General features: G+C 75.5%; 51 protein-coding genes (1 of these 51 only partly in view). 29 read left to right on the plus strand and 22 right to left on the minus strand.

What is annotated here, in order from left to right; all coding sequences use genetic code 11:
* The 3 genes from IR170_RS16855 to IR170_RS16865 all read right to left on the minus strand — a co-directional run.
* Positions 1–122, minus strand: partial view of a TetR/AcrR family transcriptional regulator gene (locus tag IR170_RS16855; RefSeq protein ID WP_319805135.1) — the start only. Its footprint begins 499 nt before the window's first position; the window shows 122 of its 621 coding nt (coding positions 1–122); its start codon is at positions 120–122; its stop codon lies off the left edge, out of view.
* Positions 123–224: 102 nt separating this feature from the next.
* Positions 225–1,115 (minus strand): hypothetical protein, encoded by an 891-nt coding sequence (locus IR170_RS16860; protein WP_193666014.1) that lies wholly within the window; start codon positions 1,113–1,115, stop codon positions 225–227.
* 69 nt (positions 1,116–1,184) lie between these two features.
* Positions 1,185–1,991, minus strand: a complete 807-nt coding sequence (locus IR170_RS16865) for an MFS transporter (protein WP_193666016.1) — start codon at positions 1,989–1,991, stop codon at positions 1,185–1,187.
* 204 nt (positions 1,992–2,195) lie between these two features.
* Between IR170_RS16865 and IR170_RS16870 the strand changes: the two genes are divergently transcribed.
* Genes IR170_RS16870 through IR170_RS16895 form a run of 6 tightly spaced genes read left to right on the plus strand, consistent with a single transcriptional unit; the run spans position 2,196 to position 8,263 of the window.
* The gene (locus IR170_RS16870; protein ID WP_193666018.1) at positions 2,196–2,864 is read left to right on the plus strand and encodes an HAD family hydrolase; all 669 of its coding nucleotides are present in this window, start codon (positions 2,196–2,198) and stop codon (positions 2,862–2,864) included.
* Between the two features lie 23 nt (positions 2,865–2,887).
* Positions 2,888–4,156, plus strand: a complete 1,269-nt coding sequence (locus tag IR170_RS16875; protein WP_193666020.1) for a sedoheptulose 7-phosphate cyclase — start codon at positions 2,888–2,890, stop codon at positions 4,154–4,156.
* On the plus strand, positions 4,149–4,985 hold the full coding sequence (locus tag IR170_RS16880; protein ID WP_319805136.1) for an O-methyltransferase: 837 nt from the start codon (positions 4,149–4,151) through the stop codon (positions 4,983–4,985). Before IR170_RS16875 ends, IR170_RS16880 begins: the two co-directional genes overlap by 8 nt.
* A gap of 3 nt (positions 4,986–4,988) precedes the next feature.
* The gene (locus IR170_RS16885; protein WP_193666022.1) at positions 4,989–6,335 is read left to right on the plus strand and encodes an ATP-grasp domain-containing protein; all 1,347 of its coding nucleotides are present in this window, start codon (positions 4,989–4,991) and stop codon (positions 6,333–6,335) included.
* A gap of 1 nt (position 6,336) precedes the next feature.
* Positions 6,337–7,434 (plus strand): D-alanine--D-alanine ligase family protein, encoded by a 1,098-nt coding sequence (locus tag IR170_RS16890; RefSeq protein ID WP_193666024.1) that lies wholly within the window; start codon positions 6,337–6,339, stop codon positions 7,432–7,434.
* Between the two features lie 55 nt (positions 7,435–7,489).
* A complete protein-coding gene (locus IR170_RS16895; RefSeq protein WP_193666026.1) occupies positions 7,490–8,263 on the plus strand; it encodes a TauD/TfdA dioxygenase family protein in 774 nt (257 codons plus the stop codon).
* A gap of 10 nt (positions 8,264–8,273) precedes the next feature.
* Here the strand turns inward: IR170_RS16895 and IR170_RS16900 are convergent, their stop codons facing one another.
* Both IR170_RS16900 and IR170_RS16905 read right to left on the minus strand, forming a co-directional pair.
* Entirely contained in the window at positions 8,274–9,482 is a 1,209-nt protein-coding gene (locus tag IR170_RS16900; protein WP_193666028.1) for a sensor histidine kinase, read from the minus strand.
* On the minus strand, positions 9,475–9,849 hold the full coding sequence (locus tag IR170_RS16905) for a hypothetical protein (RefSeq protein WP_193666030.1): 375 nt from the start codon (positions 9,847–9,849) through the stop codon (positions 9,475–9,477). Before IR170_RS16905 ends, IR170_RS16900 begins: the two co-directional genes overlap by 8 nt.
* Positions 9,850–9,951: 102 nt before the next feature.
* Between IR170_RS16905 and IR170_RS16910 the strand changes: the two genes are divergently transcribed.
* Entirely contained in the window at positions 9,952–10,581 is a 630-nt protein-coding gene (locus IR170_RS16910) for a molybdopterin-dependent oxidoreductase (RefSeq protein ID WP_193666032.1), read from the plus strand.
* A gap of 50 nt (positions 10,582–10,631) precedes the next feature.
* Positions 10,632–12,854: a PAS domain-containing hybrid sensor histidine kinase/response regulator gene (locus IR170_RS16915; RefSeq protein WP_193666034.1), complete on the plus strand. Its 2,223-nt coding sequence runs from the start codon at positions 10,632–10,634 to the stop codon at positions 12,852–12,854.
* Here the strand turns inward: IR170_RS16915 and IR170_RS16920 are convergent.
* Entirely contained in the window at positions 12,851–13,498 is a 648-nt protein-coding gene (locus IR170_RS16920) for a hypothetical protein (protein ID WP_193666036.1), read from the minus strand. The genes IR170_RS16915 and IR170_RS16920 overlap by 4 nt on opposite strands.
* A 968-nt stretch (positions 13,499–14,466) precedes the next feature.
* Between IR170_RS16920 and IR170_RS16925 the strand changes: the two genes are divergently transcribed.
* Positions 14,467–15,840 carry an FAD-dependent oxidoreductase gene (locus IR170_RS16925; protein WP_193666038.1) on the plus strand — a complete coding sequence of 458 codons (1,374 nt, stop codon included), beginning with the start codon at positions 14,467–14,469 and terminating at the stop codon, positions 15,838–15,840.
* Between the two features lie 3 nt (positions 15,841–15,843).
* Here IR170_RS16925 and IR170_RS16930 read toward each other — a convergent pair whose 3' ends face one another.
* Positions 15,844–16,785 carry an SGNH/GDSL hydrolase family protein gene (locus IR170_RS16930; RefSeq protein WP_193666040.1) on the minus strand — a complete coding sequence of 314 codons (942 nt, stop codon included), beginning with the start codon at positions 16,783–16,785 and terminating at the stop codon, positions 15,844–15,846.
* Between the two features lie 72 nt (positions 16,786–16,857).
* Complete coding sequence (locus IR170_RS16935) at positions 16,858–17,583, minus strand: PaaX family transcriptional regulator C-terminal domain-containing protein (RefSeq protein ID WP_319805137.1); 726 nt, start codon at positions 17,581–17,583, stop codon at positions 16,858–16,860.
* Positions 17,584–17,677: 94 nt separating this feature from the next.
* On the opposite strand from IR170_RS16935, the gene IR170_RS16940 reads away from it, so the two are divergent.
* Positions 17,678–19,309, plus strand: a complete 1,632-nt coding sequence (locus tag IR170_RS16940) for an acyl-CoA dehydrogenase family protein (protein WP_193666043.1) — start codon at positions 17,678–17,680, stop codon at positions 19,307–19,309.
* Positions 19,310–19,355: 46 nt separating this feature from the next.
* Here IR170_RS16940 and IR170_RS16945 read toward each other — a convergent pair whose 3' ends face one another.
* A complete protein-coding gene (locus IR170_RS16945) occupies positions 19,356–19,808 on the minus strand; it encodes a MarR family winged helix-turn-helix transcriptional regulator (protein ID WP_193666045.1) in 453 nt (150 codons plus the stop codon).
* 68 nt (positions 19,809–19,876) lie between these two features.
* Here IR170_RS16945 and IR170_RS16950 point away from each other — a divergent pair, with 68 nt between their 5' ends.
* From IR170_RS16950 to IR170_RS16975, 6 genes are all read left to right on the plus strand, one after another.
* Positions 19,877–20,320, plus strand: a complete 444-nt coding sequence (locus IR170_RS16950; RefSeq protein WP_056863233.1) for an OsmC family peroxiredoxin — start codon at positions 19,877–19,879, stop codon at positions 20,318–20,320.
* Between the two features lie 131 nt (positions 20,321–20,451).
* Positions 20,452–21,705 carry a uracil-xanthine permease family protein gene (locus IR170_RS16955; RefSeq protein ID WP_193666047.1) on the plus strand — a complete coding sequence of 418 codons (1,254 nt, stop codon included), beginning with the start codon at positions 20,452–20,454 and terminating at the stop codon, positions 21,703–21,705.
* Positions 21,706–21,748: 43 nt separating this feature from the next.
* Positions 21,749–22,333, plus strand: coding sequence for a potassium channel family protein (locus IR170_RS16960; protein WP_193666049.1), 585 nt, complete (start codon positions 21,749–21,751; stop codon positions 22,331–22,333).
* Complete coding sequence (locus tag IR170_RS16965; RefSeq protein WP_227489467.1) at positions 22,330–22,728, plus strand: hypothetical protein; 399 nt, start codon at positions 22,330–22,332, stop codon at positions 22,726–22,728. Before IR170_RS16960 ends, IR170_RS16965 begins: the two co-directional genes overlap by 4 nt.
* Positions 22,729–22,856: 128 nt before the next feature.
* On the plus strand, positions 22,857–23,318 hold the full coding sequence (locus IR170_RS16970; RefSeq protein ID WP_056863237.1) for a DUF350 domain-containing protein: 462 nt from the start codon (positions 22,857–22,859) through the stop codon (positions 23,316–23,318).
* Positions 23,318–24,586, plus strand: a complete 1,269-nt coding sequence (locus IR170_RS16975) for a glutathionylspermidine synthase family protein (protein WP_056903261.1) — start codon at positions 23,318–23,320, stop codon at positions 24,584–24,586. The genes IR170_RS16970 and IR170_RS16975 overlap by 1 nt, the downstream gene beginning before the upstream one ends.
* A 7-nt stretch (positions 24,587–24,593) precedes the next feature.
* On the opposite strand, the gene IR170_RS16980 is transcribed toward IR170_RS16975, so the two are convergent.
* From IR170_RS16980 to IR170_RS20450, 4 genes are all read right to left on the minus strand, one after another.
* Complete coding sequence (locus tag IR170_RS16980) at positions 24,594–25,364, minus strand: AfsR/SARP family transcriptional regulator (protein WP_193666051.1); 771 nt, start codon at positions 25,362–25,364, stop codon at positions 24,594–24,596.
* Between the two features lie 116 nt (positions 25,365–25,480).
* Complete coding sequence (locus IR170_RS16985) at positions 25,481–26,218, minus strand: GAF and ANTAR domain-containing protein (protein WP_193666053.1); 738 nt, start codon at positions 26,216–26,218, stop codon at positions 25,481–25,483.
* Between the two features lie 44 nt (positions 26,219–26,262).
* Complete coding sequence (locus IR170_RS16990; protein WP_193666055.1) at positions 26,263–26,940, minus strand: GAF domain-containing protein; 678 nt, start codon at positions 26,938–26,940, stop codon at positions 26,263–26,265.
* Positions 26,941–26,960: 20 nt separating this feature from the next.
* Entirely contained in the window at positions 26,961–27,632 is a 672-nt protein-coding gene (locus IR170_RS20450; protein ID WP_193666057.1) for an ANTAR domain-containing protein, read from the minus strand.
* Between the two features lie 125 nt (positions 27,633–27,757).
* On the opposite strand from IR170_RS20450, the gene IR170_RS17000 reads away from it, so the two are divergent.
* Complete coding sequence (locus tag IR170_RS17000; protein WP_193666059.1) at positions 27,758–28,381, plus strand: hypothetical protein; 624 nt, start codon at positions 27,758–27,760, stop codon at positions 28,379–28,381.
* Positions 28,382–28,407: 26 nt separating this feature from the next.
* Here IR170_RS17000 and IR170_RS17005 read toward each other — a convergent pair whose 3' ends face one another.
* Entirely contained in the window at positions 28,408–29,223 is an 816-nt protein-coding gene (locus IR170_RS17005) for a sigma-70 family RNA polymerase sigma factor (protein ID WP_227489468.1), read from the minus strand.
* A 223-nt stretch (positions 29,224–29,446) separates the two neighbouring features.
* Between IR170_RS17005 and IR170_RS17010 the strand changes: the two genes are divergently transcribed.
* From IR170_RS17010 to IR170_RS17030, 5 genes are all read left to right on the plus strand, one after another.
* Positions 29,447–30,523 carry an acyl-CoA dehydrogenase family protein gene (locus IR170_RS17010; RefSeq protein ID WP_193666063.1) on the plus strand — a complete coding sequence of 359 codons (1,077 nt, stop codon included), beginning with the start codon at positions 29,447–29,449 and terminating at the stop codon, positions 30,521–30,523.
* Positions 30,517–31,887: a PIG-L family deacetylase gene (locus IR170_RS17015; protein ID WP_193666065.1), complete on the plus strand. Its 1,371-nt coding sequence runs from the start codon at positions 30,517–30,519 to the stop codon at positions 31,885–31,887. The genes IR170_RS17010 and IR170_RS17015 overlap by 7 nt, the downstream gene beginning before the upstream one ends.
* A complete protein-coding gene (locus IR170_RS17020; RefSeq protein ID WP_193666067.1) occupies positions 31,880–32,719 on the plus strand; it encodes a glycosyltransferase in 840 nt (279 codons plus the stop codon). The genes IR170_RS17015 and IR170_RS17020 overlap by 8 nt, the downstream gene beginning before the upstream one ends.
* The gene (locus IR170_RS17025) at positions 32,716–33,894 is read left to right on the plus strand and encodes an alcohol dehydrogenase catalytic domain-containing protein (RefSeq protein ID WP_193666069.1); all 1,179 of its coding nucleotides are present in this window, start codon (positions 32,716–32,718) and stop codon (positions 33,892–33,894) included. Before IR170_RS17020 ends, IR170_RS17025 begins: the two co-directional genes overlap by 4 nt.
* Before the next feature lie 147 nt (positions 33,895–34,041).
* Positions 34,042–34,761: a GAF and ANTAR domain-containing protein gene (locus tag IR170_RS17030; RefSeq protein ID WP_193666071.1), complete on the plus strand. Its 720-nt coding sequence runs from the start codon at positions 34,042–34,044 to the stop codon at positions 34,759–34,761.
* Here IR170_RS17030 and IR170_RS17035 read toward each other — a convergent pair.
* The gene (locus IR170_RS17035; protein ID WP_193666073.1) at positions 34,758–35,957 is read right to left on the minus strand and encodes a zinc-binding dehydrogenase; all 1,200 of its coding nucleotides are present in this window, start codon (positions 35,955–35,957) and stop codon (positions 34,758–34,760) included. The two genes, IR170_RS17030 and IR170_RS17035, sit on opposite strands and share 4 nt — an antisense overlap.
* Before the next feature lie 47 nt (positions 35,958–36,004).
* Between IR170_RS17035 and IR170_RS17040 the strand changes: the two genes are divergently transcribed.
* Together IR170_RS17040 and IR170_RS17045 are read left to right on the plus strand one after the other, a co-directional pair.
* On the plus strand, positions 36,005–38,836 hold the full coding sequence (locus tag IR170_RS17040) for an alpha/beta fold hydrolase (protein WP_193666075.1): 2,832 nt from the start codon (positions 36,005–36,007) through the stop codon (positions 38,834–38,836).
* Positions 38,833–39,663: an ABC transporter permease gene (locus IR170_RS17045; protein ID WP_193666077.1), complete on the plus strand. Its 831-nt coding sequence runs from the start codon at positions 38,833–38,835 to the stop codon at positions 39,661–39,663. The genes IR170_RS17040 and IR170_RS17045 overlap by 4 nt, the downstream gene beginning before the upstream one ends.
* 27 nt (positions 39,664–39,690) lie before the next feature.
* Here the strand turns inward: IR170_RS17045 and IR170_RS17050 are convergent, their stop codons facing one another.
* Positions 39,691–40,536 (minus strand): Cof-type HAD-IIB family hydrolase, encoded by an 846-nt coding sequence (locus tag IR170_RS17050; RefSeq protein ID WP_319805138.1) that lies wholly within the window; start codon positions 40,534–40,536, stop codon positions 39,691–39,693.
* Positions 40,537–40,681: 145 nt separating this feature from the next.
* Here IR170_RS17050 and IR170_RS17055 point away from each other — a divergent pair, with 145 nt between their 5' ends.
* The gene (locus IR170_RS17055) at positions 40,682–41,278 is read left to right on the plus strand and encodes a response regulator transcription factor (RefSeq protein ID WP_193666081.1); all 597 of its coding nucleotides are present in this window, start codon (positions 40,682–40,684) and stop codon (positions 41,276–41,278) included.
* 26 nt (positions 41,279–41,304) lie between these two features.
* On the opposite strand, the gene IR170_RS17060 is transcribed toward IR170_RS17055, so the two are convergent.
* Entirely contained in the window at positions 41,305–41,907 is a 603-nt protein-coding gene (locus tag IR170_RS17060; RefSeq protein WP_056903278.1) for a flavin reductase family protein, read from the minus strand.
* Positions 41,908–41,965: 58 nt separating this feature from the next.
* Between IR170_RS17060 and IR170_RS17065 the strand changes: the two genes are divergently transcribed.
* Positions 41,966–42,253 carry a DUF1330 domain-containing protein gene (locus IR170_RS17065; protein ID WP_056863260.1) on the plus strand — a complete coding sequence of 96 codons (288 nt, stop codon included), beginning with the start codon at positions 41,966–41,968 and terminating at the stop codon, positions 42,251–42,253.
* A 120-nt stretch (positions 42,254–42,373) separates the two neighbouring features.
* Here the strand turns inward: IR170_RS17065 and IR170_RS17070 are convergent, their stop codons facing one another.
* Positions 42,374–43,723, minus strand: coding sequence for an FAD/NAD(P)-binding protein (locus IR170_RS17070; RefSeq protein WP_227489469.1), 1,350 nt, complete (start codon positions 43,721–43,723; stop codon positions 42,374–42,376).
* An 87-nt stretch (positions 43,724–43,810) separates the two neighbouring features.
* Entirely contained in the window at positions 43,811–43,942 is a 132-nt protein-coding gene (locus tag IR170_RS20075; protein ID WP_264674845.1) for a hypothetical protein, read from the minus strand.
* A 71-nt stretch (positions 43,943–44,013) separates the two neighbouring features.
* Here IR170_RS20075 and IR170_RS17075 point away from each other — a divergent pair, with 71 nt between their 5' ends.
* A complete protein-coding gene (locus tag IR170_RS17075) occupies positions 44,014–45,063 on the plus strand; it encodes an NAD(P)/FAD-dependent oxidoreductase (RefSeq protein WP_193666084.1) in 1,050 nt (349 codons plus the stop codon).
* On the opposite strand, the gene IR170_RS17080 is transcribed toward IR170_RS17075, so the two are convergent.
* A complete protein-coding gene (locus IR170_RS17080; protein ID WP_193666087.1) occupies positions 45,048–45,719 on the minus strand; it encodes a TetR/AcrR family transcriptional regulator in 672 nt (223 codons plus the stop codon). The two genes, IR170_RS17075 and IR170_RS17080, sit on opposite strands and share 16 nt — an antisense overlap.
* A gap of 186 nt (positions 45,720–45,905) precedes the next feature.
* On the opposite strand from IR170_RS17080, the gene IR170_RS20455 reads away from it, so the two are divergent.
* Positions 45,906–46,577 (plus strand): helix-turn-helix transcriptional regulator, encoded by a 672-nt coding sequence (locus IR170_RS20455; RefSeq protein WP_056863264.1) that lies wholly within the window; start codon positions 45,906–45,908, stop codon positions 46,575–46,577.
* A gap of 303 nt (positions 46,578–46,880) precedes the next feature.
* Positions 46,881–47,381, plus strand: coding sequence for a ribonuclease H family protein (locus IR170_RS17090; RefSeq protein WP_235557518.1), 501 nt, complete (start codon positions 46,881–46,883; stop codon positions 47,379–47,381).
* Positions 47,382–47,519: 138 nt separating this feature from the next.
* Here IR170_RS17090 and IR170_RS17095 read toward each other — a convergent pair whose 3' ends face one another.
* Both IR170_RS17095 and IR170_RS17100 read right to left on the minus strand, forming a co-directional pair.
* Positions 47,520–48,221 (minus strand): LutC/YkgG family protein, encoded by a 702-nt coding sequence (locus tag IR170_RS17095; RefSeq protein ID WP_193666089.1) that lies wholly within the window; start codon positions 48,219–48,221, stop codon positions 47,520–47,522.
* Positions 48,214–48,674, minus strand: a 461-nt coding sequence (locus IR170_RS17100) for a lactate utilisation protein LutB domain-containing protein (protein ID WP_193666091.1), incomplete at its 5' end; no start/stop codon positions are given. The genes IR170_RS17095 and IR170_RS17100, both read right to left, overlap by 8 nt.

Consider the following 48,674-nt stretch of genomic DNA (forward strand, 5'->3'; position numbering starts at 1 on the left):
TCCTTGCTGGGCACGTGGTGGTAGATCGCCGACTTGGTCAGGCCGAGCTCCTGGGCGATGTCGCCCATCGAGGTGCCGTCGTAGCCCTGCCGGTTGAAGAGCTCGATCGCGCGCCGCAGCACGGTCGCCTGGTCGTACCCGGGACGACCCCGCCGCACGGGAGCGTCAGGTGGTGGGCCGGCCATGGCGCCAGCGTCTCACGTCCCGCCGCGGTCGGGCCGCGGTCAGGTGGCCACGGCGTAGGCGGTCAGCGCGGCCGAGACGGCGTCCTCGACGACGGCCCCCGCGGCCTCCCAGGACCGGTCGGCACACAGGTCGCGCCACACCGAGCCGAGGATCGTGCCGGCCACGGCGCCGACGGCGCCCGCGGCCACGGCCGGCCACACGCCGGCCGCGCCCTCGTGACGGGCCAGCACCCCCGCGCCGCCGGCCGCGCTCAGCACCCGCGCCACGGTCGGCCCGCCCACGCGCGACGGCGTGGAGGGCAGCTTGTCGAAGACCAGCTCGGTGCCCACCAGGCCACCCGCCAGCGCCAGCGGGGCCTTCCCGGCGACCAGGCCCGGCGGCACGAGACCCCAGGAGCTGCGGGCGCCGGTGGCCAGGCCGATGGCGAGGCTGCGCAGCAGCAGCCGTCCCGGGCGCGCCGGGCCCTCGTCGTCGCGCTCGTCGTCGGGCTCGGTGACCCGCAGGGCGCAGGCGACCGCGGCGCCGTAGACCAGGTGCGGCACGACGTCGCGACCCCAGTCGGTGGCCGACCACGTGGTGAGGTCGGTGACCTGGAGCACCGCCATCGGACCGTCGGTGGCGGCCATCGCGCCGAAGCCGATGACGGCCGACTCGGCCAGCCACGGCAGCCGCACCCCGGCCGAGCGGACGAGCGCGGCGACCGCACCCACGCCGACCCCGACGCCGAGCCCGGCCAGGGCGCCGTACGCCTCCTCGCGGCTGCCGGCGGTGGGCAGGTCGAGGTGCGCCAGGTCGGCGGCGGCGGTGACGGTGTCGGCGGGCGCGCTGCTCGCCGAGCGGCCGGTGAGGGCCATGTCGAGGTAGGTCGTGGCGTTGAGGACGGTGGTGCCGGCAGCGCCGGCGACGAGACCGCGGACGAGGGATCGCATGACGCCCACCCTGCGCCCGTGACCGCCGCGAGCGGACCACCGGAGAGGGTGAGAGGGGCCGGGAGGGCCTCAGCGTGACGCGCGGCGCACGGCGAGGAGCGTGGCGCCGGCGAGGACGGCGAGGGCGACCAGGGCGGTGACGACGACGGCGGTGGCGCCGTCGGCGGAGCCGGTGACCGCGATCCCGACGAGGGCCCAGCCGCCGGCGACGGCGTAGGCGACCAGGCCGCGGGTGGCCAGGGTGACGACGACGAGGGTCGCCGCGGCGACGGCGAGGGCGCCGAGCTGCCAGCCGAGGTCCGCGACGTCGGCGAGGTCGAGGGCGACCGCGGCCGTCGACAGGTTGAGGAAGAGGGCGGCGGTGACCCAGCCGCCGTAGAGCCCGGCGGCGGCGCGGGTCAGCGCGCCGAACCACCCCGCGGGCAGGGCGCTGCGCGCGGCCACGAGGGCGCCGGCGACCCCGGCGACGGCCATGACCAGCAGGGCCACGGCGGTGGCGACGCTGCTGTCGACCGCGGCGCAGACGATCCACACCGTGCCGCCGAGGTAGAGCACGACCTGCGCGACCTGGAGCGCGCGCGGCACGGAGTCGGCACCCCGCACGAGCACGGCGACGGCCTGGGCCAGGGCCAGGGTGTAGATGACCCCCCAGATCGAGAACGCCCAGCCCACGGGGGTGATGAGCAGGTCGGCCCCCGCGCCCTCGCCGGGGGAGGAGCCCAGGCCCAGCGACTGCACCACGGGCGCCACGACCTGCAGCACGGCGCCGGCCAGCACGGCCCAGGCCAGACCGCGCGAGCCGGCCGGGCCGCGGCGTGAGGGGCTCGGGGCTGCGGAGCCGCCGGAGGTGCGGGGGTGCGAGGTGGAGGTGGCCATGTCCGGAGGCTAGGCACGCGTCTCACCGACCACCCCACCCCTCGGCACAGACCCTCGCCCCGGACCGTCACCCCCGCCCTGCCCGAAGGGGTGGGCGAGGCGGCAAGCGCGCCCGAAGGGGGGAGCCCGGGCCCCCCGGGGCCCGCCGACGATCGAGGGGATCCGCACCGCCCAGCAGACCCCGCCACAGATCGGACTCCCACGATGACCGCCATCCTCTTCGGCTCCATCAGCACCATCGCCGACACCTCCGAGCTGCAGCGCGAGGCCTTCAACCGGGCCTTCGCCTCCCACGGCCTCGACTGGCAGTGGGGCCAGGAGGAGTACGCCGAGATGCTGGCCACCAGCGGGGGCCGCGACCGGATCGCCGAGCACGCGCGCAGCACCGGCGCCGACGTCGACGCCGACGCGGTGCACCAGACGAAGTCGGAGATCTTCCAGCAGCTGCTGGGCGAGGCCGACCTCACCCCGCGCGACGGGGTGGTCGAGACCATCGCCGCGGCGCGCGAGGCCGGCCACAAGGTCGCGCTGGTGACCACGACGTCGCGCGAGAACGTCATGGCCCTGGGCCGCGCCGTGGCCGACCGGATCTCCTTCGACGACCTCGACCTCGTCGTCGACCGCACCCAGGTCGAGCAGCCCAAGCCCGACGGCGAGGCCTACACCTTCGCGCTGGCCGCCCTGGGCGAGCCGGCCGGCTCCTGCGTCGCGGTCGAGGACAACCTCGGCGGCGTCGAGGCGGCCGCCCGCGCCGGCCTCAGCGTCGTCGCCTTCCCCAACGCCAACACCGCCGGCCACGACTTCGAGCGCGCGACCGCCCGCCGCGACCGCCTCGAGCTGACCGACCTCCAGTCCTTCACCCAGACCGCCTGACCCCGGCGACCAGAGGAGCCGAGATGACCCAGACCACCGACGTGCCCACCCCCGTGCCGGCGCAAGAGCCCGGCGCCCCGCTGGCCCGGCTCGAGGCCACCGAGACCGCCTTCCACGTGGAGGCCTACGAGAAGATCGACTACTCCCTGGTGATCGTGCCGGGCGTCTTCGACCCGGCCAACACCGAGCTCGCCGACACCTTCCGCGACTTCGGCCGCTGCCTGGCCGTCGTCGACGAGGCCGTCGATCGCCTGCACGGCGAGCGGATGGCGGCGTACTTCGCCCACCACGGCATCGCCCTCACCACGGTGCCGGTGCGGATCGCGGAGACCGCGAAGTCGCTGCGCACGCTGGAGCGCATCGTCGACGCCTTCGCCGACTTCGGGCTGATGCGCAAGGAGCAGGTACTGGTCGTCGGCGGCGGACTGACCACCGACGTGGCCGGCTTCGCGTGCGCCTCCTACAAGCGCTCCACCGACTACGTGCGCATCCCGACCACGCTGATCGGCCTCATCGACGCCAGCGTCTCGATCAAGGTCGGCGCCAACCACGGCAAGCACAAGAACCGCCTCGGCGCCTACCACGCCTCCAAGAAGGTGCTCCTCGACTTCTCGCTGCTGGAGACCCTGCCCGTCGACCAGGTGCGCAACGGCATCGCGGAGATCATCAAGATCGCCACCGTGGCCCACCTCGACACCTTCGAGGCGCTGGAGAAGTACGGCGAGGACCTGCTGCACACCGCCTTCGGCCACGCCGCCGACGGTGAGCACCTGCGCGAGGTCTCCGACCGGATCACCTACGACGCCATCCGCACCATGCTGGAGCTCGAGGTGCCCAACCTCCACGAGCTCGACCTCGACCGGGTCATCGCCTACGGCCACACCTGGAGCCCGACCCTCGAGCTGACCCCGTCGCCGCCGTTCTTCCACGGCCACGCGATCAGCATCGACATGGCCTTCTCGGCCACGATCGCCGAGCGGCGCGGCTACATCGGCGCCGACCAGCGCGACCGGGTGCTGGCCCTCTTCAGCGGCCTCGGCCTGGCCGTCGACAGCCCCCTCTTCACCCCCGAGGTGCTGGAGAAGGCGACGGCGTCGATCCTGCAGACCCGCGACGGGCTGCTGCGTGCGGCCGTGCCGCGCCCGATCGGCACCTGCTACTTCGTCAACGACCTCGACGTGCCCGAGCTCGTCGAGATCCTCGCCGAGCACAAGCGGGTCTGCGCGTCGTTGCCCCGCGGCGGCGAGGGCGTCGACCAGTACACCCGCGGCGAGACCCCGGCCGGTGCCTGAGCCGGTGCCGGGCCCGCGCCCGGTGACCCCGGTGGGGATCGCCGCCGCGCTGCTGGAGCGGGTCGAGGCCGGGCTGGCCGACGTCGCGGGCGTGCCCGACGACGTGCGGGCCGACCTGGCCCGGGCCCGGGCGATCGCCGGCGGCCTCGAGCCCTACCTCGAGGCCAGCACCTCCCCGGAGTCACCCGCCCTGGCGGCGCTCACCGAGCGCACCCGGGCCGAGGACTGGAGCGGGCGCAGCGGGGGCGTGCGCCTGGAGCAGGAGATGCTCTCCGGCCACGTCGAGGGGGCGCTGCTCCAGTTGCTGGTGCGCACCTCGCGCGCCCGCCGCGTGCTGGAGGTCGGCATGTTCACCGGCTACTCCGCGCTCGCCATGGCCGAGGCGCTGCCCGAGGGCGGCGAGGTCGTGGCGTGCGAGCTCGACGCCGCCGTCGCCGCCCTGGCCGCCGAGTGCTTCGCGGCCTCCCCGGCCGGCGGCCGCATCCGGGTCGAGGTGGGCCCGGCGCTCGACACGCTGCGCCGCCTGGCCGACGCGGGCGAGGTCTTCGACCTGGTCTTCGTCGACGCCGACAAGACCGGCTACGCCGCCTACGTCGACCTCCTCCTCGACACCGGCCTGCTCGCCGAGGACGGGCTGCTGGCCCTCGACAACACCCTGCTGCAGGGCGAGCCCTGGGCCGGCGGCCCCGGCGGCCCCGACGGCGAGGAGCAGGCGAGCGCCAACGGCCGCGCCGTGGCCGACCTCAACGCCGCGCTCGCCGCCGACCCCCGGGTGCAGCAGGTGCTCGTGCCGCTGCGCGACGGCGTGACGCTGGCCCGGCGGGTCTGAGCCGTGGCCGTCCTCTCGAGCGCCGCGACCAGCGCGGTGACCCTCGCCAAGACCGTCGGCGCGCTGGCCCTGCTGCAGGCCACGCTGCCGGTCGACCTGGTCGTCACCGGCGTCGCCGCCGCGCGCGGGCGGGCCGCCCGCGGCACCCGACCCGACCCCGGCGCGACCGCAGCGCCGCGGCGTACGGTGCTGGTCAGCGGGGGGAAGATGACCAAGGCGCTGGAGATCGCGCGGCTGATGCACCTCGCGGGGCACCGGGTCGTCATGGTCGAGACCCGGCGCTACCGGCTCACCGGTCACCGCTTCTCGCGCGCCGTCGACGCCTTCCACGTCGTGCCCGACATCTCCTCGCCCGACTACGCCGCGGCGCTGCTGCGCGTGGTGCGGCAGGAGGGCGTGGACGTCTACGTGCCGGTCTGCTCGCCGGCCGCGAGCATCGCCGACGCCGAGGCCAAGCGGGTCCTGGAGCCGCACTGCGAGGTGGTCCACCTCGACCCCGACGACCTGCGCCGCGTCGACGACAAGCACCTCTTCGCCGAGTCGGCCGCCGCGCTCGGCCTCGCGGTGCCCGACACCCACCGGATCACCGACCCGCAGCAGGTGCTCGACTTCGACTTCTCGCGCTCCGCGCGGCCCTACATCCTCAAGTCCATCCCCTACGACCCCGTGCGCCGCCTCGACCTCACCCGCCTGCCGCTGGCGACCCGCGAGGAGACGGCCGCCCACCTGGCGCGGCTCCCGATCTCCCCGGAGCACCCCTTCATCCTCCAGGAGTTCGTGGAGGGCGAGGAGTACTGCACCCACGGCACCGTGCGCGACGGGCGGCTCCAGGTCTACATCTGCTGCCGCTCCTCGGCCTGGCAGCTGACCTACGAGATGGTCGACAAGCCCGCGATCCGGGAGTGGGTCGAGACCTACGTCGCGGCCCACGGCCTCACCGGGCAGCTGTCCTTCGACTTCATCGAGGACGCCGAGGGCGTCGTGCGGGCCATCGAGTGCAACCCGCGCACCCACTCCGCGATCACCCTGCTGCACGGCCATCCCGGCGTCGCGGCGGCCTACCTCGACGACGACGCCCCCGCCGTCGAGCCGCCCCTGGGCGGTCGGCCCACCCACTGGACCTACCACGAGCTGTGGCAGGGGCTGCGCCACCCGCGCACCCTGCCGGGCCGGTTGCGCACCCTCTCGCGCGGCCGCGACGCCGTGCTCGACCCCGCCGACCCGCTGCCCTTCCTCATGCTCCACCACGTGCACGTGCCGTCGCTGCTGCTGCAGAACCTGCGCCGGCTGCGGCCGTGGACCAAGGTCGACCTCAACATCGGCAAGCTCGTCGAGCCGGGAGGCGACTGACATGGCAGAGCACAGCACCGAGCCGCACAGCACCGAGGCGCACAGCACCGGGCCGCACAGCACCGGACCCTTGCGGGTGCTCCACCTGGCCGGCTCCGCCGAGGACGACTTCCTCGCCGACGTCTCCCTGCTCTACGCCCGCGACTGCCTCACCGCCGTCGCCGACCCCGAGCGCTACGTCGCGCTCGTCGCCCACGTCAGCCCCGACGGGTCGTGGCGCTTCCCGGCCGACCTGTCGCCGGCCGCGCTGGCCGCCGCCGACCCGGTGCCCTTCGCCGAGGCCGTCGCCGTGGTCGCCGGGCTGGGCGTCGACCTGGTCGTGCCGCAGATGTTCTGCCTCTCGGGCATGACCCACCACCGCGCGCTGCTGGAGTTGCTCGGCCTGCCGTACGTCGGCAACCGGCCGGCCGTGATGGCGCTGGGCGCCGACAAGGCGCTGGCCCGCGCGGTGGTCGCCGACGCCGGCGTGAGGGTGCCGGAGGCCTACGTCGTGCCCGGCGGCCCGGAGGCCGGGGCGGCGGACCTGGCCCTGCCGGTGGTGGTCAAGCCGGTCGCGGCCGACAACTCGGTCGGGGTGAGCCTGGTCCACGAGCAGGGCGACCTGGCCGCGGCGGTCGAGGCCGCCCGCGAGCACGGTGGGCGCGCGCTGGTCGAGACCTACGTGCCGCTGGGGCGCGAGGTGCGCTGCGGCGTGGTCGAGGTCGACGGCGAGCTGGTGTGCCTGCCGCTGGAGGAGTACGCCGTCGACACCGACACCAAGCCCGTGCGCGACCAGGCCGACAAGCTGCGCCGGGCCGACGACGGCGACCTCGCCCTCGTGGCCAAGGACGCCGAGCACGCGTGGATCGTCGACCCGGCGGACCCGGTCTGCGAGCGGGTCTGGACCGCCGCGCGGCTGGCCTACCGCGCGCTCGGCTGCCGCCACTACGGGCTCTTCGACTTCCGCATCGACCCCGACGGCGAGCCGTGGTTCCTGGAGGCCGGCCTCTACTGCTCCTACGCCCGCACCAGCGTGGTCGCGGTGATGGCGCGGGCGGCCGGCATCGACCTGCCGCAGCTCTTCCGCCTCGCCGTCGACGACGCCCTCGCCCACCCCTGACCCGACCGCCTGACGCGACCGCCCGACCCGACCGCCCGACCCTGAGGAGAACCCCGTGGAGACCCAGATCCTGCAGCCCGTCGGCGCCCGCGTCAGCGACGTCGCCCTCGACGACCCGGAGCTGCGCGCCGCGCTGCCGGGCCTGCTGGCCGAGCACGGGGTCGTGGTGCTGCCGGGCCAGCAGGTCGGCAACGAGGAGTTCCTCGCCTTCCTGCGCTCGCTCGGCGAGCTGACCTTCACCCAGGGCGAGACGCCCGTCGAGGGCCACCCCGACCTCAACCTGATCAGCAACGTCGGGCGCGAGACCCCGCCGCGCAGCACCTTCCACGTCGACACCAGCTACGTCGCGCGGCCCCCGGCGTACACCGCGCTGCGCGCGGTGAGCATCCCCGAGCGGGGCGGGGCCACGCAGTTCACCAACCAGTACCTCGCACTGGAGTCGCTCGACCCCGACCTGCGCGAGCGCGTCGAGGGCCGCACGATCACCCACGTCGTCACCGGTGTGGAGCTGGAGGAGGGCGACGAGTCCTCGGCCGAGCACCCCGTCGTGCGGCCGCACCCCGTCACGGGCCGGCCCTCGCTCTACCTCACGACGCTCTCGCGGTGCGCCGCGGTCAGCGGGCTCGACGAGGAGGAGGCGGCGTCGCTGGTGGCCCGGCTCTACGAGCACTCGACGCGCCCCGAGAACACCCTCGACCACACCTGGGCCCCCCACGACGTGGTGATCTGGGACAACGCCTGCGTGCTGCACCGCGCCGACCACTCCGGTGTCGTCGGCGACCGCGTCATGCACCGCGGCATGGTCGCCGACCACGCCGTGCCCGCCTGAGCCGTCCGGCTCAGCCCCGCGGCACCGCCAGGACCCCTCCCGGCATCCGCACCACGACCGTGACGCCCTCGCCCGGCCGGGCGTCGAGCTCGATCGAGCCGCCCCAGGCCTCGGCCATGCGCTGCGCCGCCGCGAGGCCCAGGCCCAGCCCCTGGTCCTCCCGGTGCAGCGAGAGCGACGACTTCGCGAAGGGCCGGCCGAGGGCGGCCACGTCCTCGGGCGGGATGCCCTGGCCACTGTCGGAGACGATGATCTCGACCGTGGCCTCGTCGACGAGCCACGAGGCCACGAAGACGTCGGTGCCCGCGGCGGAGAACTTCGCCGCGTTGTCGACCACCCGCTCGAGCACCTCGCGGACCTCCGCCGCCGGTGCGAGCACGACGAGCCCGGGCGGCGTGGGGGCGCGGCGCACGGCGATGCGGTGCCCGTGGCGGTAGGTGCGCCCCGAGGCGGTCTCCGCCACCAGGTCGAGGACGCGGTCGAGGTCGGTGGAGGGCCGGGCGCCGGGGCCGTCGGCAGCGCCGGCGTCACCGGCGTCGGTGCCGGCGCTGACGAGGGCGACCGCGTCGGTGGCGACGCGCCCGAGACGCTCCGTGGCGGCCTGCATGCGCTCCAGCACGCGCTGCTGCTGCGGGGTCAGCGGGCCGGGCCGTCCGTCCAGGAGCATCTCGACGGCCACCATCAGCACGGTCAGGGGTGTGCGGAGCTCGTGGGACAGCAGGGTCACCGCCGCGGTCGTGCGGGCGTCGAGGTCCTCGGCCGCCCGCTCGGCCTCGGAGGGGGCGGTGACGCCGTCGAGCGCGAGGGCCAGGCCGTCGGCGGCCTGGCGCAGCAGTCGCCGGTCGGCCGCCGTCCAGGCCCGCGGTGCCCTCGACCAGGTCACCAGGTGGCCCAGGTCGGGTGCGCCGGCCTCCTGCACGGTCACGGCGCCGAGGGCGCCCATCGCGCGCGGCCGGCCGCGGTGGTCGTGGAGCGTGGGGTTGGCGGTGGTGGTGCGCCTGTCGTCGGCGGGCTCGGCGCCCAGCTCCGCCCAGGCCGCGACCGGGGCCGAGCCGCCGCCCGGCTGCTGGAACCACGCCGAGTCGGTGCCCAGGGCGCCTCGCAGCCACTCCGCGGCCACCGCACCGAGGCCCTCGCGGCTCACCGGACCGTCGGCGCGGGCCGCCTCCAGACGGCGACCGAGCGCGTCCTGCCCGGCCGGCGCCGCGGCGTCAGCCACGGGTCGGCGCGTCGGAGGTGGGCCGGGCCAGCCAGGAGCCGATCGCCCGCGCGGTCGAGTCCGCCACCTCGTCGAGGCGGTGGAGCCCGGTGCCGGCCGGCGACCGCTCCAGGGCGGTCGTCGTCGCGGCCAGGCGTCGGGCGCCGACCTGGGCGGCCGCCGAGCGCAGGGCGTGACACGCCCTGTGCAGCTCCTCCTCGCCGCCCTCGGACGCGGCGTGGTGCACGGCCGCGACACGAGCGCCGAGGCCGGCGACCAGGTCGCCCAGCACCTCCCGCGCGAGCGGTGCCCCCACGGCCTCGACGAGGTCGTCGGCGGCGAGCAGGGGCTCGGCGTCGGCGTCGCTCGACGGGGTCGCAGGGCACATGGGAGAAGGTCATCACGACGACGGCGTCGTGGAGCGGAATTTGACGAATTCTTGAGCCTGCATGTCCTGCTGAGCGCGGGGGAGCCTGCCGATCATGGGTCCGTGGACGACCTCACGACCCGACTCTCCCGCCCCGCCCGCGCCACGGTCCGGGTGGCCGCTCCGCTGGTGCTGCTGCTCGCGCTCGGCTCGGCCTGCTCCCCGGGGCCCGACGCCTCGAGCTCCGCGGCCGGCGCCCCGCCCGTGGCCGAGGTGACGACGCTGACCCCGGCCACGCTGGAGCCGGGCGACGAGGTGCCTGCGCCCACCGGGCCCGTCGTGCTCACCATCAAGGGCGGCTCGGTGCACAACGTGGGCGACCGGCTCGAGCTCGACCGGGCGCTGCTCGACCGGCTGGGCTCGGTGTCCTACGAGGCCGACGACGACCAGGCCACCGGTGGCCGCCGCACCTTCTCCGGCCCGCTGGTGGCCACGCTGCTGGAGGTGGCCGGGGCCGGTGACGCGACGGTCATGGCGACCCACGCGATCAACGACTACACCGCCGACGTCCCGGTCTCCGACGCGTCGGCGTACCCGCTCATGCTGGCGACCCGCACCGACGGTGAGCCGATGGACGTGGCGGGCTACGGGCCGACGCGCTTCGTCTACCCGACCGAGGGCGCCCCCGAGCTCGACAGCCCCGAGTACGACGCCCGGTGGGTGTGGCAGCTCGATCGGATCACCCTGCGATGAACCCTCGGCCGCTCGCAGGTGGAGCGCCTGCACGCGGCCGGAGCCGGTGGGTGCCGAGCGTGCCCGGCGCGGTGCTCCTCGCCCTGGCGCTGTCGATGCTCGTGGTGACCCTGGTGCTCTCGGTGGCGACGCTGCGCCAGGTCGGGCTGCTCTCGGGACGCGTCGGCGACACCCAGGCCATCGTCGACGCCAACGTCAGGACCCTCACGCAGGTGCAGCGCGAGCTGCTGCTGCTCGACACCATGCTCGCCGACGGTGCGACGGCCGACGAGCTCGACCTCCAGGGCCAGCTGGTGAGCCAGCGGGTGCAGGAGGGCTCGCTGTCCTACCAGGAGCAGACCCTGCGCGCCGAGGACCTGCTGGCCCTCGCCCGCGCCGACCAGCGGCGCTGGGAGGACGACCTCCTCCCCAGGCTCGACACCCTGGGCGACGTCGCGGACCGCCCCGGCGTCGAGGGACCGGCGGTGCGCGCGCTGCGGCGGGACGTGTCGGAGCTGGAGCGGTCCTACAACCAGCTCGTCTCCGACGGCGAGAACAACCGCAAGGCCCAGGCGGGGCTGGCCAACGACGACGCGGAGCGGCTGCTGTCGGGGGCGCGGCTCATGGTCGGCGGTCTCTTCGCCACCTTCGCCCTCGGCCTGCTCGCGCTGGTCCTCGGCCTGGTGGTGGCACGGCGCGCCTCGCGGCAGCGGGAGGCCGACCGGGAGGCCCTCGTGACGCTGAACCAGGAGCTCGAGCGCTACGCCCACATCGTGCACGCCACCTCGACCATGGTGGTCTGGACCGACGTGCGCGGGCGCATCATCTGGGTCAACCCCGCCTTCGAGGCCGAGACGGGCTGGGCGCTGGCCGAGGTGGTGGGACGCTCGCCGGGTGACTTCCTGCAGGGACCGGGCACGGACCCCGACACGGTGCGGGAGATGGGGGAGCGGCTGCGCCGTGGGGAGCGCTTCACCGCCGAGGTCCTCAACTACCACCGCGACGGCCACGAGATGTGGGTCGCGCTCGACGTGACTCCTCTGCGCGAGGAGTCCGCGGAGGGCGAGGGGGCGCTCACCGGCTTCGTGGCCGTCGAGTCCGACGTCACGGAGCGCCGGGAGGCCGCGGCGCTGCTGGAGGTCGCCCGCCGCGAGGCCGAGGCGACAGCCGCCGACCGGGCCGCCTTCCTGGCCACGATGTCGCACGAGATCCGCACCCCGCTCAACGCGGTGCTGGGCCTGACCGAGCTCCTGGCCGCGGGCGAGCTCGACCCCGAGCAGCGCGACTTCGCCGTCACGGCCCAGCGCAGCGGGCGGCACCTGCTGAGCCTGGTCAACGACATCCTGGACTTCTCCGCGCTCGACGCCGGCGGGGTGACCTCCTCGGAGGCGGAGCTGTCGCTGGTCGAGACCGTGGACGACGTGGTGGCGATGTTCGCCAGCGAGGCGCAGGGCAAGGGACTCGGGCTGCGGGTGCGTCGCACCGACGCGGCGCCCGACCGCGTGCGTGGTGACGTCGTCCACCTGCGCCAGGTGCTGGTCAACCTGGTGGGCAACGCCGTGAAGTTCACCGATGCCGGCAGCGTGGCCGTCGAGGTGTCGCGCGACAGCGAGGGCGACGTCGTCCTGGAGGTCCGTGACACCGGGATCGGCGTGCCGCAGTGGCGCATCCCCTCGCTCTTCCAGCCCTTCACCCGGGGCGACGTGTCCGCCACGCGGCGTCACGGCGGCACCGGGCTCGGGCTCGCCATCTCGCGCGGTCTCGCTCGGGCGATGGGCGGCGACATCTCACTGACGTCGGTGCTGGGGGAGGGCACCACCGTCACCGTGCGGCTCCCCCTGGCGCCGGTCGGCGACGTCGTGACCCCGGCTCCGCCGGTCGGGGCCGCCCCGGCCGCCGACCTCGGGACCGCGCTGCGGGTGCTCGTCGCCGAGGACGACCCCATCAACCAGAAGGTGATCACGGCGATGCTCCGGCGCTGCGACCTCGACGCCGTCGTCGTGCCCGACGGTCTCGCCGCGGTGGAGGCGGTGCGGTCGGCCGCGGGCCGGGGAGAGCCCTTCGACCTCGTCCTGATGGACGTGCAGATGCCGGTCATGGACGGGATGGAGGCGACCCAGGTCGTCGCCCTCGAGCACCCAGGCCTGCCCGTGGTCGCGCTCAGCGCCAACGTCCTCCCCGCCGACCGCGACCGCATGCTCGCAGCCGGCGCGGTCGGTTACCTGACCAAGCCGGTCAGCCTCGCCTCCCTGCTCGACGTGGTGCGGACCCACGCCGGGGTCGCGGCCCCCTAGCCCGTCGCGGCGGCGCGCTCGGCGAGGCGTACGGCGACGTGGCGCACCAGGTCGGTGGTCTCGGGGTCGGCGGCGGCCTGCTCGGGCACCAGGCCGCCGAGCAGGGCGGCGGGACGGGTCAGCCACGCCCACGCGCGCCACGGGTCGGTGCCGGCCTCGAGCAGCGTGGTCAGCACCGCGGCGAGCTCGTCGCGCACCCTCCCCGCCGCGTCGAGCTGGAAGGCCGGCACCATCGCCTGCTCCCGGCTGACGACGAGGAGACGGTGGTCGCCCGCCGCCTTGTGCACGTCGAAGCGGGTGGCCTCCAGCGTCGCCCCCCGCAGGGCCGCCAGCGACGCGTAGTCGTGCCACGGGCTCGCCACCAGCTCGGCCCGCACCCGCGCCTGCTGGGCCAGCTGCACCAGCGGCACCGGCACGGCGTGCTCGGGCTCGTCGCCCTCGGCGTGCAGCAGCCTGTCGAGGTCGGCGAGCTGGTCGGCTCCCAGCGGCTCCCCGGTGCGCGGGTCGGTCCACCGCGCGTGGCCGGCGTCGTCGCGGTGGAGCGTCGGCAGCCCGGCCGCCCCCAGCTGGTCGGCCAGCCCCAGCCGCTCCAGCCAGGCCGCGAGGCGCTCGCTGGTCTCCGCCGGGCTCTCGTCGCCCGTCATCGGGCCTCACCAGTCAGGGGGCACGTCATGGGGCAAGCCTGCCTCACCCTCCCTGGAGCGCTCGGCTCAGCCGGTGCGACCGGCGTGGTCCAGCCGTGGGGGTCGGTCCCAGTGCGGCGGCCGACGGCTCCGGCGGTGGTGGGGTCGAGGTCGATCACCGGTCCCACGTAGACCTCGACCGGTCGTACGCCGCCAGCTCTCGGGCGGGCCGGCGACGCGAGGCGACCCCGCGAGCGCCTGCCGGTGCCGGCGGGCGCTCGCGGTGACCGAGCGTGCGTAGTGGCGTGAGACGTCACCTGCGGCGGCCCTCGACCGGTCGTACGCCGCCACTTCTCGGGCTGGTCGGCCGGCGACGGGAGGCGGTCCCGCGTGGCGGGGCCGGTGCTGGCGGCACTCGGGGTGGCCGATTGTGCGAAGTGGCGGGAGACGACACCTGCGGCGGTGGTCGACCTGTCGTATGCCGCCACTTCTCGGGCGGGCCGCCCGGCGACGGGAGGCAGCCCCGCGTGGCGGGTCGGTGGCGCTCGCGGTGACCGACCGTCCAGGTCCGGGTGCCGAGGACCTCCACCGACCACTCGGAGACCGACGAGTCACGACGCGACGCCCCAGAGCCCCGACGGTCGCCGGCGTGGTTCCGTCTCGACGGGCTCCCTCCTCGACCACCGGCGCCGCCGGGGTGCCGGGCCGCCGGGGTGCCGGGGGTGCCGGGGCCGCCGGGGCCGCCGGGGTGCCGGAGCCGCCGGGGTGCCGGGGCCGCCGGGACGAGGGTCGCGCGGCGAGGTGTGACGCTCGACGTCACAGCCGGATCCGGGGGAGCGACCTAGGTCACAGCCGTATCCTGTGACCTCACAGCGGATCGGTCCCTACTGCGGCTTGGCGGGGCCCGTGATGCTGGTGCAGGGCGCAGGCGCGCCCGTCCTCGGTGCGCGACCTGCGCGCCGTCCCTCTCGCATCAGGAGTGAGCAGTCATGAGGAAGTTCCGGGTCGCCGTGGTCGGTGCCGGTCCCGCGGGCATCTACGCGGCCGACATCCTGACCAAGGAGCACGAAGGCGCGAGCGTCGACGTGATCGAGCGGCTGCCCGCGCCGTACGGCCTGGTCCGCTACGGCGTGGCGCCGGACCACCCGCGGATCAAGGAGATCGTCAAGGCGCTGCGGCGCGTGCTCGACCGCGACTCCATCCGCTTCCTCGGCAACGTCGAGTACGGCCGCGACGTCACCCTCGACGAGCTCAAGCGCCACTACGACGCGGTGATCTTCTCCACCGGCGCCATGTCGGACCGCTCCCTCGACATCCCCGGTGTCGACCTCGAGGGCAGCCACGGCGCGGCCGACTTCGTCAGCTGGTACGCCGGGCACCCCGACGTGCCCTCCGAGTGGCCGCTCGACGCCCGCTCGGTGGCCGTCATCGGCGCCGGCAACGTCGCGCTCGACGTCGCCCGCATGCTGGCCAAGCCCGCCGACGAGCAGCTGACCACCGAGATCGCCGACAACGTCTACCAGGGCCTCAAGGCCAACCAGGCCACCGACGTGCACGTCTTCGCGCGCCGCGGGCCCGCGGAGATCAAGTTCTCCCCCATGGAGCTGCGCGAGCTGTCCCACTCCCCGAGCATCGACGTGCTCGTGGAGGAGGAGGGCTTCCAGATCGACGACGACGGCCAGTCGCGCATCAGCAGCAACAAGGGCGTCCGCCTCGTGGTCGACACCCTGCTCAAGTACCTCGAGGCCGAGCCGACCGGCGCCCAGCACCGTATCCACATCCACATGTGCCACGCCCCGGTCGAGATCCTCGGCGAGGACGGCAAGGTCGTCGCGATCCGCACCGAGAAGACCGAGATGGACGGCACCGGCAACGCCCGCGGCACCGGCGAGTTCGTCGACACCCCGGTCCAGGCGGTCTACCGCGCGATCGGCTACCGCTCCTCCAGCCTGGCCGACGTGCCCTTCGACGACGTCCGTGGCGTGGTGCGCCACGACGGCGGACGGGTCGTCGACGAGGACGGCATCCAGCTCACCGGGCTCTACGTCACCGGCTGGGTCAAGCGCGGGCCGGTCGGTCTCATCGGCCACACCAAGTCCGACGCCAGCGAGACCGTGCGCCACCTGCTCTCCGACCTCGAGAAGACCCCCGCCCCCGAGGTCGGCGACCCCGACGGCATCGTCGAGCTCCTGCTCGACCGCGGCGTCGGCGTCACCACCTGGGAGGGCTGGGAGCGTCTCGACGCCCACGAGGTGTCGCTGGGCGAGGCCTCGGGTCGCGAGCGGATCAAGGTCGTCCCGCGCGAGGAGATGCTGCGCATCTCCCAGGGCTCCGACGACCAGGGCTCCGACTCCCAGGGCTGACCGCTACGGCACCAGGTCGAGGACCCGCATGGCCCGCGCGGCCATGCGGGCCTCGCCGAGCGCATTGGGGTGCACGATGACCGGGTTGGTGCCCTGGAGCACCGGCTCGATCCAGCGCACGCCGGCCTTCTGGCAGGCGTCGTGGCCCTCGGAGACCCGGTTGAGGTTGACGTACGTCGAGCCCGTGGCCGCCGCCGCGCGGCGCACGGCGTCGTTGAGCGTGGCCTGGAGGCTGCGCAGGTAGGGCACGTCGCCCTCGGCGACCGGCATCCGGTCGAAGCACCCGCCGGTGCGCGGCAGGATCCACGGGTAGCCGAGGATCGCGACCTCGGCGCGGGGCGCGCGGCGGGCGACCTGGCGCAGCACCTTCACGATCGCGGGGTAGGTCGTGTCGCGGATCGTGTCCTCGTAGCTCGAGCCGAACTGGTCCTTGCACGGGCTGCCCTGGCCCAGTGACAGCACCCCGAGCGCGCCGCAGGACAGGATCGAGCCGATGAAGACGCCGCTGTCGTTGCCGCCGATCGTCATCGTGACCAGGCGGGTGCGCCGGTTCAGCGCGTCGAGCTGCGGTGCGACGCCGGGGTACTGGCCCTCGGCGTAGTCGCCGGTCTCCGCGCCGCCGCAGGTCACGTCGACCAGGCGCGCGCCGGTGCGCTCGGCGATGAGGTGGGGGTAGTTGAGCGTGGAGCGCAGGCACTGGGGCGGCGCCGTCGGGTCGGGCGGCAGGACGCCCGAGGCGGCGCTGTAGGAGTCGCCGAGCGCGACGTAGCGCGCCCCGTCGGCCAGCGCGCCGCGCAGGTCGCGCCGGGCGTCGCGGTCCGTGGCGGCGCCGCCGGACGAGCCGGTGGCGCCCGCAGGAGCCACGAGCAGGGTCGCGGCCAGCGCGAGGACCGCGACCAGGACGGACGCCAGGGCGGCGGGGCAGGCGGGCGTGCGTGGGCGCATCGGGTCTCCGTCGACGGGGGGACGGGCGAGGTGGCGCCCGTCACAGCGTTCTACGCGGCGCTCCCGCCCCCGTCAAGGGCGTCCGGGCGTCACGGTCCCGCCGAGCACCTCGGCCACGAGGTCGCGCTGGTAGCCGTCATAGGCCGCTCGCGCCCGGGCCGCCGGCCAGCCGGGCGGCTCGAGCGGGGCGGGGAGCAGCGGGTCGGCGGCGAGGTGGCGCACCAGCCGCGCGGCGAGGGCGAGCCGGGTCGCCGGCGTGGCCGCCTCCGCGAGGGCGGCCGTCGTCCGCTCCGCCTCCTCGGCCCAGCCCCGGAGGTCCCACAGGCGGGCGGCGAGCGCTCCGGGCTCGTCGTCGGGGCGGGAGCGGAAGAGGGTGGTGGTCGGGTCGGCGGGGGTGGGGCGCTCGAGGTTGGCGGGCCGGGTCCAGACCCCCTCGCGGAGCTCGGCGAGTCGGGCGGCGGCCAGCCGGGAGCGCAGGGCGGAGCGCTCGGTGCCGGGGCGCCCGGCCACGGTGACCACGACCATCTCCCAGTCGCCGTCCCACGCGGCGGCGCGCGGGCGGTGCTCCTGACGCTCGCGGCGCTCGACCAGGCGGCGGCCGAGGCGGTGCTCGGCGCCCTCGCGGGTGACGTCGCCGGCGGCGACCGCGCGGCTCAGGGCGACGCGCACCGTGGCGGGCGCGACCCCCAGGTGCTCGCCGGCCCCGACGAGCTCGGCCCCGGTCATCGGTCGCGGGTGCGCCCCGAGCAGGAGGCTCAGCACCACCGAGCGGGCGGGGAGCGGCTTGACCTCGGGCACCGGCCGAGTCAACCACAGGGGCATTACGTCTCTGGACACAACTGTCACGTCAGACGTAATGTCGTCTCCCGACGCGTCGATCCCAGGAGGGCCCATGACCGCGACCCACGAGGTGCTCAACCAGGTGCCGCCGCTGGTCGGGCACGACACCAGCGACGACGCCGCCCTGCGCGAGGGCTTGGAGCGCGAGGGGGCCGGGTGGGCGCTCGGGGAGGTCTCCGACCTGGGCCGCCTGGCCGGCAGCGCCGAGGCGCAGGAGCTCGGCCGCCTCGCCGAGCGCCACCGCCCGGTGCTGCACACCCACGACCGCTACGGCCACCGCATCGACGAGGTCGTCTACGACCCGGCCTACCACGAGCTGATGCGCACCGCCGTCGCCCACGGGCTGCACGGCGCCGCCTGGGCCGACGACCGGCCGGGCGCCCACGTCGCGCGCGCGGGCCGCTTCATGGTGTGGAACGTCGACGCCGGCCACACCTGCCCGATCTCGATGACCTACGCCGTCGTGCCCGCCCTGCGCGCGCACGCCGACCTCTCGGCGCGCCTCGAGCCGCTGCTCACCGGGCGCGACTACGACCCCGTCCTGCGTGACCCCGAGACCAAGCGCGGGCTCGTCGCGGGCATGTCGATGACCGAGAAGCAGGGCGGCTCCGACGTCCGCGCCAACACCACCACGGCCACGCCGCAGAGCGACGGCACCCACCTGCTGGTCGGCCACAAGTGGTTCACCAGCGCGCCGATGTCCGACGTGTTCCTCACCCTCGCCCAGGCGCCGGGCGGCCTGTCGTGCTTCCTCGTGCCGCGGGTCCTGCCCGGCGGCGAGCGCAACCCGCTGCGCCTCGTGCGGCTCAAGGACAAGCTCGGCAACCGCTCCAACGCCTCCAGCGAGATCGAGTACGACGGAGCCGTCGGCTGGCTCGTGGGCGAGGAGGGGCGCGGCGTGCGCACCATCGTGGAGATGGTCAACATGACCCGTCTCGACTGCGTCATCGGCTCCGCGGCCGGCATGCGCGCGGGCCTGGTGCAGGCCGCCCACCACGCCCGCCACCGCGCGGCCTTCGGTCGCCCGTTGCTGCAGCAGCCCCTGATGCGCAACGTGCTGGCCGACCTGGCGGTGGAGTCGGAGGCCGCGACGACGACGATGCTGCGCCTGGCCGGAGCCAACGACCGCGCCGTGCGCGGCGACGAGGGCGAGGCGGCGCTGCGCCGCATCGGCCTGGCCGTGACGAAGTACTACGTGTGCAAGCGCGCGCCCGTCGCGGTGGGGGAGGCGCTGGAGTGCCTCGGCGGCAACGGCTACATCGAGGACTCCGACCTGCCGCGGCTCTACCGCGAGATGCCGCTGCTCTCGATCTGGGAGGGCTCGGGCAACGTCGCCGCCCTCGACGCGCTGCGCGCCCTGGGGCGCGAGCCGCACACCCTCGACGCCTTCCTCGGCGAGGTGGAGCTGGCCGCGGGCGCCGACCGCCGCTTCGACGACGCCCTGGCCCGGCTCAAGAAGGAGCTGACCTCCTTCGACGACCTCGAGGTGCGCGCGCGGCGCGTGGTGGAGCAGCTGGCCCTGGTGCTCCAGGGGTCGCTGCTCGTGCGGCACGCCCCCGCGGCCGTCGCCGACGCCTTCTGCGCCTCGCGCCTGGGGCGCGACTGGGGCGGAGCGCTCGGCACGCTGCCGCCCGGACTCGACCTCGACCCCGTCGTCGAGCGGGCGCTCGTCGAGGTGCCCTGACCCGTCGTGCCCTGACCCGTCGTGCCCTGACCCGTCCGGACCCGGGTCAGCCCTCCAGGGAGCGGCCGGCCGACGCGGTGACGCCGCGCAGCAGGTCGCGCAAGGCGACGGCCTGCTCGGCGGTGACCCCCAGTGCCTCGGCGACCCGGCACTGCACCCGCTCGGCCTCCGGTCGCATCGCCTCCCCGGCGGCGGTGAGGGCGACCAGCACCACCCGCTCGTCGGCGGTGCTGCGGCGGCGGGTGACCAGGCCGGCCTGCTCCATGCGGCGCAGCAGGGGCGTCAGGGTGGCGTGGTCGAGGCGCAGGGTGGCGGCCAGGTCCTTGACCGCGCGCTCGTCGCGGCCCCAGAGCACGACGAGCACGAGGTACTGCGGGTAGGTGACCCCGAGGTCCTCGAGGATCGGTCGGTAGGCGGCCGTCACCGCCCGCGAGGCGGCGTAGAGGTCGAAGCAGAGCAGGGCGTCGAGCTCGTGCCCGACCTCGGTGGTGGAGGACATGCTTGAATCTTACTCGTGGGCAGGTATCTTGTGTGCAAGACATCTTCGTCGACCGAAAGGAACAGCACATGCCCACGCGCACCGCTCGCACCGCCTGGAACGGCACCCTCGAGGACGGCTCCGGCCAGGTCGAGCTCTCCAGCTCCAAGGTCGGCACCTACGAGGTCTCCTTCCCCAAGCGCGCCGCTGACGAGGCCGGGGGCACCACCAGCCCCGAGGAGCTCATCGCCGCCGCGCACTCCGCCTGCTACGCCATGCAGCTCTCGGCCTTCATCGCCGAGGCCGGCGGCACCCCGCAGGCCCTCGACGTCAAGGCCGACGTCTCGCTCGGCCCCGACTCCGCCAACGGCGGCTTCAAGCTCACCGGCATCACCCTGACCGTGCGCGGCGAGGTCGACGGCCTCGACGCCGCCGGCTTCGCGAAGGCCGCCGACGCGGCCAAGGCCGGCTGCCCGGTCAGCAAGGCCCTCACCGGTGTCGAGATCACCCTCGACGCCGCGCTCGAGGACTGAGCGCTCCACCAGCTCCACCAGCTCCACCGGCCCGGGGCCGGTCGCCGCGGCCACCACGCCGCGGCGGCCGGCCCCGGTCCACGTGGTGCCCCGGTCGGCACGGCGGGTCCTCGACACGCGACGATGACCCCATGCGCCTCTCCTGGACCCTGCACCGCGACGGCCGCACGGTCGCCGACGACGAGATCGTGCGGCCCGAGGAGCGGCTGGCCTGGCCGCTCACGATCGGCCTGGGCGCCCAGCACGTCGTCGCGATGTTCGGGGCGACCTTCCTGGTGCCGCTGCTGACCGGCTTCCCGCCCACCACGACGCTGTTCTTCTCCGGCGTCGGCACGCTGCTCTTCCTCCTCGTCACGGCCAACCGGCTGCCGAGCTACCTCGGCTCGTCGTTCGCCTTCATCGCCCCGATCCAGGCCGCCACGGCCACCGGCACCCTGGGCAACGCCCTCTTCGGCGTGCTGGCCGTCGGGCTCACCCTGGCCCTGGTCGGTGTGGTCGTGCTCGTCACCGGCACCCGCTGGATCGAGGCGCTCATGCCGCCGGTGGTCACGGGCGCGATCGTGGCTCTCATCGGCCTCAACCTCTCCGGCGCCGCCACGGCGAACTTCCAGCTCGCGCCGTGGACGGCCACGATCACCCTGGCCGCGGTCGTCGTCGTCGCGGTCGGCCTGCGCGGGCTCGCCGCGCGCCTCTCGGTGCTGCTCGGGGTGGCGGTCGGCTACGTCGTCGCCGCGCTGGCCGGCGCCGTCGACCTCGGCCCGGTGCGCGACGCGGCCTGGGTGGGCCTGCCCGACTTCTTCGCCCCCGAGCCGAGCTGGAGCGTGCTGCCGGCCTTCCTGCCCGTCGTGCTGGTGCTGGTGGCGGAGAACGTCGGCCACGTGCGCACCGTGGCCCACCTCACCGGCGACGAGTCGCTCAACCGGCTGACCGGGCGCGCCCTGCTCGCCGACGGCATCGCCACCACGCTGGCCGGCTCCGCGGGCGGCTCGGGCACCACGACCTACGGCGAGAACATCGGCGTCATGGCCGCCACCCGGGTCTACTCCACCGCGGCCTACTGGGTCGCGGGCGTCGTCGCGCTCGTGCTCAGCCTGTCGCCGAAGTTCGGTGCGCTGGTCAACACCATCCCCGCCGGCGTGCTCGGCGGCGTCACCGTGGCGCTCTACGGCCTCATCGGCGTCATCGGCGTGAAGATCTGGATCGACAACCGCGTCGACTTCTCCCGCCCGGTCAACCAGCTCACCGCTGCCGTCGCGCTGGTGATCGGCATCGGGAACCTCACGCTCGGCGGCGAGGACGTGCTCGTCACCGGCATCGCGCTCGGCACCGTCGCCGCCCTCGTCGTCTACCACGGCGCCACCGCGCTGGAGCGGCTGCGCGTGTGAGCGACGGGTTTGAGGTGCCCCCGCCGGTGGCAGGAGGTGGCCCATGACGTCCGTCACCGAGACCCCGCGCCGGGCCACCGCCCCCGTGCGCCGGCTGGTCAACGCCCCCCTCGCCCTCGTCGTCGCCATCGTCGTGGTCTGGGTCGGCTGCTCGATGGCCTACGCCGTGCTGGAGGACCGCGGCCCCGTCGAGTCGCTGTGGTGGGGCATCGTCACCGGGTCGACGGTCGGCTACGGCGACTCCTACCCCTCCTCCACGGCCGGGCGCGGCGTGGCCAGCGTCCTCATCGTCACCATGCTCCTGCTGGTGCCGATCGCGATCGGCCACGTCATCGCCGGCCTCGTCGTCGACCGCGACCAGTTCTCCCACGACGAGCAGGTCGCGCTGGCCGAGACCGTCGAGTCGCTCCACGACCGCGTCGAGACCCTCGAGCACCTGCTGCGCGCCAGCCTCACCGACGTCCACGGCAGCGCCTGGGTCGAGGAGGTCCTGCGGGAGGCCGCCTCCCGCGAGAGCGCCCACCACGACGTCGACGACCGCATGCTCGCCACCTTCCACGGCACGCCCGTCATCCCTGCGGCCACCACCTCGGCGCCCGCCACCTCTCGCACGAAGGACCGCCCATGACCTCCCGCCCCGGCACCACCACCCGCCGCATGCGCTCGGCCGGCGTCTCGATCGGCGTCACCGCGCTCATGGCCGCCGGACTCACCGGCTGCTCGACCTCCGCCGACTACGCCGCGGTGTGCGTCGACCCCGAGACCCAGGAGCGCGTCGACGACGACGAGTGCGACGACGACTCCGACTACAACGGCACCGGCTCGGGCTTCTTCTGGTACTACCTCGGCGCCAGCTCCCGCGTGCCGGGCGTCGGCAGCCCCGTCTCCGGCGGCACCTTCAACGGCTCCTCGCTCAGCGGCAACGTCCAGCGCGGCGGGCTGCCCAGCAGCGGCGGCACGTCGGTCAAGAGCGTCACCAAGACCGGGGGCTTCGGCGGCGTCAGCCGCGGCATCTCCTCCTGACCCGCCCGGCCCGACCCGCCCGACCCGCCGGACCCGCCCGACCCGCCCGACCCGCCGGACCCGCCCGACCCGCCGGGCCCCGCCGCGCACCCGCCCTGCTCGTCGTACCGAACCCCTAGGAAGAACTCATGCTGGAAGCCCTGCTCGTCGCCCTCGGGCACGCGATCGTCTACGCCCTGGCCGCGGGCGTGCTGCTCGTCGTCGCCTACTACGTGCTCGACCTCGTCACCCCGGGCCACCTCGGCAGCCACCTGCGCGGCATCGACGAGACCGGGGCGGAGTCGGTGCACGCCGCCTCGCGCTCGGCCGGGCTGGTCACCGCCTCCTGGCTGGTCTCCAACGCCCTGGTGCTCTTCACCGCGATCTGGACCAACGGCGAGACGTCGCTGGGCTGGGCCCTGGTCTGGACGCTGTGCTTCGGCCTGCTCGGCGTGGCGCTCAACGCGGTGATGTTCTTCGTCGTCGAGGCGCTGACCCCCGGTGACCTGCGCACCATCGTGTGCGAGCCCGGCCCGGTGCGCCCGCTGGCCTACGTCGCGGCCGCGTCGGCGATCTCGGTGGCGCTCATCGTCTGCGCCAGCATCGCCTGATGTGGCGCCACGCGTCGCGCCCGCGCCCGGAGTGGGAGCGCATCGTCACCGAGCAGGGGCTGATCTTCCCCGTCACCCCGACCCCCGAGGGCCGCACGGTGCCCTACTGGAACGAGTCGGCGTGGTACGAGGTGACCCTCGACGAGGTCGAGCTGCTCGAGGCCGCCACCGAGGAGCTGTGGGCGATGTGCGTCGACGCGGCCGGCCACATGGCCGCGACGATGACCGACGAGCGCCTCGGCCTGCCGCCCGGCAGCCTCGCGCTCGTGCGCCGCTCCATCGAGCGGGGCGACCCCGCGGTCTACGCCCGCTTCGACCTCGCCTACGGCGCCGACGGGTCGGTGAAGATGCTCGAGATCAACGGCGACACCCCCACCGGACTGGTCGAGACCGGCGTCGTGCAGTGGCGCTGGATCGAGGACGTCATGACCGACATCGACCAGTGGAACTCCGTGCACGACCGTCTGGTGGCCCGCTGGCGCGACCTGCTCGTCTCCGGTGAGCTCGAGGGCGACCACCTGCACTTCCTCTACGACCTCGGCGGGGAGGGGGAGTACGACGGCGGCGAGATGGAGATGACCGTCCACTACCTCATGGACTGCGCCGTGCAGGCCGGCTGGACCGTGATGGCCCACCCCATCGGCGAGGTCGGCTGGAACCCCGACACCCGCGACTTCCGCGACGTGCACGACCGCCCGATCCGCAACGCCTTCAAGCTCTACCCGTGGGAGGACATGCTGGGCGAGGAGTTCGGGCGGCTGCTGCTCGACGAGGCCGAGACGACCCCGGTGCGCTGGTTCGAGCCGGCGTGGAAGGTGCTGCTGAGCACCAAGGCGATCCTGCCCGTGCTGTGGGAGCGCAACCCGGGCCACCGGCTGCTGCTCCCGGCCTACTTCGACGAGCCCCGCGACCTCGAGGAGTGGGTGGCCAAGCCGCTGCACGGGCGCGAGGGCGACAACGTCACCGTGCACCTGGCCGACGGCCACGAGCAGACCAAGCCCGGCCCCTACGGAGCCGAGGGCTTCGTCTACCAGCGCTACTACCCGCTGCCGGTCTACGGCGGCAACTACGTGGTGCTCGGCTCCTGGGTCGTCGACGGGCAGGCCGCCGGCATGATCGTGCGCGAGTCCGACGGCATGGTCACCGACTACTTCAGCCGGGTGGTGCCGCACGCCATCAGTGACGGGCTCAGCCCCGACGACGCCACCGTGCGCGGCTGGCTGGCCACGCGTACGCCGGTGACGCCCCCGTCGCTGCCGCCGGGCTGACCGGGGCTCAGTCGGCCCCGGCGCCCCGCAGCAGCCGCAGGTGCAGCTCGCGGGTCTGCGGGGAGGGGTCGGCGCCGAGCTCCTCGGCGAGCTGGCGACGGTAGCCCTCGAAGGTGCGCAGCGCCGCCGCGGTCTCGCCCAGCTCGGCGTAGGCCGTCATGAGGGTGCGGTGGACGGCCTCGGCGCCGGGGTCGACGGCGATGGCCCGCTGGGCCAGGTCGACGGCCTCGCGCAGGGCTCCGGTGCGCAGGGCCGCCTCCGCCGCGTCGGCGAGCAGCACCGAGCGCAGGCCGCGCAGGGCCGACCGCTCGGCCCGCGCCCAGGCCGCCGTCTCGTCGTGGGCGCTGAGGTCGCCGGCCCACAGCGTCTCGGCCCGCCGGGTGTGGTCGAGCACGTCGACCAGCCGGTCGTCGAGGAGGGCCAGCCGGGCGTGGCGGGCGTGGTCGCGGTAGACGGCGACGTCGACCCACGCGCCCTCGAGCACCAGCCCCTCGGGGTGGCGCACGACGCAGTCTGCCTCGACGGCGCGCCGGATCTGGCTGGCCGCGGTGCGCAGGCTGCCACCGGCGTGCTCCGGCGACGCCGTGGACCACAGGGCGTCGGTGAGGGCCCGCGCCCGCACGGGCCGCCCGTCGGCCAGGGCGAGCATCCGGAAGAGGTCCATGGTCTTGCCGGTGCGCCACGCCGCGGGGGGCACGACGGTGCCGTCGCGCCGCACGACCTCGAGACCGCCGAGCAGGCGGACGAGGACGGGCGGGGTGGTGCGGGGACCGGGCATGGCGGGCGGTGCTCCGTGGGGGGAGGGGGGATCGCAGCACCGGTCTGACCGCGGAGCCAACCCTAACCCCATCGCGTCCCCGGGCGCCGGAGAAAGCGACCGTGCTCCGCTCCGCCTCAGGTCGTCGGTCGCTCGGGGGGGAGCAGGTCCCCGACCGCGAGCCGTCCCTCGATGACGTCGGTGGCGACCGCTCCCAGGGAGCGGGCGTGCTCGCGGGCGAAGGCGCGCATCAGGGCGAAGGCCTCCTCGATCTCGAGCTCGGCCCACTCCGCCACCACGCCCTTGGCCTGCTCCACCACGACCCGCAGGCTCAGCGCCGCCTGGAGCTGGTCGGCCAGCACCTCGCGCTGCCGCGGGGTGCGCTCCTGGAGCAGCCCCACGGTCGCCACCGCCGTGAGTGCCCTGGCGAGCGCCCGGTCGTCGTCGGTGAGCTCGGTGATGGCGGCGTAGAGCAGGGTGATCGCTCCGAGGCGCTCCGAGCGCAGACGCAGCGGCACGGCGTGCACCGACGGGTAGCCGAGGTCCTCGGCCGCGCTCAGGAAGCGCGGCCAGCGCCGCAGACCCTCGGTGCGGGGCACGTTGACGACGTCCTCGCCGGAGTGGAACGCGTCGAGGCACGGCCCCTCGGCCGTGGCCAGGGCCTGGAGCTCGAGGTCGCGCGCGGCGTGGCTGGTGGTGGCGATGACCCGGAGCGCGCCCCGCTGGTCGGCCAGGATGATGGCGGCGGCGTCGGCGCCGAGGATCTCGGCGCTGCGCTCGGCGAGGTTCTGGAGGAAGTCGACCACGTCGAAGTCGTCGCCGAGGGTGTCGGCGAGCTCGACGAACGTGGTGGCCAGCAGTTGCTCACGAGACACGGGTGTCCCTCCTCGGTCGTCGGTGCGGAGGCCCGGCGGGCGGGTCACCGGAAGTCGATCCTGCGGGCCACGACGTCGCGTGCCACCTCGATGATGGACCTGTCGGCCACGTAGGCGTGCGCGCGCAGCAGCAGGAGCGCGTCGTGCAGGCTCACCACGGCCTGCACCGAGACCATGCCGGTGGCCTGGTGGACCTCGGGGTGGGTGGTGAACCCGTCGACGGCGTCGTCGAGCCGACGGTCACCGAGGGTGTCCCGCAGGGCGGGGTCCTGCAGGTGGAGCAGCACCACCACGGCGGCGTCGACGAAGTGCAGCGCCAGCGACAGGTCGTCGTCGTCGAGCGCCCCGGCGCGGGTGCGGTAGACGTCCAGGGCGCCGAGCCTGATGCCGCCGATGCGCAGCGGGAAGGCGAAGACCGCGCCGACCCCTCGCTCGAGCAGGTGGGCGGAGTAGGCCGGCCACCGCTGCTCGCCGGCGCCGAGCTCCGCGAGCTGCACCAGCCGACCGGTGCGGAAGGCCTCCACGCACGGACCCTCCCCGAGGGTCAGCTGGAGCACCTCGAGCTCGTGCGCCGACTGGTCCGAGGCGGCGACGAGCTCGCTCGTGGAGTCGGGCGCCATCACGGCGAGCCCGACCGCCACGGCGTCGAGCTCCCGCTTGGCGGAGCGGCACAGCAGCTCGGGCAGGGTGAGGTCGCTGCCCGCCTCGTCCATCAGCGACATCAGGATCCGTCCGACCGGCGTCACCGGGGCTCCGCCCCGGAGACGATCCGCTCGGCGAGGTCGCGCACCTTGACCTGCGACTGCTGCGACACCCGTCGCAGGTAGGCCATCGCCTGCTCCGAGGTGAGGGCGTGGCGCTCCATCACGATGCCCTGCGCCTGGCCGATGAGCGCGCGGGTGGTGAGCGCCTCGCGCAGGTTCTGCACCCGGTCGACCTGGCGCAGCAGCCGCCCGGCCTGCAGCGCGGTGCGACCGAGGTCGGCCCAGCCGTCGTGCTCGAAGGTCCGCGGCCGGTGGGAGTAGAGGTCGAGGGTGACGGCGTGCCCCCGGATCGCGGGCAGGCCCAGGACGCGCACCGACAGCACGTCGAGCCCGGCGGCCGCGGTGCTCCACGCGGGCCACAGCGGGTCGTGACGGGTGTCGGCGACGCTGGCGGCGGAGCCCTCCGTCAGCGGACGGCTGCCGGGGCCGCCGTGCAGCAGCAGGCGGAGCTCGTCGAGCTCGGCCACCAGTGGGTCGGTGAGGGCCAGGCGGGTGGCGGCGCCCGGCTCGCCGTGCAGCGAGAGGCCGGCGTGGTCGGCGCCGAGGCGCTCCCGGGCGAAGCGGGCCACCGCGCCGGCGCCCTCGGCGAGGTCCTCGCAGCGCTCGAGGCGCCCGAAGAGGTCCTCGAGGTCGGGCCAGGGCGAGCTCACGGTACGCGCCCCCCCCGGTCGACCATCGGTGCACCCGGAGTGGGCGCGGCCTTGTCCGCCACCCTCGCACACCCGGGCCGCGGAGGTAGCCTTCCCGCAGTGCCCGCGCCACCCAGGAGGCAGCCGTGACCGCTCGTCGGCCGCTCGTGCTCGCCGTCGTGGTCCTGCTGCTCCCGCTGGTCGGGTGCGACGGCGGCGGGGGTGGTGGAGGCGGCGGAGCGGACGCCGAGGGGCCGGCCACGGTCTACGACCCCGCGCGCGACACCTCGGTCTACGACGACGCGCCGTCCACCGAGACCTTCGACGACGCCTTCCGGGAGGACTACGAGACCCAGGTCTCGCTGCCCGACGGGCGCAAGGTCAGGCTGTGGTACTCCGCCTCGGGCGACCGGCTGCTGGAGCAGCACTACTCCCCGCGGGAGGGCGCCTGGACCACGCCGGTGGTGCTGCACCGCTCCGAGGAGCCCGACCCCTGCCAGGGCATCGAGGTGACCGAGGAGGACGGCGTGGTCGCCGTCATCGCCGACTTCGGGCTCTACTGCTACGACGGGGACCCGCCCAGCGACTCCCTGGCCCTGGCCGCCACCGGCGACCTGACGACGTGGGACGTCGACTCCGCCCTCGGCTTCGACGGCTGGCAGGCCATGACCATCGAGCCCGCCGCCGACGGGCCGCTGGTGACGTGGGACGGCCCCGAGGGCACCTCGCTGACCTGGACGGCGGCCTCGGGGTTCGCCGGCGGGGCCTGACCGGGGGCTCACCACCGGACCGGCGCTCAGGCCGCGCCGAGGTCGTGGCGCAGCGTGCCGAGGATCCGGCTGAGCTGTCGCGACACCTGCACCTGGCTGACCCCGAGCTCCTCGCCGATCTCCCGCTGGCTGCGGCCCCACACGAAGCGCAGGGCCAGCACCCGGCGGTCCCGGGCGTCGAGGGTGCGCACGACAGGACCCAGGTCGGCGCGGGCCTCGGCCCCGGCCAGCCCGTCGTCGGAGTCGTCGGGCAGGAGCGAGCCCAGCGTGGCGCCCCCGTCGCCGCCGGCGCCCCCGTCACCGACGGGCAGGTCGAGGGAGGTCGGCCGGAAGCAGCCGCGCGCCGCCCTGGCCTCGTCGACCTCCTGCTCCGTGGCCCGGCACGCCGCGGCCAGCTCCGCGGTGGTCGGCTCACGGCCCAGCCGCTGGGCCAGCGCGGTGCCCTGCTGCTCGAGGGCGCGCTGCAGGTCCTGGACCCGTCGCGGCGGCCGCACGGACCAGCCCAGGTCGCGGAAGTGGCGCAGCACCTCGCCGCGGATCGTCGGCACCGCGAAGGTGAGCAGGTCCTCCGAGGCCGCCGGGTCGAAGCGGCGCACGGCCTTGACCAGGCCCTCGTAGGCGACCTGCACGAGGTCGTCGTCGGCCACCCCGCGCCCGCGGTAGCGCGCGGCGACGGCCTCGGCCACGCCGCGGTTGAGCACGACGACCTCGTCGAGCGCCTCGCGGCGGGTCTCGGCGGAGCCGGCCACGCTGCGCGCGACCAGCTCGGCCGTGCGGCGGGAGCGCTCGGCGCGGGTCACACGGGTGCTGTCGCAGGGGTCGGGAAGGCAGGTCGGGGGCATGACCGGGTCCTTCGGCGTGGGGGTGGATCGCCGGTGTTTCCAGCGGGGTCCGGTCACCGACGCTAGCCACGCGGCCGGGTGGTGACGCCACCCGCAGGGGTGCGGTGCATGACCGGGCCCGCGGGGGGAACCGGTGCCCATGCACCCCGCCCGGCACCTGACCCCGCACCCGCTCGTCCCCCCGGGGTCGGGTCCGCCCGCGGCGTCGCCCGCGCCGGAGCCGGTGCTGCTCAGCCGCGGGCACGCCGCCGGCACCCGCCCGCTGGTCGACCTGGCGCGCGCGGCGTACGACGTGGCCGACGCGGGGGTCGCGGCGATGGTGCGACTCGCGCTCGAGGTCGAGGACGACGTGCCGCTGCCGGGGTCGGGGGAGACGCTGCGGCGCTGGGAGGTGCTGGCCACGGTGGCCGCCCAGGACCTCACGGCCGCGCGGGCGCTGGAGCCGCACCTCGACGCGGTCGCGGTGCTGGCCGAGGCCGGCCCGGCCGCCGCGGGGGTCGACGACCTGCTGGAGAAGGACGAGGGACGACCCTCGTGGGGTGTCTGGGCCGCCGAGGGACCCGGAGCGCGGCTGCGGGCGGTGCCCGACCCGGCCACCGGCGGCGTCCGGCTCACGGGCCGCAAGCCCTGGTGCTCCCTGGCGCGCGAGGTGTCCCACGCCCTGGTGACCGCCTGGGTCGACGAGGAGCGCCGCGGGCTCTTCGCGGTGCGGCTGGCCGACCCCGGCGTGCTCGTGGAGGACGGCCCGTGGTCCTCGCTCGGGCTGGCCGAGGCCGTCACCTCGACCGTGGTGCTCGACGGTGTGCCGGCCCGTGAGGTCGGGGGGCCGGGCTGGTACCTCGAGCGGCCCGGCTTCGCCTGGGGCGGCATCGGCGTCGCCGCGGTCTGGTACGGCGGGGCCGTGGCGGTCGCGCGCCGGCTGCACGAGCAGTGCGGCCGCCGCGACCCCGACCAGGTGGCGCTGGTGCACCTCGGGGCGGTGGACGCGGCGCTGGCCGCCGCCCGCGCGGTGCTCGTCGAGGCCGCCACCGACGTCGACACCGGCTGCGCGGCGGGCGCGAGCGGTGCGCTGGCCGCGCTGCGGGCGCGCCAGGTCGTGGCCGACGCCGTGGAGGAGGTGACGGGGCGGGTCGCCCGAGCCCTGGGGCCCGGTCCGCTGGCCCACGAGCACCGCCACGCGCGGCGCGTCGCCGACCTGGGGCTCTACGTGCGCCAGCACCACGGCGAGCGCGACCAGGCCGCCCTGGGCCGGGAGCTGCTGGCCCGGGGCTCGAGCGTGCCCGGGGTGTCGGCGTGGTGACCTTCGCCCACGACGCACCCGGCACCGAGGCGACGGCGTGGCGACGGCACCCGCGGCGCCGCGAGGTGCGTGCGCTCGACCCGGCCCGCCTGCTGGCACCGGCACCGGCACCGGCACCGGCACCGGAACGGGGCTCGGTGCTGGTGGTCGTCGCGGCCCACCCCGACGACGAGACGCTGGGGGCGGGAGCGCTGGTGGCGGAGGCCCACGCCCGCGGGGTGGAGGTGCGGGTCGTCGTGCTCACCGACGGCGAGGCCAGCCACCCCGACTCGCCCACCCACACCCCCGCCGAGCTCGCGGGGCTGCGGCGCGAGGAGGTCCGCGCCGCCGTCGACGTCCTGGCGCCGGGCTCGACCCCGTGGCTGCTGGGCCTGCCCGACGGCGCCGTGGCCGCGCACGAGGACGAGGTGGTCGCCGCCCTCGTCGGGCTGGTCGGCGACGGCCGGGACACGGTGGTCGTCGCCCCGTGGCGCGGGGACCAGCACCCCGACCACGAGGCCGCCGGGCGGGCCGCCGCCGCGGCGGCGGTGCGCACCGGTGCCCGGCTGCTGGAGTACCCCGTGTGGTTCTGGCACTGGGGCCGGCCCGACCTGGCGCCCTGGTCCGACCTGCGGGCCGTGCGGTCCTCCCCGGTGGCCCGGGAGGCCAAGGCCCGGGCGATGGCCGCCCACCGCAGCCAGGTCGCGCCGCTGTCCGCCGCGCCCGGCGACGAGGCGCTGCTGTCGCCCGGCTTCCTGGCCCACTTCGCCGGCGCCGAGGAGCTCTTCGTGGAGGCCGGCGCCACCGACGAGGCGCTCGAGCAGGTGCACCGCCGCGACGCCGACCCGTGGGGCACCGACCGGCGGTGGTACGAGCAGCGCAAGCGGTCCCTGCTGCTGGCGGCGCTGCCACGCGCCTCCTTCCTGCGGGGGCTCGAGGTGGGCTGCTCGACCGGGGCGCTCACCGCCGAGCTGGCCCCGCGCTGCCGCGAGCTCGTCGCGCTCGACGCGAGCCCGGCCGCCCTGGGCCACGCGCGCGACCGCCTGGCGCTGCTGGACGGCGTACGGCTCGAGGCCGCGGTCGTGCCGGGGGAGTGGCCGGAGGGCGACTTCGACCTCGTCGTGCTCTCCGAGACCGGCTACTTCCTGAGCCCCCGCGACCTCGAGGGGCTGGTCGAGCGGGTGCGGGCCTGCCTCACCGACGACGGCGTCCTCGTGCTGTGCCACTGGCGCCACCGCGTCGAGGGGTGGGTGCTCGACGGCCCCGACGTGCACCGCGTCGTCGCCGCGGCGGGGCTGGGAGACGTGCTCGGCGCCTGGGTCGACCGCGACGTCGAGATCCTGGTGATCGGCCCCACCGACCTGCTGCCCGACCCCCGTGCCTGAGGCGGTCGCGGGGCTCGACGCGCTCCTGGTCGTGGTGCCGGTGCACGACGAGGAGGAGCTGCTGCCCGGCTGCCTGGAGGCGCTCGCCGCGGCCTCGGACCTCCTGGCCGCGGACCGTCCGGCCCTGAGCCTGCTGACGCTGGTGGTGCTCGACCGCTGCACCGACGCCTCCGCCGAGGTGGCACGGTCCCACGGCGTGCGCACGGTCGCCCTCGACGCCGGCCGGGTGGGCGCGGCCCGGGCCGCCGGGGTGCGGCACGGCGCGGCCCTGCTGGGCGCCCCGCCGGCCGCCACCTGGGTCGCGACGACGGACGGCGACACGGTCGTGCCCGCCGACTGGCTCGTCACCCAGGTGCGGCTGGCCGAGCACGGCGCCCGGCTCGTGCTGGGGCGGGTCGTGCCCGACCCCCGCGACGTCGAGGAGCACCTGGCCCGGGCCTGGCGCGCCCACCACACCTCGCCCGAGCCCGGCGACCACGTCCACGGCGCCAACCTCGGCGTGCGCCTCGACGCCTACCTCGCCGCCGGGGGCTTCCCCGACGTCGCCGAGCACGAGGACTCCGCGCTCGTCGACGCGCTGCGGGCGGGGGGCGTCGTGCCCGTCGGCGGGCCGCGGGTGACGACGTCGGGGCGGCGCCGGGGCCGCACGCCGGGCGGCTTCGCGGGCTTCCTGCGCGACCTCGAGTCGCGGCTGCACGGGTCGGCCCCGCATGCATCCGGCGCGACGGGGAACCGGGTCGTGACCGCTCCACCGGACGACCCAGGAGGCACCATGACGAGTCCCGTCCCCCGCACCCCCGCACCCGCCCGCACCGAGGGAGGCGTGCGATGAGGGCCGTGACCTGGCAGGGCGTGCGCGACATGCGCGTCGAGGACGTGCCCGACCCGACCATCGTCGACCCGACCGACGCGGTCATCCGGGTGACGAGCACCGGGCTGTGCGGCTCCGACCTGCACCTCTACGAGCCGCTCGCCCCCTTCATGACCCCCGGCGACGTCGTGGGCCACGAGCCGATGGGCGTCGTGGAGGAGGTCGGCCCCGAGGTTCGCGACCTGAAGGTCGGCGACCGTGTCGTCGTGCCCTTCAACATCTGCTGCGGCACCTGCTGGATGTGCACCCAGGGCCTGCACAGCCAGTGCGAGACCACCCAGAACCGCGACCAGGGCACCGGCGCGAGCTTCCTGGGCTACAGCAAGCTCTACGGGCAGGTGCCGGGCGGACAGGCGGAGTACCTGCGCGTGCAGTTCGCCGACTTCCTGCCCGTCAAGGTGCCCCAGGGCCCCGCCGACGACCGGTTCCTCTTCCTCTCCGACGTCCTGCCCACCGCCTACCAGGCCGTGCGGTACGCCGACCTCGCCCCCGACGGCGTGCTGCTCGTGGTCGGCGCCGGCCCCATCGGCGACATGGCCGCGCGGATCGCCCTGCACGAGGGCCATCGCGTGATCGTCGCCGACCGGGTGCCCGAGCGGCTGGCGCGCGTGCACGGCCGGGGCGCGGAGACCATCGACATCGACAGGGTCGACGACCTCGCCACTGAGGTGCGCGACCGCACCGCGGGCCGCGGCGCCGACGCCGTCATCGACGCGGTCGGCATGGAGGCCCACGGCAACCCCGTGGCCGAGAAGGTCGTCAAGGGCGTCGGGCTGCTCCCCGACACGCTCGCCAGGCCGCTGATGAAGCGGGTCGGCATCGACCGCCTCGCCGCGCTCACCAGCGCCATCGACGCGGTGCGCCGCGGCGGCACCGTCTCGATCTCGGGCGTCTACGGCGGCGCCGCCAGCCCGATGCCGCTGCTGACGCTCTTCGACAAGCAGATCCAGCTGCGCATGGGTCAGGCCAACGTCAGGCGCTGGACCGACGACCTGCTGCCGCTGCTCGTCGACGACGACCCGCTGGGCGTCGACACCTTCGCCACGCACCACCTGCCGCTGGAGGAGGCGCCGGCGGCGTACCGCTCGTTCCGCGACAAGGCCGACGGCATGGTCAAGGTGGTGTTCAACCCCTAGGGCGACCCGGTGGGCCCCGGTCGAGGTGGGTTGCTAGTGTTCGGCTCGCTCGATCGGGGCCCAACAGCGACCCCGTCCCCTGCGCCCCCACGCGGACCACGACGTCCGGGGTGGCGCACGCCCGGACGGAACCGCATGCTGGCCCACATGGACATCGCCGCAGCCCTCGCCCAGGCCTCCGCCGATCTCAAGCAGCCCCAGGACCTCGACGCCGCCCTCGCGACGATCGCGAAGGTGGCCTGCGAGTCCACGCCGGGCATCGACCACGTGGGCATCAGCGTCGCGCACCGCGGCGGGCGGATCGAGACACGCGCGTGGACCGACCAGGTCGTCGTGGAGCTCGACCAGCTCCAGTACGACACCGGTCAGGGCCCCTGCCTGCAGGCGCTGGAGACCGACGGCGTCGTGCGCGTCGAGCACGCCCGTCACGAGCAGCGCTGGCCGGCCTTCATCCCCGGCGCCGTGAGGCTCGGGCTGCGCTCGCAGCTCGGGGTGCGGCTCAACTCCGACGCCCGCACCTTCGGCGCGCTGAACCTCTACTCCTTCTCCTCCGACACCCTCTCCGACGAGACCGTGCAGATGAGCGAGCTCTTCGCCTCCCACGCGGCGCTGGCGATGGGCCACGCCGAGCGGATCGGCAACCTCAGCGCCGCGCTGACCAGCCGCAAGGTCATCGGGATCGCGCTGGGCCTGCTCATGCACCGTCTCGAGATCGACGAGCCGACGGCGTTCGCCTACCTGACGCGCATGTCGGCCAGCACGGAGACCAAGCTGCGCGACGTCGCCGCCTCGGTCGTGGCCGACCACGAGGCGCGCTTCGGTCGCGGTGCGACCGCGACCGGGGAGCCGGAGCCCGCGGGCGCCTAGGCGTCCGCGCCCGTGCCGCCCGCCGCGGCCACCGCGTGCAGCTGCGTGCCGGGCAGGGAGGGGTCGATGAGGACCTTGGCGTGGCGCTCGGGGTCGCCCAGCGCCTCGAAGGCCCCGGCGACGCCGTCGAGTCCGACCCGACCGGTGAGCATCGGCGAGGGGTCGAGGTCGCCCTCGGCGAGCGCGTGCAGGGTGTCGCGGAACTCCAGCGGCGTGTAGCCGACGACGAAGCGCAGGTCGAGCTCCTTGTTGACCGCCAGCGAGGGGCGCAGCGTGTCGGGCCCCATGCAGACCCCGACGACGACCACCCGGGAGAAGAGCGGCGCCTCGGCGAGCACGCCGTCGAGCATGCCGGGCACGCCCACGCACTCGAAGACCACCGGCGCCTTCGGCGTGGCGGCGCCGACCCGCTCGGCCGCGCGCCAGCCGTGCCACCAGCCGACCGGCAGCCGGCTCAGGCCCTCCACGGCGTCGATCGCGGCGTTGTAGGCCGCCGGCAGGGTCGCGAAGGCGCCGCGCTGCACCGCCGGGTCGTACGGCGACGCCACGGCAGGGTCGACCACGACGTCGGCGCCGCACGCGGTGGCGAGGGCGCGCCGCCCGGGGGAGGGGTCGCTGGCCACCACGTGGCGCACGCCGCGGGCCTTGAGCACGGTGACGACCGCGAGGCCGACCGGGCCGCAGCCCAGCACCACGGCGGTGTCGCGCCGGCGCACCTGCCCGCGGGCCACGGCGTGCCAGGCGACGGCCATCGGCTCGGTCAGCGCCGCGACGTCGAGGTCGAGCCCGTTGGGCACCGGCAGCGCCAGCGACTCCTGCACCACCACCTGCTCGGCGTAGGCGCCCGGGGCGGCGACCGACAGGCCGATCCCGTCGACCTCGCGGCCGCGCCGCAGCAGCGGCACGGCGACGACGGGCGTGCCGGGCCGCAGCCGTCCGCGGGTGCGCGGGCCGTGGTCGGCGACCTCGCCGAGCAGCTCGTGGCCGAAGACGCCGGCCTGGCCCGAGCGCATGAAGCGGGGGTAGCCGACGAGGTCGAGCACGTCGGCGAGGTCGTCGCCGTGGTGGCGCGCGTGCAGGTCGGAGCCGCAGATGCCGCAGCGCCGCACGTCGAGGAGGAGCTGGCCGGGGCCGGGCTCGGGGTCGGGCAGGTCGACGACGGCGAGCTCGCCGTCGGTGCAGGTCACGGCGCGCATCCGGGGAGACTAGCGGCGCGCCTTGCCGGTGGCGGTAAGAATGCAGCATGCGTCGGCCCGCTCGACCCCGCCGGGCCGTCCTCGCCGCGGCCCTCGCTGCCGCGCTCGTCGTGGCGGGCGCGGGCGCGGCCGCGGTGACCGGGCTGGGCGGTGAGGACGCCGTCGGGGTCGACGAGCAGGAGCTCGAGGTGTCGGTGGGGCCGGAGCCCTCGGGGGAGCGGGTCTCCCTCGACGTGTCGGTCTTCGCGCCCGAGGAGGGCGCCCCGGGCGCCGACGACGAGGGCCGCCGCGCCGCGGTGCTGCTGGCCCACGGCTTCGGCGGGAGCAAGGACGACCTGGCCGCCCAGGCCCGCTCGGTGGCCGCCGAGGGCTACGTCGTGCTGACCTGGACCGCGCGCGGCTTCGGCGACTCCGGCGGCCTCATCCACCTCGACTCGCCGGACTACGAGGTCGCCGACGCCTCGCGGCTGCTCGACCTGCTCGCCGAGCGCGACGACGTGCTGCTCGACGCCCCCGGCGACCCCCGCGCCGGCATCGCCGGCGGCTCCTACGGCGGGGCGCTGGCCCTGATGGCCGCGGCCTACGACGACCGCGTCGACGCGATCGTGCCCGCCATCACCTGGCACGACCTCGCGCAGGGGCTCTTCCCGCAGCGGGCGGTCTCCGGCAGCGCCGTGGGCGAGACGCCCGCGCCCGGCGTGCTCAAGCAGCGCTGGGCCTCGCTCTTCTTCGCCTCCGGGCTGGCCGCCGGCCTCGACCCCTCCGCGGCCCCGGGCGTCGACCCGCAGTGCGGGCGCTTCGCCCCCCGGGTCTGCCGGCTCTACGACGAGGCCGCCACCACGGGCCGACCCGACGAGGCGGTCCTGCGGCTGCTGCGCCGCTCCTCCCCGGCGCCGGTGCTCGACCGGATCGCCGCGCCGACGCTGCTCGTGCAGGGCCTCCAGGACTCCCTCTTCGGCCTCGACCAGGCCGACGCCACCGCCCGCGGCCTCGCCGCCGAGGGCACGCCGGTCGCGGTGCGCTGGATCGACGGCGGCCACGACGCCTCGGGCGCGGCGCTGTCGGCCGACGACCTGGTCGACCCCGCGCTGGCGTGGTTCGACCACCACCTGCGCGGCGGGCCCGACCCCGGCGAGGCCTTCGACCTGTCGCTGCCGGCCTCGCCCTTCGGCGAGGAGGAGGCCGAGCAGCTGACGGCCCCGGCGTACGGCGAGGAGACCACGACCACCCTCCCGCTGGCCGGCGCCCGCGGCGACGGCCCGCAGCCGCTGCTGTCGCCGCCCGGCGGGGAGCCCGCGGCGCTGACCTCGCTGCCCGGCACCGGGCCGCTGCTGGGCGCCGCCGGGTCGACCGGCGCCGGCTACGCGCTCGGAGCCCTGCCGGGGGAGTCGGCGGTCTTCGACACCCCCGCCCTCGACGAGCCGCTCACCGTGGTCGGCAGCCCGCGGGTGCGCCTCTCGGTGGTCTCCTCGACCACCGACGCCACCCTCTTCGCCTCGGCCTGGGTGGTCTCGGCCGACGGCGCCGCGACGCTGCCGCGCCAGCTGGTCTCGCCCGTGCGCCTCGAGGGCCTCACTCCGGGGCGCCCGCGCGAGGTCGAGGTGGCCCTGCCGACGTCGGCCTACCGCGTCGAGGCCGGTCAGTCGCTGCGCGTGGTGGTCTCCAGCACCGACGCGGCCTACGCCGTGCCCGAGGACCGCCGCACCTACGTCGTGTCGCTGGCCGGCGACGGGGTCGTCGTTCCGAGCGTCGACGCGGAGCGCGCGGCCGGCACCGGCGGGCTGGCGCCCACGCCGCTCGTCGTGGCGGTCGGCCTGCTGCTGCTCGGCGCGGCCGCGCTGGCGCTGCTGGCCGGCCGGCGGCGCCGCGAGGCGCCCGTGGTCGCGGAGCTCGCCGACGTGCCGCTGGCCGTCGACGGGCTGGTGAAGCAGTACAGCAACGGCTTCTGCGCCGTCGACGGCACCTCCTGGCGCGCCGAGCGCGGCCAGGTCGTGGGCCTGCTGGGGCCCAACGGCGCCGGCAAGACCACCACCATGCGCATGCTCGTGGGCCTGATCCGCGCCGACGGCGGCACCGTGCACGTGCTCGGCCACCCCGTCACCGCGGGCGCCCCGGTGCTGGCGCGGGTGGGTGCCCTCATCGAGGGCCCCGGCTTCCTGCCGCACCTCTCGGGCCGCGACAACCTGCTGGCCTACTGGGCCGCCACCGGCAACGACCCCGCCACCGCGCACCTCGAGGAGGCGCTGGCCATCGCCGACCTCGGGGTCGCCGCCGAGCGGCCCGTGCGCTCCTACAGCCAGGGCATGCGTCAGCGGCTGGGCATCGCCCAGGCCATGCTCGGCCTGCCCGAGCTGCTGCTGCTCGACGAGCCCACCAACGGCCTCGACCCGCCGCAGATCCGCAACCTGCGCGGCGTGCTGGCCCGCTACGCCACCGGGGGTCGCACCGTCGTGGTCTCCAGCCACCTGCTCTCCGAGGTCGAGCAGACCTGCAGCCACGTCGTGGTCATGCACCGCGGGCGCGTCGTGCTCGAGGGCGCCGTCGCCGACCTCGTCGACCGCTCGGGCTCCACCCTCGTCACCGTCGAGGGCGACCCGGCCCGCGCCGTCGAGGCGCTCACGGGTCCCGGCGGCCTCGGTGGCCCCGATGGTGTCGATGGTGTCGAGCAGGCCGTCGTCGAGCCCGACGGACGCGTGCGCGTCGCCGGCACGGTCCCGCGCCCCGCGCTCGTCGCCCGGCTGGTGGAGGCCGGGGTGCCCGTCGCCGCCGTCGACGGGCGCCGCCACCTCGAGGAGGTCTTCATGAGCCTGGTCGGCGAGGGCCAGCCCGCCCAGGTCGCCGACGCCGATGCCGCCGACGCCGGGAAGGTACGCCGATGAGCCACCAGACCACCCCGCGCCGTCCGCTGCCGCTGCGCGCGGAGGTCCGGCGCCAGCTGCGGCGGCGGCGTACGCGGCTGTCGTTCGGGTTCCTGGTCGTGCTGCCGCTGCTGCTGGTGGGCGCCTTCGCGCTGGGTTCCGACGACAGCGAGGGCGGCACGTCGTTCGTCGACCTGGCCCAGGTGGGGCCGGCCAACCTGGCGGTCTTCGCGATGTTCGCCTCGGCCGGCTTCCTGCTCGTCGTGCTGGTGGCGCTCTTCGCCGGTGACGCCGTGCCGTCGGAGGCGAGCTGGTCGACGCTGCGCTACCTGCTGGCCGCGCCGGTGCCGCGGGGGCGGCTGCTGCGGGTCAAGCTCACCGTCGCGCTGGCCACCACGCTGGCCGCGCTCGTGCTGCTGCCGGCCTGGTCGATGCTGGTGGGGCTGGTCGCCTACGGCACCGAGGCCTACCAGGGCCCCACCGGCGAGCAGCTGACCTGGGCCGAGACGGGGCTCCGCCTGGCCGTCGCGGTGGGCTACCTCTTCGTCAGCCTGCTCTTCGTCTCCTCGCTGGCCGTGCTCATCGGGGTGCTCACCGACGCCCCGCTCGGCGCCGTCGGCGGCGCCGTGCTGATCACCATCGTGTCCAACATCCTCGACACCATCAGCCCGCTCGGGCGGCTGCGCGAGGCGCTGCCGACCCACGAGCAGTTCGCGTGGGCCGAGGCGCTGCAGCGCGACGTCGAGTGGTCGGGCATGGCCAGCGGAGCGCTGTGGTCGGTCGGCTACTCGGTGGTGCTGCTCACCGCCGCCTTCGTGCTCTTCCAGCGCAAGGACGTGCTCAGCTAGGCGCCCCCGCCCGGCCGCAGCGCCGGCTCAGAGCCCGAGCAGGCGGCGCAGCGTGGTGATCACGCCGTGGTCGAGGTGGGAGGGGGCGCGGTAGCGCGCCCGGGCGAGCACCTCGGGGTGGGCGTTGTCCATGGCGAAGGACAGGCCCGCGGCGTCGAGCATCTCCAGGTCGTTGAGGTAGTCGCCGAAGGCGACCGTCTGCTCGGCGGAGACCCCGAGCTCCTCCTGGAGCCGGCGCACGGCCACGCCCTTGTCGACCCGGGGGTGCATCACGTCGACCCAGTGGGCGCCGGAGACGACCACCTGGTGGGTCTCGCCGAAGTCGGCCAGCGCGGGCGCCGTGCCCTCCTGGGGGTCGGCGAAGCTGAAGACGGCCACCTTCACCACGTCGTCGTCGACGGTGTCGAGGTCGTCGAGCTCGACCAGGGAGGCGTAGTAGGGGTCGACGTGGTCGAGGAAGGCCCGGTCGGTGCGCTCGACGTAGGCCGCGCGCTTGCCGCAGACCACCATGCCCAGGTCGTGGCCCTGCGCGGTGAGGTCGCGGCCCCGGCCCACGAGACGCGCGACGACGTCGGGCGCGAGGGTGGTGGAGCTGATCTCGGCCTCGTCGCGCACGACGTAGCTGCCGTTCTCGGCGATGAAGACCATGCCCTCGCGCGCCCGGTCGAACTGGCGCGCCAGCGTGGCGTACTGCCGCCCGCTGGCGGGGGAGAAGACGACGCCGCGCTCGCGCATCGCCTCCAGCAGCGGCCACAGGTCCTCGGGGATCCGGCCCTCGCCGTCGAGCAGGGTGCCGTCCATGTCGACGACGACGAGGCGCACGTCGGCGCCCTCGGGCAGCGGGGAGGTCGGGTCGGCGACAGCGGTGCTCACGCCACCAGGGTCCCAGCCGGGCCGGTCCGGCCGGCGGCCGGGGCCGTGCGACCCTGGGCCCCCGGCGTCGCCCTGGCTAGGGTGGGCCCGACCGCCCGGGGCCCAACCACGACCCCTCCCGGCGGTCGCTCTGGTCGGAGTCCCCATGCCCTCCCCGGCTTCCGGGCACCGTGTCGCGCCGGTGCTCCTCGCTCCCGTGGCGCTGCCCCCGCTGCTGCTCATCGGCCTCGACGGCGTCGTGCGCCGTCACGCCTGCCGCGTCGCGCTGGCCCCCGCGGTCTCGCCCCGCCCGCCCGACGTGGCCGTCTTCGAGCCGTCCTCGCTGGACGACCGCGCGGCCGACGCGGTGCTGAGCTGCCCGTCCCTCGCCCTGAGCTTCGACACCAGCCCCTGGGGCCTGCGGCGGGCGCGCTCGCTGGGGGCCGACGAGGTGCTGCCCGTCTCGGTCGACCCGGCCGAGCTGGTCGCCGCCGTCGAGCGGCTGGCCCGGCGGCGCGACGAGCCGGCGCCCGGTGGGTCCGACCCGGCCCCGCTCCCCGGCGCCCTGTCGGGGCGCGAGCACGAGATCGTCTGCCTCATCTGCGACGGCCTGTCCAACGCCGAGATCAGCCGGCGCCTCTACCTCAGCATCAACTCGGTGAAGACCTACATCCGCTCGGCCTACCTCAAGATGGGCGTGACCAGCCGCTCGCAGGCCGTGCTGTGGGGCGTGGAGCACGGCTGCTCCCGGCTCTCGGACTGAGCCGGCGCAGGGAGCCGGCTCGCGGCTCAGCGGGCGATCTCGGAGGGGTCGCCCGGGCGGCGTACGGCGCGCGTGGGGCCGGGCAGGCCCCAGTCGGGGCCGCCGAGGCGCGAGACCGGCTGCATCCGGTCGTAGGACGGCAGGCCGTCGACCACGACGTCGTCCTCGACGCTGATCCACACGACCTCGCCCAGCACGAGGGTGGAGGACCCGAGGTCGACGGTGGAGTGCAGGCGGCACTCGATCGATGCCGGCGAGGCCGCGACCGCGGGCGGGCCGACGACGGTGCTGGGGCGCATCTCGACGCCGAGCTCGGCGGCCTCGTCCTGGTCGGGGGCGAAGCGGGCGCTGCTGTCGTTGACCTGGTCCATCAGCGGCAGCGTGGCCACGCTGACGGTGAACTCGCCGGTCGCCACGACGTTGCGCAGGGTGTCCTTGTCGCCGATCGAGGCGAAGGCCACGACCGGCGGGTCGGCGCAGACGACGGTGAAGAAGGAGTGGGGCGCCAGGTTGCCGACGCCGTCGGCGGAGCGGGAGGCGACCCAGGCGATGGGCCGGGGCACGACCAGGGACGACAGCAGGGCGTAGGTGTTGGTGTCGTCGCTGCGGGGGTCGAAGTCGGTGCGCACGCGTCCAGCCTGCCAGGGGCGACCACGCCCGCCGGGGGCGGTGCGCCACCATGGGGCCATGCCTGCCTACTGGATCAGCACCTACCTCGAGATCACCGACCCCGAGAAGCTCGCCGCCTACGCCGAGCTCGCCGGCCCCGCCATCGTCGGCGCCGGCGGCCGCTTCCTGGCCCGCGGCCTGCCCGCGAAGGTCTACGAGGCCGGGCGCGAGCAGCGCTCGGTGCTCGTGGAGTTCGAGTCGGTGGAGGCGGCCGTGGCCGCGCACGACACCCCGGCCTACCAGGAGGCCCTCGCCGCACTCGGCGACGGCGCCGTGCGCGACCTGCGGATCGTGCCCGGGGCCTGACGGATCCCCGTCGACGTTGTTGCACATGATGCGCAACAACGCCTAGTCTGCGAGTGGTCGCTCGCGACCCCTCCATCGGCTCGGCGTCCCGTTCGGTCGCGCGGCGGGACGCCGAGCCGCTCAGCCGGCCAGGAGCAGGTCGGCCAGCTCGGCGGCCTGTGAGCGGATCTCGGGCACCGCGGTGGTCTCCCACAGCGCACCCTTGCGCGGCGGGCCGACCACGTGCAGCCCCGGCACGAGGTCGCCGTCGGCGCGCAGCACCGCACCCTCGGGCGTGCAGCGCACCCCGAGCCCGAGCGGGTCGCCCACGACCAGGCCCCGCCGCCGCAGCGACGCCAGCAGAGGCGAGGTGGTGGCGTCGAGGTCGGTGGTGGGGCCGGTGCAGTTGACGACCGCGTCGGCGACCACGGCCTCGCCGCCACCCCCGGGCGTGACCCGGCACCGCGTGCCGAGGTCCTCGACGCCGGCGAGGCCGCCGCCGACGACCTGCAAGCGACCGGCGTCGACGTACGCCCTGATGCGCGCGGCCACGTCGGGCGCCATGCGGTGGCGCAGCACCTCCCAGTGCCGGGCGTGGCGGCTGAGGAAGCAGCGTCGCTCGGAGCCCTCGAGGCGGGTCCAGGTGCGCTGGGTCGCCCCGCGCAGCCCGTCGACGACCGAGCGCCAGCAGACGCCGTGGTGGCGGGCGCGCGCGATCTGGCCGACCACGTGGGCGGCCAGGCCGTCGGCGGTGAGCGGGCCGCTCGGCATCGGGGTGGCCCAGCTCGTCGAGCACGGCGACGGCAGGTGGGAGTGGGGCAGCAGGCCCGTGCGGCTCAGCATCACCACGCGACGCGCCGGGTGGTCGCCGAGCAGGCTCAGGGCGGCGTCGACCGCGGTGAGCCCGCTGCCCACCAGCACGACGGTGGCGTCCTGGGGCAGTGCGGCGAGGGCGGCGGCGTCCCACGCCGAGCCGACGTGCCAGGGTGCGTCGGGCACGGCGCCCTGCTCGGTGCGCAACGGGCGCGGCTCGAGGTTGCCGTAGGCCAGCACCGCCCGGTCGGCCTCGGTGGTGGCGTCGCGGCCGCGCACGAGGAAGCGCCCGCCGCTGGCGGGGGCGACGTCGACGACGCTCTCGCGGCGCACCTCGAGGGTGGCCACCGAGGAGCGGCGGCTCTCCTCGAGCACGTCGGTGAGGTAGTGGGCCCAGGTCGCGCGCGGCAGGAAGCCCACGGGGTCGCTCGGCCGGCCGGTGCGCTCGGCCCAGGCCACGAGGTGGCCCGGCTCGTCGGGCAGCGCGCTCATGTCGCGGCTGCGCACGTTGAGGAGGTGGCGCCGGTCGGTGGTGCGGTAGGCCACGCCGCGCGCCGGCACGGGGGCGGGCTCGTGGAGCACGACCCGGAGGTCGGGGTCGGTGGCGCGGCGCAGCAGGTGGGCGGCGGTCAGGGCGCCGCTGGCGCCGCCGCCGACGACGGAGATCGTGGTGGGCATGGGGGGCCTCCTCGTAGGTCGTTCACACTCAACCCTACTCGATTACTCGACTTACAAGGTTTTCGGCGCGAGGAGGCCCGGCGCGGGTCAGCGGCGCATGCGGGGCAGCAGGTAGAGCACGGCGAAGGCGATGGCAGCGATCACGACGAGGACGACGAGGATCTTCATGAGGACTCCTGGGGTCGGGCCGTGCGGCAGTGCACGACGGGGGCCCACCATGGCACGCCTGCCCTCCCGATCGGGTCCTCGCGGGTGAGGGGCGCGTCGAGGTGGCAGAGCAGGGTGGGGTGATGAGCACCGCTGCGACGCACCCGACCACCCCGTCGACCCCGGTCGCGGGCCCCGTCGTCGTGGTGGGGGGCGGGCTGTCCGGCATCGCCTGTGCCCGCGCGCTCCACGACGCGGGGCGCGAGGTCGTGGTCGTCGACCGCGGTCACCGCATCGGCGGGCGCATGGCCAGCAAGCGCCTGGAGGGGCGGCCGGTCGACACCGGGGCGTCCTACCTCACCGTCTCCGACCGCCGCTTCGCCGAGGTCGTGGAGGCCTGGCGTGTGGCGGGCCTGGCCCACCGCTGGACCGACACCTTCTCGGTGCTCGAGCCCGGCGCCGACCCGAGCGCCAAGGAGGGTCCGGTGCGCTGGGGCACCCCCGGCGGCATGCGCAGCCTGGTCGAGGCCCTGGCCGAGGGTCTCGACGTACGCCGCGGCGCCGTGGAGCGCGTGGAGTCGGGCGACGACGGTCTGCGGGTGGTGGCCGACGGGGTCGACCTCCCGACCGCGGGCGCGGTCGTGCTGGCCATGCCCGACGCACAGGCGGCTCGTCTGCTCGGGGGCGACCACGGCGCGGTGGCCGCGCGCCTGACCCGGCCCTCCGAGCCGGTGATCGCGCTGGTGGCCCGGTGGCCCGAGCGCGCCTGGGACTCCGCGGCCCCGGGCGGCGCCTTCCACGGCGCCTTCGTCAACGGCGACGACGACGTGGCCTGGATCGCCGACGACGGGCGCCGGCGCGGCGACGACGCCCCGGTGCTGGTCGCGCACTCGACGCCCGCGCTCGCCGCCCGGCACCTCGACGACCCGGCTGCGGCCGGGCCTGTGCTCGTCGCGGCGCTGCGCCGACTGCTCGACCTCCCGGAGCCGGCCTCGACGCTGGTGCACCGCTGGTCGCTGGCCAAGCCGACCGGGGAGCGGGCCGAGCCGTGCCTGCTCGCGGAGGTGCCGGGCGGTCTGGTCGGCGTCTGCGGCGACGGGTGGGGGCCGCAGTCGAAGGTGGAGGGCGCGTGGCTCTCCGGCACCGCCCTGGCCGAGGCGCTGCTGCGCCTGCCGGGTCAGTCCTCGCGCTGAGCTCCGGCGGCGACAACGAGGGCGTCGTCGAGGTCGAGGCCGACCGTCTGGAGCATCACGGCCACGTGCAGCGCCTCCGGGTCGAGCCCGGTGACGGCGTCGACCTCGCCGCGCTCGCCGGCCAGGGTGCGTCGCATCATCGCGACCGCACCCCCCACGACGTGGGTGACGGTCGACTCGGGGTCGGGCGAGCGGAAGCGGCCGGCCGCGATGCCGTGGGCGAGCAGCCGTCGGGCGTAGGGCGCCATCGCGCCGTTGACGGGGGTGTCGGCGTGGTTGAGGTGGACCAGCAGGCGCGCGAACCCCGGGTCGGCCAGGGGCAGTCGCACCACCCGGCGCACGACCCGCGCGGCGGTGACCGCAGGGTCCTCGCCCGCGGTGCCGGGATCGGCGGTGTCGGGGTCGTCGGGCCCGTGCACGGCGGAGGCCACCAGCTCGGCCATCGTCTCGGCGGCGATGGTGGCGACGAGGTCGTCCTTGGAGCCGAAGTGGTTGTAGAAGGACCCCAGGGCCACGCCGGCGCGCTCGGTGATCTCCTGCACGCGCAGCCCGGAGACCCCTCGCTCGGCCACCAGCGAGCGCCCGGCCGCGACGAGCTGGCTCCGGGTGCGCGCCCGTCGGCGCGCCACCGCCTGCTCGTGCTCCGTCGCGCTCATCGGGCCCAGTATGGACCGGCGCGACGGCCCGGCCGGCCCGCTCGGCGGGACGTGGTGGCGGGCTTACGGCGTACGCCGGGTGTTGGTGATGTGTCATGCATATGTCATGGTGGACCTCATTCAGATGGGTGAGGACCGCGTGGGCGGTGCTGACCTGCGCAAACTCCAGGCAGTAGGTTCGAGCCCGTGATCGTCTCCACGCCCATCCGCGCCACCCTGGTCGACGACTACGCCGTCGTCGCCCCGGGCGTCCGACACCTGCTCCAGCCCTACTCCGACCGCATCGTGCTGGTCGACCTCGCCGATGCCCTCGCAGACCCGCGCTCGGTCGACGTCGTGCTCTACGAGCCCGTCGGCCTTCGCGAGAGCGACCACGAGAGCCTGCAGCGCCTCGTGCACGTCGGCGGCGCCCGCGCCGTGGTCTTCACCTGGCGTGACCAGGCCCAGCACCTCGCCGGCGCCGCCTCGCCCGGCAGGCTCTCCAAGGCCCTCCCCGCGGCCGACCTGGTCACAGGTCTCGAGCGCATCCACCGCCAGCAGCCCGGGCGCCCCGGCCAGCCCGGCGCCGCCGGTCAGCACCGGCCGGTCGACCGCACCCCCCACGGCGCGCTCAGCGGCAACAGCGCCACCGCCGCGCTCTCGCTGACCCCGCGGGAGGCCGAGATCCTCGCCCTGATCGTGCAGGGCTACACCAACGTCGAGATCGGCAAGAAGCTCTACCTCTCGATCAACTCGGTGAAGACCTACGTGCGCGGCGCCTACCGCAAGATCGACGTCACCCGGCGGCCGCAGGCGGTGGCCTGGGGCATGCAGAACGGTCTGGGCGGGGTCTCGACCTCACCCGACCACGTGGCCTGACCGGCGTCCGCGGGGCGGACCAGACCACCGTGGGCCCCTCGTGGCCCGCGCCCCCAGGGGCCGCGCGCCTTTACTCTCACCCCCAGGGGTGAAAGTGCCGGGAGGGCTCGTGCGGAGGCCGATGTCGGGTTATATTTCTCTTGTCTTCATCTTCACCACCGCGGGTGACTTCTCACCAGCACCGGGTGACACGCAAGACGAGTAGCGCTCAGGGGGTGCCTACCCACAGACGCGCTTCGGGCGGCGGATCCATCGGATCCGCCGCCCGAAACCATTTCCGGGGCGTGTGTCAGGGTGTCCGGCGTGCCGACCACCTCCCGCTCGTCCTCCCGCCCGTCCTCCGCCCGCACCCGGCGTCCCGCCAAGCCCGCGATGGTCGCGCCGCCCGGCGCTCGCCAGGTGTTCACCGACGGGGCCTGCTCGGGCAACCCGGGCCCTGGCGGCTGGGCCTGGGCCCTCGACACCGCGGTGCACGCCTCGGGCGCCGAGCGGCCCAGCACCAACCAGCGCATGGAGATCCGCGCCGCCCTCGAGGCCGTGCTGGCCCTGGAGGGCCCGCTGGTCGTGGTCAGCGACTCGACCTACGTCGTCCACTGCTTCCGCGACGCCTGGTGGAAGGGGTGGCGCCAGCGCGGTTGGACCAACACCGCCCGCAAGCCCGTCGCCAACCGCGACCTGTGGGAGCCGCTGGTCGACGCGGTGGAGGCCCGCGGCGACGTCGTCTTCCACTGGGTCAAGGGCCACTCGGGCCACCCGATGAACGACTTCGTCGACCGGCTCGCGGTGGCGGCCAGCAAGGGCTGACGGCTGTGCGGGTTTCACCGGCTGGCTGGCGAAACCCGCACCTGTCGGCCCACGCGTCGGCCGACAGGTGCGGGTGTGGGCCGACAGGTGTGGCGGGTGGTGCCGGTGGGGCGGGCCGCTCGGCGGCCGGCAGGGGGTTCAGTCGACGAGCAGGACGTGGAGGGTGCGGGGGCCGTGGACGCCTTCGACGCGGTCGAGCTCGATGTCGCTGGTGGCGCTGGGGCCGCTGATCCAGGTGAGGGGTCGGGTGGGGTCGAGGAGGTCGATGGCGTCGGGGACGTCGGCGACGACCTGGTCGGTGCGCACGATGCAGAGGTGGAGGTCGGGCACGAGGGTGATCGCGCGGCGGCCTTGGTCGGGGGTGTGGTCGAGGACGATGGTGCCGGTCTCGGCGATGCCGAGGCGGGCGGCGGTGACCACGGCCACGCAGGCGTCGAGGTCGGCGGCGCTGAGCAGGCCTGCGCCTTCGTGGTCGGAGTATGTCTGGGGAGTGGGGTTGTCGACCACGGCTCGTGGCACGGGTACGTCGAGCCCGGCGGGCACGACCACCCGGCCCTGGGCCGGTAGGGCGGCGGCGATGCGCTCCTCCAGCTCGGCGGCGGTGCAGCGCTCGACCACCGCGCGGTAGTCGGCGACGCGTGCGTCGAAGAGGTCCACCAGCGCGGCGTGGGCACCCTCGTGGGTCGCCGGGGTCGCGCGCGGCGCCACCACCGGTGAGGCGTCTGCGGCCTCGGGCACGACGTCGCCCAGCGCGGCGCGCACCCGGGCGAGGATCTCCTCGCGCGCCGAGCCGGGTCCCGAGGTCGGCTGCGGGGTCGGTGCGGTGGCGGGATCAGTCATCGGCCGGTCCTGTCTGCGTTGGGCCTGCCTGTGTCGCACCGGGCTGGTCCTGTCCGGGCGAGGGCTGTTCGGCGGGTCCTGTGGGGGTGCGTCCGCCGTTGGTGCGTTGCCACCAGGCGCGGAACGACTCGGGAGGTGGGGCGGGTAGGTCGCGGGCGCCGGTCCAGGCGGCGCCGGGCCCGGGGAGGCGGCCGGCGGTGGCGCGGCCGCCGGGCAGCGAGGTGCGTGAGAGGCGGGCCAGGGCCTTGCCCGAGAGACCGGAGGCCTTCTCGACCAGGCCGAGGCGGCGGGCGTCGGTGAAGGCCCAGGCGGCGGCCTTCATGGCCACGGCCTCGGCCTTGGGCACCCGGTCGCCGCGGTGGCCGTCGACGACCTTGGAGCGCAGGTGGACCAGCACCTCGGGGATGTCGATGCGCACCGGGCAGACCTCGAAGCAGGCTCCGCACAGCGAGG

Source organism: Nocardioides kribbensis (assembly GCF_015070375.1).
Lineage (GTDB): Bacteria > Actinomycetota > Actinomycetes > Propionibacteriales > Nocardioidaceae > Nocardioides > Nocardioides kribbensis.

What these genes read in the sequence shown, in the direction of transcription:
- IR170_RS16860 (WP_193666014.1), bottom strand. Translation starts at nt 1,115, where the DNA reads ATGCGATCCCTCGTCCGCGGTCTCGTCGCCGGCGCTGCCGGCACCACC.
- IR170_RS16865 (WP_193666016.1), bottom strand. Translation starts at nt 1,991, where the DNA reads ATGGCCACCTCCACCTCGCACCCCCGCACCTCCGGCGGCTCCGCAGCC.
- IR170_RS16870 (WP_193666018.1), top strand. Translation starts at nt 2,196, where the DNA reads ATGACCGCCATCCTCTTCGGCTCCATCAGCACCATCGCCGACACCTCC.
- IR170_RS16875 (WP_193666020.1), top strand. Translation starts at nt 2,888, where the DNA reads ATGACCCAGACCACCGACGTGCCCACCCCCGTGCCGGCGCAAGAGCCC.
- IR170_RS16890 (WP_193666024.1), top strand. Translation starts at nt 6,337, where the DNA reads ATGGCAGAGCACAGCACCGAGCCGCACAGCACCGAGGCGCACAGCACC.
- IR170_RS16905 (WP_193666030.1), bottom strand. Translation starts at nt 9,849, where the DNA reads ATGTGCCCTGCGACCCCGTCGAGCGACGCCGACGCCGAGCCCCTGCTC.
- IR170_RS16920 (WP_193666036.1), bottom strand. Translation starts at nt 13,498, where the DNA reads ATGACGGGCGACGAGAGCCCGGCGGAGACCAGCGAGCGCCTCGCGGCC.
- IR170_RS16925 (WP_193666038.1), top strand. Translation starts at nt 14,467, where the DNA reads ATGAGGAAGTTCCGGGTCGCCGTGGTCGGTGCCGGTCCCGCGGGCATC.
- IR170_RS16930 (WP_193666040.1), bottom strand. Translation starts at nt 16,785, where the DNA reads ATGCGCCCACGCACGCCCGCCTGCCCCGCCGCCCTGGCGTCCGTCCTG.
- IR170_RS16940 (WP_193666043.1), top strand. Translation starts at nt 17,678, where the DNA reads ATGACCGCGACCCACGAGGTGCTCAACCAGGTGCCGCCGCTGGTCGGG.
- IR170_RS16945 (WP_193666045.1), bottom strand. Translation starts at nt 19,808, where the DNA reads ATGTCCTCCACCACCGAGGTCGGGCACGAGCTCGACGCCCTGCTCTGC.
- IR170_RS16950 (WP_056863233.1), top strand. Translation starts at nt 19,877, where the DNA reads ATGCCCACGCGCACCGCTCGCACCGCCTGGAACGGCACCCTCGAGGAC.
- IR170_RS16955 (WP_193666047.1), top strand. Translation starts at nt 20,452, where the DNA reads ATGCGCCTCTCCTGGACCCTGCACCGCGACGGCCGCACGGTCGCCGAC.
- IR170_RS16960 (WP_193666049.1), top strand. Translation starts at nt 21,749, where the DNA reads ATGACGTCCGTCACCGAGACCCCGCGCCGGGCCACCGCCCCCGTGCGC.
- IR170_RS16965 (WP_227489467.1), top strand. Translation starts at nt 22,330, where the DNA reads ATGACCTCCCGCCCCGGCACCACCACCCGCCGCATGCGCTCGGCCGGC.
- IR170_RS16970 (WP_056863237.1), top strand. Translation starts at nt 22,857, where the DNA reads ATGCTGGAAGCCCTGCTCGTCGCCCTCGGGCACGCGATCGTCTACGCC.
- IR170_RS16975 (WP_056903261.1), top strand. Translation starts at nt 23,318, where the DNA reads ATGTGGCGCCACGCGTCGCGCCCGCGCCCGGAGTGGGAGCGCATCGTC.
- IR170_RS16980 (WP_193666051.1), bottom strand. Translation starts at nt 25,364, where the DNA reads ATGCCCGGTCCCCGCACCACCCCGCCCGTCCTCGTCCGCCTGCTCGGC.
- IR170_RS16990 (WP_193666055.1), bottom strand. Translation starts at nt 26,940, where the DNA reads ATGTCGCTGATGGACGAGGCGGGCAGCGACCTCACCCTGCCCGAGCTG.
- IR170_RS17005 (WP_227489468.1), bottom strand. Translation starts at nt 29,223, where the DNA reads ATGCCCCCGACCTGCCTTCCCGACCCCTGCGACAGCACCCGTGTGACC.
- IR170_RS17025 (WP_193666069.1), top strand. Translation starts at nt 32,716, where the DNA reads ATGAGGGCCGTGACCTGGCAGGGCGTGCGCGACATGCGCGTCGAGGAC.
- IR170_RS17030 (WP_193666071.1), top strand. Translation starts at nt 34,042, where the DNA reads ATGGACATCGCCGCAGCCCTCGCCCAGGCCTCCGCCGATCTCAAGCAG.
- IR170_RS17035 (WP_193666073.1), bottom strand. Translation starts at nt 35,957, where the DNA reads ATGCGCGCCGTGACCTGCACCGACGGCGAGCTCGCCGTCGTCGACCTG.
- IR170_RS17040 (WP_193666075.1), top strand. Translation starts at nt 36,005, where the DNA reads ATGCGTCGGCCCGCTCGACCCCGCCGGGCCGTCCTCGCCGCGGCCCTC.
- IR170_RS17045 (WP_193666077.1), top strand. Translation starts at nt 38,833, where the DNA reads ATGAGCCACCAGACCACCCCGCGCCGTCCGCTGCCGCTGCGCGCGGAG.
- IR170_RS17055 (WP_193666081.1), top strand. Translation starts at nt 40,682, where the DNA reads ATGCCCTCCCCGGCTTCCGGGCACCGTGTCGCGCCGGTGCTCCTCGCT.
- IR170_RS17065 (WP_056863260.1), top strand. Translation starts at nt 41,966, where the DNA reads ATGCCTGCCTACTGGATCAGCACCTACCTCGAGATCACCGACCCCGAG.
- IR170_RS17070 (WP_227489469.1), bottom strand. Translation starts at nt 43,723, where the DNA reads ATGCCCACCACGATCTCCGTCGTCGGCGGCGGCGCCAGCGGCGCCCTG.
- IR170_RS20075 (WP_264674845.1), bottom strand. Translation starts at nt 43,942, where the DNA reads ATGGTGGGCCCCCGTCGTGCACTGCCGCACGGCCCGACCCCAGGAGTC.
- IR170_RS17075 (WP_193666084.1), top strand. Translation starts at nt 44,014, where the DNA reads ATGAGCACCGCTGCGACGCACCCGACCACCCCGTCGACCCCGGTCGCG.
- IR170_RS17080 (WP_193666087.1), bottom strand. Translation starts at nt 45,719, where the DNA reads ATGAGCGCGACGGAGCACGAGCAGGCGGTGGCGCGCCGACGGGCGCGC.
- IR170_RS17095 (WP_193666089.1), bottom strand. Translation starts at nt 48,221, where the DNA reads ATGACTGATCCCGCCACCGCACCGACCCCGCAGCCGACCTCGGGACCC.